The organism is Citrobacter sp. wls714 (assembly GCF_005281025.1).
GTDB lineage: Bacteria > Pseudomonadota > Gammaproteobacteria > Enterobacterales > Enterobacteriaceae > Citrobacter > Citrobacter werkmanii.
On sequence record NZ_SZWZ01000095.1, the window covers coordinates 173,014 to 230,684 of the forward strand.

The following is a 57,671-nucleotide window of genomic DNA, read 5'->3' on the forward strand; positions in this document are numbered from 1 at the left end:
CGCAGGGGCGACGGCGATGATGTCTGGCGTAATATGGACAAATTGTTTCTTAGCAGAACCCAGGGAGTATTGAAATTATGGCTGAAACGCAAAACGATCCCCTACTGCCGGGCTATTCGTTTAACGCACATTTGGTGGCTGGATTAACCCCCATTGAGGCGAACGGATACCTGGACTTTTTTATCGACAGGCCGCTGGGGATGAAGGGCTATATCCTTAATCTCACTATCCGTGGGGAAGGGGTCATTAATAATCAGGGCAAGCAGTTTGTCTGTCGACCTGGCGATATTTTGCTGTTTCCGCCCGGAGAAATTCACCACTACGGACGCCACCCGGATGCCAGCGAGTGGTATCACCAGTGGGTCTACTTTCGGCCACGCGCTTACTGGCAGGAGTGGCTGACCTGGCCGGCCATTTTTGCCCAGACCGGTTTCTTTCGCCCTGATGAAGCGCACCAACCGCATTTTAATGAACTGTTTGGACAGATCATTAATGCCGGGCAAGGGGAGGGCCGCTATTCCGAACTGCTGGCGATTAATCTGCTGGAGCAATTGTTACTCCGACGTATGGAAGCCATTAATGAGTCGCTGCATCCGCCAATGGACAACCGCGTTCGCGATGCCTGCCAGTACATTAGCGATCATCTGGCGGACAGCAATTTTGATATTGCCAGCGTCGCACAGCATGTCTGCCTGTCGCCTTCCCGTTTGTCACACCTGTTCCGCCAGCAATTGGGCATCAGCGTATTAAGCTGGCGTGAGGATCAGCGTATCAGTCAGGCGAAGCTACTGCTGAGTACCACACGTATGCCTATCGCCACGGTGGGTCGCAACGTCGGCTTTGATGACCAGCTCTATTTCTCTCGCGTTTTCAAAAAATGTACCGGCGCCAGTCCGAGCGAGTTCCGTGCTGGATGTGAATAAAAAGTGAATGATGTGTCCTGAAAGTTGTCATAACTGGCAATCTATTCAGACAATTGATGGCTTGACGAAGTTGAGAAGGGTTATCAAAATCCCTGCTTCGTAAATCTGACGGACACATTATGCAAGCATTGCTGGAACACTTTATTCTCCAGTCCGCCCTGTACTCTCTGATCGCCGTACTTTTGGTGGCTTTTTTGGAGTCGCTGGCGTTGGTTGGTCTGATTCTGCCTGGCACCGTGATGATGGCGGGGCTGGGGGCGCTGATTGGCAGTGGCGAACTGAATTTCTGGCATGCCTGGCTTGCGGGCATCGTCGGTTGCCTGTTGGGGGATTGGATCTCCTTTTGGTTGGGCTGGCGCTTTAAAAAGCCGCTGCACCGTTGGTCGTTCATGAAAAAGAACAAGGCGCTGCTGGATAAAACCGAGCATGCGCTGCATCAGCACAGCATGTTTACCATTCTGGTGGGCCGTTTTGTCGGCCCAACGCGTCCGCTGGTGCCGATGGTGGCGGGCATGCTGGATCTGCCTGTCGCAAAATTTATTGTGCCGAATATTATAGGCTGCGTGCTGTGGCCGCCGTTCTATTTCCTGCCGGGTATTTTGGCGGGAGCGGCAATCGATATTCCTTCCGATATGCAGAGCGGAGACTTCAAATGGCTGCTGCTGGCGACGGCGTTGCTGCTGTGGGTCGGGGGCTGGCTATGCTGGCGGCTGTGGCGTAGCGGCAAAGCGGCAGTCGATCGTTTAACCGCGTATTTCCCCCGCAGTCGTTTGCTGTATCTGGCACCGTTAACGCTCGGGATCGGCGTGGTCGCGCTGGTGGCGCTGTTGCGTCACCCGCTGATGCCGGTGTATATCGATATTCTGCGCAAAGTTGTGGGTTACTAGCGATTCCTTTGCCGGATGGCGGCTTCGCCTTATCCGGCCTACGAAATATGAGGGTTGATGCCTAACAGCGCTGAGGCACTGGCTTGACCGCTTAGTAGCTCGTCTGTTTTGCCTTGCCATGCAATGCGTCCGTCGGCGACGACGATTGACCGGGGCGCAATTCGCGCCGCATCTTCTACGCTGTGGGAAACCATCAGCAGCGTAAGCTGCTTATCACGGCAGACCTCGGCGACCAGGGTTAACATCTCCTGACGCAGGGCGGGATCGAGCGCAGAGAACGGTTCATCGAGCAGCAATATGGGTTGCTCCCGCACCAGACAACGCGCCAGCGCCACGCGTTGTCGCTGCCCGCCGGAAAGCTCACCGGGGAGTCGTTCCAGCAGTGAATCGAGGCCCATTTGCCAGGCGATGTGGTGCATTTTCTCCCGCTGAAGCGCGTTCAGTTTTAAACCCGGATCAAGACCCAGGCCGATGTTTTGCCACACGCTCAGATGGCTGAACAGATTGTTTTCCTGAAACAGCATGGAGACGGGACGACGCGAAGGAGGCGTTGCGGTGTGATCTTCACCTTCAATCATCATTGTGCCGCTGGCAGGCGTGAGAAAGCCGGCAATCAGATTCAGCAACGTACTTTTCCCGGCACCGCTGGGCCCGAGTATTGCTACCTGCTCACCGCGCGAGACTGACAGCGTAAAGCGCATGGGCAAATGGTGGTAAAGCCATGTGATATCAATCAGTTTTAACATTTCGACCCGGCAATTTCTCAATAACGGTAAACAGCGTAAAACACAGGATCAGCAGCAAGAGCGCCGTAACCGCGCCATCCTGACTGCGATAAGATCCAATCTGCTGATATAAATAAAACGGCAGGGTGCGGAAATCCTCATTGCCAAATAACGCCACCACGCCAAAGTCGCCAATCGACAATACACAGGCAAACGCCATCGCCTGCGCCAGCGGACGTTTCAGTGCCCGCAGTTCAACCACTTTCAGGCGCGACCATCCCTCAATTCCCAACGACTGGCACAGCATACTGTAGCGTGCGGTCACGTCACGCATTGGGTTTTCCAGTACCTTCAGCGCGTAAGGGATCGCCATCAGCGCGTTGGTGAAAATCACAATGCCGTCGGCAGATTCGGGGAGTCCAACGGTGTTATTGAGCAGCAGAAAGAAGCCGGTAGCTAACACGATGCCCGGCATGGCGAGGATCATCATGCCGCTAAGCTCCAGTACCTGGCCTGCCAGCACCTGCTGTCGGGCGCGCAGTTCGCGACTGCTCCATAACAGCATCATGGTGAGTATCACGCACAATGCCCCTGCCGCCAGCGCGATGCGCAGTGAAGTTCCCAATGCCTGCCACAGAACCGGCTGCATAAGCACTTCCAGTACCTGGTTGTTAAGACCATCGACAAGCACTGCCAGCAGCGGCGGCAGCAACAGCAGCAGGGCCAGAATAATCAGCAGCGAGTCGGCCAGACGGCTGTGCAAACGATCGTCGGGATCGCGCCAGCCCTGAACCAGCGTGGTGCCCGGCGCAATGGCGCGGCTCAGGCGTTGGCTGAGGAGCACCAGCGCTAAACAACACAGCATCTGGATCAACGCCAGCATCGCGGCACGGGCGGGATCGTAATCAAAGTTCAGCGCCTGATAGATAGCCAGCTCAATGGTGGTTGCCTGCGGCCCGCCACCCAGCGACAAGACGGTGGCGAAGCTGGCGAAGCACAGCATAAAGATGAGCGCCGCGACGGGAAGGATCTGACGGCGTAACCATGGCCACTCGACAAAGCGGAAGAAATGCCAGCCGCGGATACCCAACTGAGCGGCTAACTGTCGTTGTTCGCCTGGAATATTTTCCAGCGACTGCAACAGCAGACGGCTGGCCATCGGCAGATTGAAAAAAACGTGCGCCAGCAGGATGCCCTGCAAACCGTACGGCGAAAACGTCCACTCCAGCCCGAATGTCTGCCAGAGCGAGGCTAACCAACCCTGACGGCCATACACGCTCAGGATGCCAAAGACCGCGACCAACACCGGCAGAATTAGCGTCATCGCGCACAGGCGTAGCAGCGCCAGACGTCCAGGGAAACGGCGGCGATAAAGCGCTCTGGCAAGGAAAATTGCCGGGACAACCGACAACACTGCGGATAAAAAAGCCTGCCAGAAAGAAAAACGCACCACGTGCCACAGGTAGTCGTCTCCCCACAGCGAGAGCCAGTCACCTTGTGGGGCGTTAAACCATAGCGCCAGGAACGCGGCCAGGGCAACTGCCACCATCAGCGTGGCGGCAGAAAGCCCGGGAACCAGCCAGCCGGGAATTAACGGCTGACGGCGCGTTGCCATTCGCTGATCCATGTCTGACGCTGGGCCGCAACCTGCTGCGGGGTAAATTCCAGCGCGGTGGCCGGTTTATTCAGTTGCTCAAATCCTGATGGAAGAGCAACCTGCGTCACCGGATACATCCAGTTGCCGGTCGGAATGGCATTCTGGAATGCCGGTGACACCATAAATTTCAGGAATTTCTCAGCCAGTTCCGGCTGCTTGCTGGCAGCGGTGCGGGCGGCGACTTCCACCTGCAAATAGTGACCTTCACTAAACTCAGCGGCGGCGTAGTTATCTTTTTTCTCGTCAATGATGTGATAGGCCGGGGAGGTGGTGTAGCTCAGTACCAGATCGCTCTCACCTTTCAGGAACAGGCCGTAGGCTTCGCTCCAACCCTTGGTGACGGTGACGGTTTTGGCGGCCAGTTTCTGCCACGCCTCCGGCGCTTTGTCGCCATAAACTTTCTGCATCCATAACAGCAGGCCCAGCCCTGGCGTGCTGGTGCGTGGATCCTGATAAATGACGCGCCATTTTTGGCTGCTCTCTACCAATTCCTTCAGGCTCTTTGGCGGATTTTTCAGCTTGTTTTTATCATAGACAAAAGCGAAGTAGCCGTAATCAAACGGAACAAAGGTGTCATTTTTCCAGCCGCCGGGCACGTCAACGGCGTCGTTTGCGACCCCGCTTTTGGCGAACAGTTTGGTTTGCGTGGCGGCATCCAGCAGGTTGTTATCCAGTCCCAGTACGACGTCGGCTTTGCTGTTTTTTCCTTCCATGCGCAGGCGGTTAAGCAGCGAGACGCCATCTTCCAGCGCGACCAGCTTCAGTTCGCAGTTGCAGTCAGCTTCAAAGGCTTTTTTGATTGTCGGGCCAGGGCCCCAGTCCGCGGCGAACGAATCGTAGGTATAGACGGTCAGTACCGGTTTGGCGAAGGCAGGCGCTGCGCACAGCAGTAAAAGCGGAAGACATTTTTTAAACACTTTGCACCTCAAGAGTTGGGTGGCAAAGGACTTGAGATAAGCCTCAAATCCCTTCGCCGGCATTATCCGGATCAGGTTCGACGGGTATCTCTCAGCCAGCATATTGCATAGCACCCCGTTGAGAACGGCGTTAGTGTAATGATTTTGTTGCTCAGCAGCAATTAAGGATCCGGCGGCGCAAACCATGCCGATTTAAAATCAAACCAGCCGAGGGTATTCATGCGTAGCCCGCGCATACTGCGCTGGCCCTGAATGATCAGCCAGTGATGGATCAACGGCACAATGGCCTTTGTGGCGAGCAGCTGTTGGCACCATGCCGCCAGGCTCATTTCACCGGTTCGCCAACGGGCCGCATCGTTTTCCCAATCCCGCGAGATACAGTTTTGCAGTAACGGGACTTCGCAGAGATGCGCGAACAACGAGAAGTCCAGCGGGAGGGTAAAGTTGGCGCTGTTAAGCCAGATATCACTGACTATTTCACCTGCATGCCACTGATCGTAGTCGATCTCCTGAATATTTAACTGTACCTGATGTTCCGCCAGCAGCGTTTTCATGATCTGCGCGATAATTCGGTGTTCGATGTGATCGCGATAGTAAGTGAGCGTTAGCGTTTCCAGCCCGGCCGGCTTTTCGCCATGTCCGGGCTTGGCGTGGTGCCAGCGGGGGAGTAACCCATAGGCGGGAAACCACAGTCGTTGGTACTGTTCGTCGGCGTGACAGATTAAATTCGTCGGTGAAAGAACGCGGCTTGCCCACTCGCGAACCTCCTGGTTCGCGCCACGATGGGTTCGCGCATCAAACAACAGGTAATAGCAGCCTTCTTCGAGGCGGCTTTCGATCGCTTTTTCATCTTCCGTGGGACCTTTTAGCGTCAAGCCGCCGCCCGGCTCTTCGCCGATGTCAGGTAATACCCAAACGTTAACTTCATCGATCAGCGCCCGGTAGCCGAAGTAATCATCAAATGCGCGAATTTTCAGTTGGTTATTAGTATTGCGCATTACAGCATATGGGCCGGTGCCAATCGGCTGGCTGGAGAAGTTACTTAGCGTTTCCCATTCTCGCGGCAGGATCATGGCGGGGACTTGCCCCAGTAACCAGGGAAGCCAGCGGTCCGGTTGGGCAAGATGGATATCCAGCGTCCAGGCGGTGGGGGAGACGATTTGCGTAATGTGCGAGTACAACGGCAGCGTGTTGATACGCTGTAGCGAGGTAATGACATCCTCCATTTCCAGCTCGCGGCCATGGTGGAAATGGATCCCCGGGCGCAGGAAGAATCGCCAGTGTAAAGGCGAAATCTGTTGCCAATGATGGGCGATGTCGGCTTCCAGTTCCCCATTTTCCTCATTTACCAGAATTAAGGAACTGAAGATTTGCCGGGCAATATGGGTTTCGGAGCGGCGTAACGCCGTGCCGGGGAGCAGATTGCGCATAGGACGATAATAGAGGACGCGCATGATGTGCCGCCCCTGGCGAAAACTGCGTCCCAGGTGGGAAACCAGCATTTGTCTGACGGCCGTTTTATCACCGACCAGTTGTACCAGTTGATCGATACGATCCTGTTCCAGCAGGTCTTCTGCTCGCTGCTGCTGGAGCGCCAGCCCGGTATAGAGGAATGTCAGGCGCGAGCGTTTACCCCGCCCAACTTCGGCTTCCCACGTTAACCAGCCGCGATCCTGCATGGTATTAAGCAGGGTGCGCATATGACGGCGCGAGCAGCTCAGCAGCTCCGCCAGTTCGTTCAGCGTCGTGTCTTGCGTTTTGCCGTCACAGCATTGCCACAGACGGATGAACTGTTGTTGCAAACGACCAGAAGACATAAAAGGGGAACTCCTGCGGAAAACTCAGCAATTTTATTATCCCTATATTAAGCCAATAATAGATTCCGATGAAGCGATGAGACAACGAAGGGGTCATCTATGCGTCAGTTCTGGTTGAAGTACTTTACTGCGACGGAAAAATCGTCCTGGTTGGCTTGCCTGAGCGCACCGCAGCGCTTAAAGATGCTTGAAGAACTGATGCAGTGGGAGGTGACAGCCTGACCTCCGAATTGCGAGTTGCAGACATCATGTGTGACTGAGTATTGGTGTTAATCGCCGCGCCAGCAGGTATTATCTGCTGGCTTTTTTCGTTTCAGCTGCGCTTAAAAGGAAAGATATGCTCTGGATTATGACCATGGGACGGCGCCTCAACGGCGTTTACGCGGCATTTATGCTGGTCGCTTTTATGATGGGCGTGGCCGGGGCGTTGCAGGCTCCCACGCTGAGCCTGTTTCTGAGCCGTGAAGTCGGGGCGCAGCCATTTTGGGTCGGGCTGTTTTACACCGTCAACGCCATTGCCGGGATCGGAGTCAGCCTTGGTCTGGCGAAACGATCCGACAGTCAGGGCGATCGGCGCAAACTGATCATGTTCTGTTGTCTGATGGCAATCGGCAACGCGTTGTTGTTTGCCTTTAATCGCCACTATCTCACGCTGATCACCTGCGGTGTGCTGCTGGCTTCGCTGGCGAATACCGCCATGCCGCAGCTGTTTGCGCTGGCGCGGGAATATGCCGATAGTTCCGCGCGCGAAGTGGTGATGTTTAGCTCGGTGATGCGTGCGCAGCTTTCGCTGGCCTGGGTGATTGGGCCGCCGCTGGCCTTTATGCTGGCGCTGAATTACGGCTTCACGGCGATGTTTTCCATTGCCGCAGGCATTTTTGCCATTAGCCTGGTGCTGATCGCGCTGATACTGCCGTCTGTGGCGCGGGTGGAACAACCTGTCGATGTGCCGCTGGAACAGGCTGGCGGTTGGCAGGACAAAAATGTGCGCATGCTATTTATTGCCTCCACGCTGATGTGGACCTGCAACACCATGTACATCATCGATATGCCGCTGTGGATTAGCCTTGAACTGGGTTTACCGGACAAGCTGGCCGGGATCCTGATGGGCACCGCGGCTGGGCTGGAAATTCCGGCGATGATTCTGGCGGGCTACTATGTGAAACGCTTTGGTAAGCGACGCATGATGATTGCGGCCGTAGCGGCGGGCGTACTGTTTTATCTCGGTTTGATCTTCTTTCACAGCCGCACGGCGCTGCTGGTTCTGCAACTGTTTAACGCGGTGTTTATCGGCATTATCGCCGGAATAGGAATGCTGTGGTTTCAGGATCTGATGCCGGGGCGCGCGGGTTCTGCGACCACATTATTCACCAACAGTATTTCAACGGGCGTGATTCTGGCGGGAGTGATTCAGGGGGCGGTTGCCCAAAGCTACGGGCATTTTGCCGTTTACTGGGTGATTGCGGCGATTTCGGTGGTCACGCTGTGGATGACCGGGCGGGTGAAGGACGTTTAATCATGTTGCCGGATGCGCTGCGCATCCGGCACAACAATGACTAGCGCATAAACGCGGGCTGCTTGTCTTCGTACTCGGTGATGGCCGATTCGTGCTGCAGCGTCAGCCCGATGCTGTCCAGACCGTTCAGCATGCAGTGGCGACGGAAGCCGTCGATCTTAAAGCTGTAGGACTTATCGCCCGCTTTCACTACTTGCGCGACCAGATCCACTTCAAATGTAATCCCCGGATTGGCTTTGACCAGGTTGAACAGCTCATCGACCTGTTCGTCGCTTAATTTCACCGGCAGCAGTTGGTTGTTGAAACTGTTGCCGTAGAAGATGTCGGCGAAGCTTGGCGCGATCACCACTTTAAAGCCGTAATCGGTCAGTGCCCACGGCGCATGTTCGCGTGAAGAGCCGCAGCCAAAGTTTTCCCGCGCCAGCAGAATCGACGCGCCTTTATATTCCGGAAAGTTCAGCACAAACTCTGGATTAGGCTGTTGCCCCTTTTCGTCCAGGAAACGCCAGTCGTTAAACAGATGAGCGCCAAAACCGGTGCGCGTAACCTTCTGCAAAAACTGTTTAGGAATAATTGCGTCGGTATCAACGTTGGCGGCATCCAGTGGGACAACCAGGCCGGTATGCTGGGTAAATTTCTCTGCCATGGTAGTTTCCTTATTTGATGCTGCGAATATCGGCAAAATGTCCGGTGACGGCGGCAGCGGCAGCCATGGCCGGACTGACTAAGTGCGTACGACCACCGCGGCCCTGACGACCTTCAAAGTTACGGTTGCTGGTGGATGCGCAGCGCTCGCCTGGGTTCAGGCGGTCATTATTCATGGCCAGACACATGGAACAGCCCGGTAAGCGCCATTCAAATCCTGCTTCGATAAAGATCTTGTCCAGACCTTCCGCTTCCGCCTGTGCTTTCACCGGACCAGAACCCGGTACCACCAGTGCCTGTACGCCCGGCGCGACTTTGCGGCCTTTGGCGATTTCCGCCGCAGCGCGTAAATCTTCAATGCGCGAGTTGGTGCAGGAACCGATAAACACTTTATCGATAGCCACTTCTGTTAACGGAATGCCCGGTTTCAGCCCCATATACGCCAGCGCTTTTTCTGCCGATGCGCGCTCAACGGGATCAGTAAATGACGCCGGATCGGGAATAGTATCGTTCACCGAGATCACCTGACCCGGATTCGTTCCCCAGGTTACCTGCGGCGCGATCTCTTCTGCTTGCAGGGTGACGACGGTGTCAAACGTTGCGCCGTCGTCGGTTTGCAGCGTTTTCCAGTACTCAACCGCGTGGGCAAAATCCTCGCCCTTCGGTGCGTGTAAACGACCTTGCACATAGTTAAAGGTCGTTTCATCCGGTGCGACCAGACCCGCTTTGGCCCCCATTTCAATGGCCATGTTACACAGGGTCATGCGGCCTTCCATGCTCAGCGCACGGATGGCTTCGCCGCAAAATTCAACCACGTGCCCGGTACCGCCCGCGCTGCCGGTTTTACCGATAATCGCCAGCACGATATCTTTCGCCGTGATGCCCGGCGCGGCTTTGCCGTTGACTTCAATCTTCATGGTTTTGGCGCGGCCCTGTTTCAGGGTTTGCGTTGCCAGCACGTGTTCAACTTCTGACGTGCCGATACCGAACGCCAGCGCGCCGAACGCGCCGTGGGTGGCGGTGTGGGAATCGCCACAGACGATGGTCATTCCCGGCAAGGTCACGCCTTGCTCAGGCCCCATCACATGCACGATACCCTGGTACGGGTGGTTCAGATCATACAGCTCAACGCCAAACTCGTTGCAGTTCTTAATCAGCTCCTGCATCTGGATACGTGCCATCTCGCCGGAGGCATTGATGTCTTTGGTCTGCGTGGAGACGTTGTGGTCCATGGTGGCGAAGGTTTTACCCGGCTGGCGCACCTGACGGCCATGCGCGCGCAGACCATCAAACGCCTGTGGGGAGGTGACTTCATGCACCAGATGGCGGTCGATATACAGCAGCGGGGTTTCGTTTTGCGCCTCAAAGACAACGTGCGCATCAAATAATTTTTCGTATAACGTTTTGGCCATGATTACACCCCTTCTGCGACGTAACGGGCAATGATGTCGCCCATTTCATCGGTACCGACTGCGGCAGCGCCACGGGCCAAATCACCAGTGCGAATGCCTTCTTCTAATGCGCGGTTAATGGCGCTCTCAATTGCGGTTGCCGCATCGTTGGCATCCAGGCTGTAGCGCAGCAGCAGCGCCAGCGACAGGATCTGGGCGATAGGGTTAGCAATGTTTTTCCCGGCGATATCCGGGGCGGAGCCGCCAGCAGGCTCGTACAGACCAAAACCCTGCTCGTTCAGGCTGGCGGATGGCAACATCCCCATTGAACCGGTGATCATGGCGCACTCGTCAGACAGAATGTCGCCAAACAGGTTGGAGCACAGCAGTACGTCGAACTGGGAAGGATCTTTGATCAACTGCATTGTCGCGTTGTCGATGTACATATGCGCCAGTTCAACGTCCGGATATTCATTGGCAATTTCATTGACGATTTCGCGCCACAGAATAGAGGTTTGCAGCACGTTAGCTTTATCAATCGACGTGACTTTACGGCGACGCTGGCGAGCTGACTCAAACGCGATATGGGCAATACGTTCGATCTCAAAACGGTGATATACCTCGGTATCAAAGGCTTTTTCATGCTGGCCGCTGCCTTCGCGGCCTTTTGGCTGACCGAAGTAGATCCCACCGGTCAGTTCTCGCACGCACAGGATGTCGAAACCGTTAGCGGCGATATCGGCACGCAGCGGGCAAAACGCTTCCAGCCCCTGGTACAGCTTTGCCGGGCGCAGGTTGCTGAATAATTTGAAATGCTTACGCAATGGCAGCAGCGCACCGCGTTCAGGCTGCTGGTTTGGCGGCAGGTTTTCCCATTTCGGGCCGCCAACGGAGCCAAACAGAATGGCGTCAGCTTGCTCACAGCCTTCAACTGTTGCCGGTGGCAGCGGATGACCGTGGTTATCGATGGCGGCGCCACCCACATCGTAGTGGCTGGTGGTAATGCGCAGGTTAAAACGGTGGCGAATTGCGTCCAGTACTTTCAAGGCTTGCGCCATCACTTCCGGGCCAATACCATCACCCGGCAAAACAGCAATATGGTAATTCTTCGACATCACACGGTTTCCTTGTTGTTCTCGTTGTTCTGAGCTTTGCGTTGCAATTCTTTTTCGACTTCCTCGGCGCGCCAGATATTGTTCAGCACATGCACCATCGCTTTAGCGGAAGACTCGACGATATCTGTTGCCAGACCGACGCCGTGGAAGCGGCGACCGTTATAGTTGGCGACGATATCCACCTGACCCAGCGCATCTTTACCGTGCCCCTTGGCGGTCAGGCTGTATTTCACCAGTTCGATGTTGTATTCCGTCACGCGGTTAATGGCCTGATAAATGGCATCGACCGGGCCGTTACCGTTCGCCGCTTCGGCTTTGACGTCTTCACCACAGGCCAACTTGACGGAGGCGGTGGCAATATCATTAGAACCAGACTGCACGCTGAAATAGTCCAGACGGAAGTGTTCTGGTTCTTCCTGCTGTTTGTTAATAAAAGCCAGCGCTTCCAGGTCGTAATCGAATACCTGACCTTTTTTATCTGCCAGTTTCAGGAAAGCGTCATACAGGTTGTCCAGATTGTATTCATTTTCTTTATAGCCCATCTCGTCCATACGGTGTTTCACCGCGGCGCGTCCGGAACGGGAGGTCAGGTTCAACTGCACCTGATTCAAGCCGATGGATTCAGGCGTCATGATTTCGTAGTTTTCACGATTTTTCAGTACGCCGTCCTGATGGATGCCGGAGGAGTGCGCAAAGGCACCGCTACCGACAATCGCTTTGTTTGCCGGAATGGGCATGTTACAGATTTGGCTGACTAACTGGCTGGTACGCCAGATCTCCTGGTGATTAATGCGGGTCTGTACGTTCAGGATATCTTTGCGCACTTTGATCGCCATAATCACTTCTTCCAGTGAGCAGTTACCAGCACGTTCGCCGATACCATTCATTGCGCCTTCCACCTGACGCGCACCGGCATGAACGGCCGCCAGCGCGTTGCCGACGCCCAGACCTAAATCATCATGGGTGTGCACGGAGATGATGGCTTTATCGATATTCGGTACGCGTTCATACAGACCGGAAATGATTGCGCCAAATTCGAAAGGCATGGTGTAACCGACGGTATCGGGGATATTGATGGTTTTGGCACCCGCATTAATGGCGGCTTCTACCACGCGAGCCAGGTCTGCGATAGGAGTACGACCCGCGTCTTCGCAGGAGAATTCCACGTCATCCGTATAATTACGCGCTCGCTTAACCATATAGATAGCTCGCTCGATAACCTCATCCAGCGTGCTGCGTAATTTTGTTGCGATATGCATCGGCGAGGTGGCGATAAACGTATGAATGCGGAAAGCTTCAGCGACCTTCAGGGATTCAGCGGCAACATCGATGTCTTTTTCAACGCAGCGCGCTAAGGCGCAAACGCGGCTGTTCTTAACCTGACGAGCAATGGTTTGAACCGACTCAAAGTCACCGGGTGAAGAAACCGGGAAACCCACTTCCATCACGTCAACGCCCATACGCTCGAGGGCCAGCGCAATCTGCAGTTTTTCTTTCACACTCAGGCTTGCCTGTAACGCCTGTTCCCCGTCGCGTAAGGTGGTATCGAAAATAATGACTTGCTGGCTCATGGTTTAGGTCCTTGGTCTTTAGGGCGCCTTGCTTCGAGCATAAAAAAACCCGCGCAACGGCGCGGGTTTCTGTCTTAACTGGAGCTGACTTAATGCTGAATGTCGTCCACCAGTCTACCGCGCAACGAAGATGCGTTTAGTAGTAGTAGACCGTTGAAACGAGCAATGTAAGTCATCAATTAAGCTCCAGGCGAATGCGATATGCTTTTAGTGGTACTGGATAAGAACTTCGATGTCAACCCCATCCTCTGTAAATGCCCCTGTAGCAGAGGAAAGTTTAGGCAAAACTTAAGCGAATTGTGCTGAATTTTTTACCGTATATAAAATTAATCCGCTGATGCTTGTACATGTTTTTCATGATTAGACATATTTAAGCATATTTGTTTGCACTTACTGTAACCATCGGTTGAAGTAGTTGACCTGTTTGAGATTTTATATCTGTATGATTTACCTGTTTTTATACTAATTTTGAATAGATAGGAAGAGAGCAAAAGCTCATAATTGATAAATTAATGTTAACTTTTAATGTATTAATAATATAAACATTTAATTAAAACTTAAATATACATTCATAATATGTATGATTGTGTATTCGCCGTGCTTATGGTTATATTGTTTTTGAAATTTAAACATATGAATCATCGTGCAGTGACCTCTGCCACACTGCGCTCGCATTGCTCTTTTGTTCATTTAGGTTTGTACCTTTATGTTTTCCTAATTTTAATGTTTTTCCTTTTTCTCATTTTATATGCATGGTAAATCATATTAACGGAGGTTATTTCTTCACTCCGTCTGGAAAAAGGGAGTTTAGAGTGACAGTGGAGTTAACTATGCCAGAAGTAAAAATAATAGATAAACCCAATCTTTTAGAGCCAGGAAAACCGCAGCTTCGCATGGTTGACCTTAATCTTTTAACTGTTTTTGATGCGGTGATGCAGGAACAGAATATTACCCGCGCAGCACATACCTTAGGAATGTCGCAACCAGCAGTCAGTAATGCGGTAGCGCGCCTGAAGGTCATGTTTAATGATGAGCTTTTTGTTCGTTACGGCCGTGGGATCTAGCCGACAGCAAGAGCTTTCCAGCTATTTGGTTCCATTCGTCAGGCATTGCAATTAGTGCAAAACGAGCTGCCTGGATCGGGTTTTGAGCCAACCAGCAGCGAACGTGTATTCAATCTTTGCGTATGCAGCCCATTAGATAATATCCTGACATCATTGATTTATAATCGGGTTGAACAAGTCGCGCCAAACATTAATGTCGTATTTAAATCTTCACTCAATCAAAATACCGAGCATCAGTTGCGTTACCAGGAAACTGAGTTTGTTATTAGCTATGAAGAATTCCGCCGTCCAGAATTCTCAAGTATTCCGTTATTCAATGATGAAATGGTATTAGTCGCGAGCAAAAAGCATCCGCGCATTAGTGGTCCATTATTGGAAAGCGACCTTTATAATGAGCAGCACGCGGTGGTTTCGTTGGACCGCTTCGCATCTTTCAGTCAGCCGTGGTATGACACGCCGGATAAACAATCTTGCGTCGCTTACCAGGGCATGGCATTAATTAGCGTTCTTAATATTGTATCGCAAACGCATCTGGTTTCGATTGCGCCACGTTGGTTGGCAGAAGAGTTCGCAGATTCGTTAGAACTTCAGATATTGCCTTTACCTTTAAAATTGAATAGTCGGACATGTTATCTTTCCTGGCATGAAGCTGCTGGCCGGGATAAAGGACATCAATGGATGGAAGAGCTGTTGGTCTCCGTCTGTAAGCAATAGCATTCAGCAGAACAAATCGGTTAATGCAACCTGTTTGTTCTGCTTTTTTCTTTGTATATGAAATTTTATGCTGAAATCCACTTTTCAGGTTTAGCCAAAAGTGTAAAAAAATAGAGTAATAGCTGTAAGTACCCCTTTTTAAGCGATTATTTATCATATCATTTACTTATCCTGGTTTAATTCTCCATTAAATCGACGCTTTCCTCCGTTTTATTCTTATTTGCTCTGAGGCTACCCCTGCGGAGTCAATTGCCATGCGTCATCGTCAGCGGTTAATGTGTTGTTAAACCGTTTTTCATTATAAGAGTGAGGCAAGCCATGGAGATGTTGTCTGGAGCCGAGATGGTCGTCCGATCGCTCATCGATCAGGGTGTAAAGCAGGTATTCGGTTATCCCGGGGGGGCCGTCCTCGATATTTATGATGCGCTGCATACGGTCGGTGGTATTGATCATGTGCTGGTCCGCCATGAGCAGGCTGCGGTACACATGGCTGATGGCCTTGCGCGCGCTACGGGGGAGGTGGGCGTCGTATTAGTCACTTCAGGACCCGGCGCTACCAACGCGATTACCGGAATCGCAACGGCTTACATGGATTCCATTCCGCTGGTGATCCTCTCCGGACAGGTCGCAACGTCGCTGATTGGCTACGATGCCTTCCAGGAGTGCGACATGGTAGGTATATCCCGCCCGGTAGTGAAGCACAGTTTCCTGGTCAAACAAACGGAAGACATCCCACAGGTGCTAAAAAAAGCCTTCTGGCTGGCGGCAAGCGGTCGTCCCGGGCCAGTGGTGGTGGACTTACCGAAGGATATTCTGAATCCAGCTAAGAAACTGCCTTATAGCTGGCCGGAGTCGGTGAGCATGCGTTCGTATAATCCGACGACGACCGGACATAAAGGGCAGATAAAACGCGCTCTGCAGACGTTAGTCGCGGCTAAAAAACCGGTTGTGTACGTGGGTGGTGGCGCCGTTAATGCCGCCTGCCATGCGCAGTTAGGCCAGATCGCTGAAGCACTTAATCTGCCGGTTGTTTCCTCGCTGATGGGGTTAGGCGCGTTTCCGGCAACACATCGGCAGGCGCTTGGGATGCTGGGCATGCATGGAACTTACGAAGCAAACATGACCATGCATCATTCCGATGTGATCTTCGCCGTCGGCGTGCGCTTTGACGATCGAACGACCAATAACCTGGCAAAATATTGCCCAAATGCGACCGTGCTGCATATCGACATCGATCCGACCTCTATTTCGAAAACCGTCACTGCGGATATTCCGATTGTCGGCGATGCTCGTCTGGTACTTGATCAGATGCTCGAACTGCTGGATCAGGAGAAATCTCAGCAGCCGCTGGATGATAACCGTGACTGGTGGCAACAGATTGAACACTGGCGCGCCCGTCAGTGCCTGAAATATGACACGCAAAGTGAAAGCATTAAGCCACAGGCGGTGATTGAAACCATCTGGCGTCTGACGAAAGGGGATGCGTATGTCACCTCTGACGTTGGCCAGCATCAGATGTTTGCCGCACTCTACTACCCATTCGATAAACCACGCCGTTGGATTAACTCAGGCGGCCTCGGCACCATGGGATTTGGATTACCTGCGGCGTTAGGCGTGAAAATGGCGCTGCCGGATGAAACGGTAGTGTGTGTTACCGGGGATGGCAGTATTCAGATGAACATCCAGGAACTGTCTACGGCGCTGCAATATGAGTTGCCGGTACTGGTGCTCAACCTGAACAACCGTTATCTCGGCATGGTCAAGCAGTGGCAGGACATGATCTACTCCGGACGTCACTCACAATCTTATATGCAGTCGCTGCCCGATTTTGTGCGCCTTGCCGAGGCTTATGGGCATATTGGTATCCAAATTAACCATCCAGAAGAACTGGAAAGCAAACTGAGTGAAGCGCTGGAGCATGTGCGCAATCGTCGTCTGGTGTTTGTCGATGTCACCGTTGATGGCAGCGAGCATGTCTACCCGATGCAGATTCGTGGGGGCGGTATGGATGAAATGTGGTTAAGCAAAACGGAGAGGACCTGATTATGCGCCGGATATTATCGGTATTGCTGGAAAACGAGTCGGGTGCCTTGTCGCGTGTGATAGGCCTTTTCGCCCAGCGTGGATACAATATTGAAAGCCTGACCGTCGCCCCCACTGACGATCCAACCTTGTCGCGGATGACGATTCAGACGGTAGGGGATGAGAAAGTCCTGGAGCAGATCGAAAAGCAGCTACACAAACTGGTGGATGTTCTGCGCGTGAGCGAACTGGGGCAGGGCGCCCATGTTGAACGCGAGATCATGTTGGTGAAAATTCAGGCCAGCGGCTATGGTCGGGAAGAGGTGAAACGCAACACGGAGATTTTCCGCGGGCAAATCATCGACGTCACGCCGTCCATCTACACCGTACAGTTGGCGGGCACCAGTGATAAGCTGGATGCGTTCCTGGCAACATTACGGGAAGTTGCCAAAATTGTAGAGGTAGCCCGTTCCGGCGTGGTGGGGCTTTCTCGCGGCGATAAAATCATGCGCTAATAGTCGACTGTAGGCCTGGCAAGCACAGCGTCATCAGGTATCCTCGTGGAGGTCATGCCGGATGGCGGTGTAAATGCCTTATCCGGCCTACAGGTAACGTACCCGTTTTCGCTGATGCTTCCTGTTGCGCTTTTTTTTGCGAAATCAGCAGTAACCAGAGACAAAAGCGGTTGCCGCAGTCATTATTCTGCGCTTAGATGTTAAGAAACTTAACCCATGCCATCACAAAGGTTATGGTTTGTACATTTTACGCAAGGGGCAATTGTGAAACTGGATGAAATCGCTCGGTTGGCCGGCGTTTCGCGAACGACTGCAAGCTACGTTATTAATGGCAAAGCAAAGCAATATCGCGTAAGCGACAAAACGGTTGAAAAAGTCATGGCGGTGGTGCGTGAGCATAATTACCACCCGAATGCCGTGGCGGCCGGGCTGCGTGCTGGACGCACACGTTCTATCGGGCTGGTGATCCCGGATCTTGAAAACACAAGCTATACCCGGATCGCAAACTATCTGGAGCGCCAGGCGCGTCAGCGCGGGTATCAACTGTTGATTGCCTGCTCTGAAGATCAGCCAGATAACGAAATGCGCTGTATTGAGCATCTTTTACAGCGCCAGGTTGATGCCATCATTGTGTCGACTTCCTTGCCGCCAGAACATCCGTTCTATCAGCGCTGGGCAAACAGTTCATTCCCTATTGTGGCGCTGGACCGTGCGCTGGATCGCGAACATTTCACCAGCGTCGTGGGCGCGGACCAGGATGATGCGGAAATGCTGGCGCAGGAGTTACGTAAATTCCCTGCAGAAACCGTACTTTATCTGGGCGCGCTCCCTGAATTATCTGTCAGCTTCCTGCGTGAGCAGGGCTTCCGTACCGCGTGGAAAGATGATCCGCGTGAGGTGCATTTCCTCTACGCCAACAGCTATGAACGCGAAGCGGCAGCGCAGCTGTTTGATAAATGGCTGGAAACGCATCCAATGCCTCAGGCGCTGTTTACCACGTCGTTTGCTCTGTTGCAGGGGGTGATGGATGTGACCCTGCGTCGCGATGGGCAGTTGCCGTCTGATTTGGCGATAGCGACTTTTGGCGATCACGAACTGCTCGACTTCCTGCAGTGTCCGGTTCTTGCGGTGGCGCAACGCCATCGTGATGTAGCGGAACGCGTGCTGGAGATTGTGCTGGCAAGTCTGGATGAGCCGCGTAAACCAAAACCTGGATTAACGCGTATACGGCGTAATCTGTACCGTCGCGGTATTCTGAGCCGTAACTAAGTTGCCTCATTTGATGACGTCAACGGCATAAGCCTCTGACGTCATCAAATATTCTATTCTCAGAAATAACCTCATTATAATTAAGAATATTCTTTAGAATTATCTGAAATTGATTCTTGAAATATGCCGAATTAAAAATGCAACTCGCCATTTTTGGGTTATTGAAGCGTAAAGATGCGTTACGGTTGTATTATTTTGTTACATGCTTGTAGGGATTTGCCGAATTAACAAACACTTTGCTGCCCTATGGCGACAACCTCACGCTGACCTCGCTCCTGCACGGCATACAGACTGATTAACTGGTACTGTTATCTCGCTGCATATTGTCCTAAAATGCCGCTCGCGTCGCAAACTGACACTTTATATTTTCTTTGGATGATATTCAGTTGTTTTAAACAATCATGAGTTGTTGGATTTTTTTCTTACAAATATTCATGACGTTAATTTGCTTCGTTTGCTGTACGGAATTTGTTCAACGCTGATATTAGCCGTAAACAATGTGTTTTTTGCTCCGCTTAGCGCCGTGACTTGCTTGACAAGGTTTTCCTCCGCTCCGTAAACTCCTTTAAGTGGGATTTTGTGGGATAAAGTGGTAATCGGGGGTGAGACTGGCATGTTCCGGGGAGCAACGTTAGTTAATCTCGACAGTAAAGGGCGCTTATCGGTGCCCACCCGTTATCGGGATCAACTGCTCGAGTGCGCTACCGGTCAAATGGTTTGCACCATTGACATCCATCACCCGTGCCTGCTGCTGTACCCCCTGCCTGAATGGGAAATTATCGAGCAGAAGTTATCGCGTCTGTCGAGCATGAATCCAGTTGAGCGTCGCGTACAGCGCCTGTTGTTGGGGCATGCCAGCGAATGTCAGATGGATAGCGCTGGCCGATTATTGATAGCGCCCATTCTGCGACAACATGCGGGGCTAACGAAAGAAGTGATGCTGGTTGGGCAGTTCAATAAGTTTGAGCTGTGGGATGAAACGACCTGGTATCAACAGGTCAAGGAAGATATCGACGCTGAGCAGTCTGTTACCGGCGCGCTGTCGGAACGATTGCAGGATTTGTCTCTATAAAATGATGGAAAATTATAAACATACAACGGTGTTGCTGGATGAGGCCGTCAACGGCCTGAATATTCGTCCAGACGGCATCTACATTGACGGGACATTTGGTCGCGGTGGTCATTCACGTCTGATCCTCTCCCAGCTTGGCGAAGAGGGACGTTTACTGGCTATCGATCGCGATCCGCAGGCTATTGCCGTTGCACAGACGATTACCGATCCCCGTTTCTCCATCGTCCATGGACCTTTCTCTGCACTGGCTGACTATGTCGCCGAGCGTGGGCTTACCGGTAAGATCGACGGGATTCTTCTCGATCTTGGCGTGTCTTCACCGCAGCTTGATGACGCGGAGCGCGGTTTTTCGTTTATGCGTGATGGTCCGTTGGATATGCGTATGGATCCAACACGCGGTCAGTCCGCGGCCGAATGGCTGCAAACCGCCGATGAAGCGGATATTGCCTGGGTGATTAAAACCTTTGGCGAGGAGCGCTTTGGTAAACGTATTGCTCGCGCCATCGTAGAGCGCAATCGCATCGAACCGATGACCCGCACCAAAGAGCTGGCGGAAGTGATTGCGGCGGCAATGCCGGTGAAAGACAAATTCAAACATCCCGCGACCCGTACCTTCCAGGCGGTGCGCATCTGGGTGAACAGTGAACTGGAGGAGATAGAGCAGGCGCTAAAAAGCTCGCTCAGCGTGCTGGCACCAGGTGGTCGCCTTTCGATTATCAGTTTCCATTCGCTTGAAGACCGCATTGTGAAACGCTTTATGCGCGAACAAAGCCGTGGTCCTCAGGTTCCGGCTGGAATACCGATGACGGAAGCGCAGATCAAAAAGCTGGGCGGCCGTGAGTTAAGAGCACTAGGCAAGATGATGCCGGGTGAAGAAGAGGTAGCTGAGAATCCTCGTGCCCGTAGTTCAGTTCTGCGTATTGCAGAGAGGACGAACGCATGATCAGCAGAGTGACAGAAGCCCTCAGCAAAGTTAAAGGATCGATAGGAAGCAACGAGCGCCATGCCTTGCCTGGCGTGATCGGTGACGATCTTTTGCGGTATGGGAAGCTGCCACTCTGCCTGTTCATTTGCATTATTTTAACGGCGGTTACCGTCGTGACAACAGCACACCATACGCGGTTACTGACCGCGCAGCGTGAGCAACTGGTTCTGGAGCGAGATGCGTTGGATATCGAATGGCGCAACTTGATCCTTGAGGAGAACGCGCTCGGCGACCATAGCCGTGTTGAACGGATCGCAACGGAAAAGCTGCAAATGCAGCATGTTGATCCCTCACAAGAAAATATCGTAGTACAAAAATAAGGATAAACGCGACGCATGAAAGCAGCGGCAAAAACGCACAAACCAAAACGCCAGGAAGAACAAGCCAACTTTGTCAGTTGGCGTTTTGCGTTACTGTGCGGCTGTATTTTGCTGGCATTGGGTTTCCTGCTGGGGCGCGTTGCCTGGCTGCAAATCATCGCGCCGGATATGCTGGTGCGTCAGGGCGACATGCGTTCCCTGCGCGTACAGGAAGTCTCCACATCGCGTGGGATGATTACCGACCGTTCCGGTCGTCCGCTGGCGGTGAGCGTTCCGGTGAAAGCGATTTGGGCCGACCCGAAAGAGGTGCATGACGCAGGCGGCGTGAGCGTTGGTGAACGCTGGAGAGCGCTGTCGACTGCGCTGAATCTCCCGCTCGACCAGCTGGCTTCCCGCATTAACGCCAACCCGAAAGGACGCTTTATCTATCTGGCGCGTCAGGTTAACCCTGACATGGCCGACTACATCAAAAAACTCAAGCTGCCGGGTATTCACCTGCGTGAAGAATCCCGTCGTTACTATCCTTCCGGAGAAGTGACCGCTCACCTCATTGGCTTTACTAACGTTGACAGCCAGGGGATTGAAGGCGTTGAGAAGAGCTTCGATAAGTGGCTCACCGGACAGCCGGGCGAACGTATCGTGCGTAAAGACCGCTATGGCCGCGTAATTGAAGATATTTCCTCTACTGACAGCCAGGCGGCGCATAACCTCGCGCTGAGTATTGATGAGCGTTTACAGGCGCTGGTCTACCGTGAACTGAATAATGCCGTCGCGTTCAACAAAGCGGAATCCGGCAGCGCCGTGCTGGTGGATGTCAACACCGGTGAAGTGCTGGCGATGGCCAACAGCCCGTCCTACAACCCCAATAATCTCTCCGGTACGCAAAAAGATGTCATGCGTAACCGTACCATTACCGACGTGTTTGAACCGGGTTCTACCGTCAAACCAATGGTGGTAATGACGGCGCTGCAGCGTGGAGTGGTACGCGAAAATACCGTACTTAATACGATTCCTTACCGAATTAATGGCCACGAAATCAAAGACGTGGCGCGTTATAGCGAATTGACCCTTACCGGGGTTTTGCAGAAGTCGAGTAACGTCGGTGTTTCTAAGCTGGCGTTAGCGATGCCGTCCTCAGCGTTAGTAGATACTTACTCACGTTTTGGGCTGGGAAAAGCGACCAATTTGGGGTTGGTCGGAGAACGCAGTGGCTTATATCCTCAAAAACAACGGTGGTCTGACATAGAGAGGGCCACCTTCTCTTTCGGCTATGGGCTAATGGTAACCCCGTTACAGTTAGCGCGAGTCTACGCAACGATCGGCAGCTATGGCGTTTATCGCCCGCTGTCGATTACCAAAGTTGACCCTCCTGTACCGGGCGAACGTATTTTCCCGGAAGCGACCGTTCGTACCGTGGTGCACATGATGGAAAGCGTGGCGCTGCCCGGTGGCGGCGGCGTGAAGGCGGCGATTAAAGGCTATCGCATCGCTATCAAAACCGGTACGGCGAAAAAAGTAGGGCCGGATGGTCGCTACATCAACAAATACATTGCTTATACCGCAGGCGTTGCGCCTGCGAGTCAGCCGCGCTTCGCGCTGGTTGTTGTTATCAACGATCCGCAGGCGGGTAAATACTACGGTGGCGCCGTTTCCGCGCCGGTCTTCGGTGCCATCATGGGCGGCGTATTGCGCACCATGAACATCGAGCCGGATGCGCTGGCAACGAGCGATAAAAGTGAATTTGTGAATAATCAAGGCGAGGCAACAGGTGGCAGATCGTAATTTGCGCGACCTTCTTGCTCCATGGGTGCCGGGTGCACCGGAGCGAGCACTGCGGGAGATGACGCTCGACAGCCGTGTGGCTGCATCGGGCGATCTCTTTGTAGCAGTATTGGGTCATCAGGCGGACGGGCGTCGGTATATCCCGCAGGCGATAGCGCAAGGTGTGGCTGCCATTATTGCAGAAGCAAAAGATGAAGCGACTGACGGTGAAATCCGTGAAATGCACGGCGTTCCGGTTATCTATCTCAGCCAGCTTAACGAACGTTTATCTGCACTGGCGGGCCGTTTTTACCACGAGCCTTCTGAAAAAATGCGTCTGGTCGGCGTGACCGGGACCAACGGTAAAACTACTACGACCCAATTGCTGGCGCAGTGGAGCCAACTGCTGGGTGAAACCAGCGCGGTTATGGGAACCGTTGGCAATGGCCTGTTGGGCAAAGTGATCCCGACGGAAAATACCACCGGTTCAGCCGTTGATGTCCAGCATGTGCTGGCGGGGCTGGTTGCGCAGGGCGCAACGGTTGGCGCGATGGAAGTTTCTTCCCACGGTCTGGTTCAGCATCGCGTTGCGGCGCTGAAGTTTGCCGCATCGGTATTTACTAACTTAAGCCGTGACCACCTCGACTACCACGGTGACATGGAACATTACGAAGCGGCGAAGTGGCTGCTGTATTCCACGCACCATTGCGGTCAGGCCATCGTCAATGCGGATGATGAGGTTGGCCGTCGCTGGCTGGCGAAACTTCCGGATGCGGTTGCCGTTTCGATGGAAGACCACATCAACCCGAACTGTCACGGTCGCTGGTTAAAAGCGGTTGAGGTGAAGTATCACGACAGTGGGGCAACGATTCGCTTTACCTCTTCATGGGGTGAGGGCGAAATAGAAAGTCGCCTGATGGGGGCGTTTAACGTCAGCAATCTGCTGCTGGCGCTGGCAACGCTGCTGGCGCTGGGTTATCCGTTAGCCGATTTACTGAAAACGGCGGCGCAATTACAGCCGGTTTGCGGGCGCATGGAAGTGTTCAGCGCGCCGGGTAAAACCACTGTTGTCGTTGATTATGCCCATACGCCGGATGCGCTGGAAAAAGCGTTGCAGGCGGCGCGTCTGCACTGTACTGGCAAACTGTGGTGCGTCTTTGGCTGCGGTGGCGATCGCGATAAAGGCAAACGTCCGCTGATGGGTGCGATTGCCGAACAATTTGCTGATGTCGTCGTGGTGACCGATGACAACCCACGTACCGAAGAACCTCGTGCCATCATCAACGACATTCTGGCGGGGATGCTGGATGCCGGACAGGCGAGGGTGATGGAAGGTCGCGCAGAAGCAGTGACTAACGCCATCATGCAGGCGAAAGAAAACGACGTGGTGCTGGTGGCTGGTAAAGGTCACGAAGACTACCAGATCGTTGGCTCACAGCGCCTTGACTATTCTGACCGTGTCACGGCTGCGCGCCTGCTGGGGGTGATCGCATGATTAGCGTAACGCTCAGCCAGCTGGCGGAAATCCTCCGTGGCGAACTAAAAGGGGCCGATCTGACCCTCGATGCAGTGACAACCGATACGCGTCAAGTGACGCCGGGCTGCCTGTTTGTGGCGCTGAAAGGCGAACGTTTTGATGCCCACGATTTTGCCGATAAGGCGAAAGACGGGGGAGCAGGCGCGCTGTTAGTCAGCCGTCCGCTCAATATTGATTTACCGCAGGTTATTGTCAACGACACCCGTCTGGCGTTCGGTGAACTGGCCGCGTGGGTTCGCGCCCAGGTTCCGGCGCGCGTTGTCGCCCTGACCGGCTCATCCGGCAAAACGTCTGTTAAAGAGATGACCGCCGCGATTCTCAGCCAGTGCGGCAAAACGTTATATACCGCAGGCAACCTGAACAACGACATCGGTGTACCGATGACGCTGTTGCGCTTAAACAATGATTACGACTATGCCGTGATTGAGCTCGGCGCCAATCATCAGGGCGAAATCGCCTGGACCGTTGGCCTGACGCGCCCGGAAGCGGCGCTGGTGAACAATCTTGCCGCCGCGCATCTGGAAGGTTTCGGCTCTCTGGCGGGCGTTGCGAAGGCTAAAGGTGAGATCTTTAGCGGTCTGTCGGCGAATGGTATCGCCATCATGAATGCTGATAACAACGACTGGCTGAACTGGCAGAGCATCATTGGCGATCGCAAAGTCTGGCGCTTCTCCCCGAATGCGGCCAACAGCGACTTTTCGGCGACCAACGTTCACGTGACCTCACACGGCACGGAGTTTTCATTGCAAACGCCAACCGGAAGCATTGATGTTCTGCTGCCGCTGCCGGGTCGTCACAACATAGCCAACGCCCTGGCGGCGGCTGCGCTCTCTATGGCGGTAGGCGCGACGCCTGAGGCGATCAAAGCGGGCCTGAAGGATCTGCAAGCGGTACCGGGGCGTCTGTTCCCGATTCAACTCGCAGAAAATCAGCTGCTGTTGGACGACTCCTACAACGCTAACGTTGGTTCGATGACCGCAGCGGTACAGGTGCTGTCCGAAATGCCGGGCTACCGCGTGCTGGTGGTGGGCGATATGGCAGAGCTTGGCGCGGAAAGCGAAGCATGTCACGTACAGGTAGGTGTTGCTGCGAAAACCGCGGGCATCGACCGTGTACTGAGTACAGGGAAACTGAGTCAGGCAATTAGCGACGCCAGCGGCGTGGGCGAGCATTTTGCGGATAAAACCGCGCTGGTCGCGCATCTCAAGGCGCTGATTGCAGAACATCAGATCATGACGATTTTAGTGAAGGGTTCACGTAGTGCCGCCATGGAAGAGGTAGTACGCGCATTACAGGAGAATGGGACATGTTAGTTTGGCTGGCCGAACATTTGGTCAAATATTATTCCGGCTTTAACGTCTTTTCTTATCTGACGTTTCGCGCCATCGTCAGCCTGCTGACCGCGCTGTTCATCTCTTTGTGGATGGGCCCGCGCATGATCGCCCGCCTGCAAAAAATGTCCTTTGGACAGGTCGTACGTAACGACGGTCCGGAATCACACTTCAGTAAACGCGGTACGCCGACCATGGGCGGGATTATGATCCTCACCGCGATTGTTATCTCCGTGCTGCTGTGGGCATACCCGTCGAACCCGTACGTTTGGTGCGTGCTGGTGGTATTGGTCGGTTACGGCATCATCGGTTTTGTCGATGACTACCGCAAAGTGGTACGCAAAGACACCAAAGGCCTGATTGCGCGCTGGAAATATTTCTGGATGTCGGTGATTGCTCTGGGCGTAGCCTTTGCGCTGTACCTCGCGGGCAAAGATACCCCGGCGACAGAACTGGTCGTGCCGTTCTTCAAAGACGTGATGCCGCAACTGGGACTGTTCTACGTCCTGCTGGCGTACTTTGTGATTGTGGGTACTGGTAACGCGGTCAACCTCACCGATGGTCTGGATGGTCTGGCGATTATGCCGACCGTGTTCGTGGCTGCGGGTTTTGCGCTGGTGGCATGGGCGACCGGTAACATGAACTTTGCCAACTATCTGCACATTCCGTATTTACGCCATGCCGGTGAACTGGTGATCGTCTGTACGGCGATTGTCGGTGCAGGGTTAGGCTTCCTGTGGTTTAACACCTATCCGGCGCAGGTCTTCATGGGCGACGTCGGATCGCTGGCGCTGGGCGGTGCACTGGGCATTATTGCTGTGCTGCTGCGTCAGGAGTTCCTGCTGGTGATCATGGGCGGCGTATTTGTCGTAGAAACGCTGTCGGTCATTCTGCAGGTCGGTTCCTTTAAGTTGCGCGGACAGCGCATCTTCCGTATGGCGCCGATCCACCATCACTATGAACTGAAAGGCTGGCCGGAACCGCGCGTGATTGTGCGCTTCTGGATTATTTCGCTGATGCTGGTGCTGATTGGCCTGGCAACGCTGAAGGTACGTTAATCATGGCTGATTACCAGGGTAAAAAAGTCGTCATTATCGGTCTGGGTTTGACCGGGCTGTCCTGCGTGGATTTCTTCCTGGCGCGTGGCGTAACGCCGCGCGTGATGGATACCCGCGCGACGCCGCCGGGCCTGGATAAATTACCGGAAGCGGTTGAGCGTCATGTTGGCAGTCTGAATGATGACTGGCTGCTGGACGCCGATCTTATCGTCGCCAGCCCTGGTATTGCCCTGGCGCACCCTTCGCTGAGCGCTGCCGCCGATGCGGGGGTTGAAATTGTCGGTGACATCGAGCTGTTCTGTCGCGAAGCGCAGGCGCCGATCGTTGCGATCACCGGTTCTAACGGTAAAAGCACCGTTACGACGTTGGTTGGCGAAATGGCGAAAGCGGCCGGTGTGAACGTGGGGGTGGGCGGTAACATTGGCCTGCCCGCGCTGATGCTGCTGGATGACGAGCGCGAACTGTATGTTCTGGAACTGTCGAGCTTCCAACTGGAAACAACCTCCAGCTTACAGGCCGTAGCCGCCACTATTTTGAACGTCACCGAAGATCATATGGACAGGTATCCGTTTGGCTTGCAGCAGTATCGTGCGGCCAAACTGCGCGTTTATGAGAATGCGAAAGTCTGCGTGGTCAATGCGGATGATGCGCTGACCATGCCGGTTCGTGGTGCCGATGAGCGTTGCGTGAGCTTTGGCGTCAACATGGGTGACTATCATCTTAATCGTCAGCAGGGCGAAACCTGGCTGCGGGTGAAGGGTGAAAAAGTTCTCAACGTGAAAGAGATGACGCTTACCGGCCAGCATAACTATACCAACGCCCTGGCATCGCTGGCGCTGGCTGATGCTGCGGGTCTGCCGCGGGCGTCGAGCCTGAAAGCGCTGACCACTTTTATCGGTCTGGCGCATCGTTTCCAACTGGTACTGAATCATAATGGTGTGCGTTGGATCAACGATTCAAAAGCGACCAATGTCGGCAGTACCGAAGCGGCGCTGAATGGCCTGCACGTTGACGGTACGCTGCACCTGTTGTTGGGCGGCGACGGGAAATCCGCTGACTTTATGCCGCTGCAACGTTATCTGAACGGCGACAACATTCGTCTGTACTGCTTTGGTCGCGATGGCGCGCAGCTTGCCGCGCTGCGACCTGAGGTTGCGGAACAAACTGAAACCATGGAACAGGCAATGCGTCTGCTCGCGCCGCGCGTGAAGCCCGGTGATATGGTGCTGCTGTCGCCCGCCTGTGCCAGCCTCGATCAGTTCAAGAGTTTTGAGCAACGCGGTGACGTCTTTACGCGCCTGGCGAAGGAGTTGGGTTGATGCGTTTATCTCTCCCTCGTCTGAGAATGCCGCGCTTACCGGGACTGGGTGTCCTGGCGTGGATCTTCGCGGCACTTAAAGGCTGGGTGATGGCTTCGCGCGATAAAGACGCGGACAGCCTGATCATGTATGACCGCATGCTGCTGTGGCTGACCTTTGGTCTGGCGGCAATTGGTTTCATCATGGTGACATCAGCATCAATGCCCGTGGGGCAACGTCTGGCGGGCGATCCCTTCCTGTTTGCCAAACGTGACGCGCTGTACATCTTCCTGGCGTTCTGTTTGGCGATGGTCACGCTGCGTTTGCCGATGGAGTTCTGGCAGAAGTACAGCACCACGATGCTCATCGCCTCGATCATCATGCTGCTGATCGTGCTGGTCGTGGGGAGCTCCGTTAACGGGGCATCGCGCTGGATTGCTCTGGGGCCGCTGCGTATTCAGCCTGCGGAATTTACCAAGCTGTCGCTGTTCTGTTATCTCGCCAACTACCTGGTACGCAAGGTGGATGAAGTGCGAAACAACCTGCGCGGCTTCCTGAAACCGATGGGCGTGATCCTGGTACTGGCCGTGCTGCTGCTGGCGCAGCCTGACCTCGGTACTGTGGTGGTGCTGTTTGTCACCACGCTGGCGATGCTGTTTCTTGCCGGCGCTAAATTATGGCAGTTCATTGCGATTATCGGCATGGGGATATCGGCGGTCGTGCTGCTGATCCTTGCCGAACCGTATCGTATTCGCCGCGTAACTTCTTTCTGGAATCCATGGGAAGATCCGTTCGGCAGCGGATACCAGCTGACGCAATCGCTAATGGCTTTTGGCCGCGGTGAGGTTTGGGGGCAGGGGTTAGGCAACTCAGTCCAAAAGCTGGAGTATTTGCCGGAAGCGCACACCGACTTCATCTTCGCCATCATTGGGGAAGAGCTGGGTTATATCGGTGTGGTATTGGCACTTTTAATGGTATTCTTCGTCGCTTTTCGCGCGATGTCGATTGGCCGTAAAGCGCTGGAAATTGACCACCGTTTTTCAGGCTTTTTAGCCTGCTCCATCGGGATCTGGTTTAGCTTCCAGGCGCTGGTAAACGTCGGCGCGGCGGCAGGTATGCTGCCAACCAAAGGTCTGACGCTGCCGTTAATCAGCTATGGTGGTTCCAGTTTGTTGATAATGTCGACGGCCATCATGTTTTTGTTACGTATAGATTATGAAACGCGTCTGGAAAAAGCCCAGGCGTTTACACGAGGTGCACGATGAGTGGTCAACCGAAGCGGTTAATGGTGATGGCAGGCGGTACCGGCGGGCATGTGTTCCCGGGGCTGGCGGTCGCGCACCATTTAATGGCCCAGGGCTGGCAAGTTCGTTGGCTGGGCACCGCCGATCGTATGGAAGCGGACTTAGTGCCGAAGCATGGCATTGAAATTGACTTTATTCGCATCTCCGGTCTGCGTGGCAAAGGCGTTAACGCACTACTTGCCGCACCCGTGCGTATTTTTAACGCCTGGCGTCAGGCGCGCGCCATCATGAAGCAATTCAAGCCTGATGTGGTGCTCGGTATGGGCGGCTACGTGTCAGGTCCTGGCGGTTTAGCTGCATGGTCATTAGGTATTCCGGTCGTACTGCATGAACAGAACGGCATTGCGGGATTAACCAATAAATGGCTGGCAAAGATTGCAACGAAGGTTATGCAGGCTTTCCCTGGCGCTTTCCCGAATGCGGACGTGGTCGGGAACCCAGTACGCACGGACGTGCTGGCACTGCCATTACCCGAAGCGCGTCTGGCTGGACGTGAAGGCCCGGTTCGTGTGCTGGTGGTTGGTGGTTCTCAGGGCGCACGCGTCCTCAACCAGACGATGCCGCAGGTTGCCGCAAAGCTTGGCGAGGCGGTGACTATCTGGCACCAGAGCGGTAAGGGCGCGCAGCAGACCGTTGAACACGCTTATGCCGAGGCGGGACAACCGCAGCATAAGGTCACTGAGTTTATTGATGATATGGCCGCCGCTTATGCGTGGGCGGATGTTGTCGTGTGCCGTTCCGGCGCGCTGACGGTGAGTGAGATTGCCGCCGCAGGCTTGCCTGCGCTGTTTGTGCCGTTCCAGCACAAAGACAGACAGCAGTACTGGAATGCGTTGCCGCTGGAAAAAGCGGGCGCCGCCAAAATTTTAGAGCAACCACAGTTTACTGTGGACGCCGTCGCCAGCACCCTTGCCGGGTGGTCGCGAGAAACTTTATTAACCATGGCAGAACGTGCGCGCGCCGCATCCATACCGGATGCCACCGAACGCGTTGCAAATGAAGTGAGCCGGGCTGCCCGGGCGTAATTGTGGTGATGCCTTTTGCATCGCATGAACTAAGAAGTTAATGGCTAAAGAATGAATACACAACAACTGGCAAAACTGCGTTCCATCGTGCCCGAAATGCGTCGCGTTCGGCACATTCACTTTGTCGGCATCGGTGGTGCTGGTATGGGCGGTATTGCCGAAGTTTTGGCCAATGAAGGTTATCAGATCAGCGGTTCTGACTTAGCGCCAAATCCGGTGACGCAGCAGTTGACGAATCTCGGCGCCACGATTTTCTTCAACCATCGCCCTGAAAACGTGCGCGATGCGAGCGTGGTGGTGGTCTCCAGCGCTATTTCTGCGGATAACCCGGAAATTGTTGCGGCGCATGAAGCGCGTATTCCAGTGATCCGCCGTGCTGAGATGCTGGCGGAGTTAATGCGTTTTCGTCACGGCATCGCCATTGCCGGGACGCACGGTAAAACCACGACCACAGCGATGGTCTCCAGTATTTACGCGGAAGCGGGGCTGGATCCGACTTTTGTTAACGGTGGTCTGGTGAAGGCTGCTGGCGTCCATGCGCGCCTGGGTCATAGCCGTTATTTGATTGCCGAAGCGGACGAGAGCGACGCGTCGTTCCTGCATTTGCAGCCGATGGTGGCGATTGTCACCAATATCGAAGCCGACCATATGGATACCTACCATGGCGACTTCGAAAATTTAAAGCAGACGTTTATTAATTTCCTGCATAACTTGCCGTTTTATGGTCGTGCGGTGATGTGCGTTGACGATCCGGTGATCCGCGAACTGTTACCGCGAGTTGGCCGTCAAACCACAACCTATGGTTTCAGTGATGATGCCGATGTGCGCGTTGAGGATTACCAGCAGATCGGCCCGCAGGGGCACTTCACGCTGGTGCGTCAGGGGATGGCCGATCTACGCGTGACGTTAAACGCGCCGGGCCGCCACAATGCGCTGAACGCCGCGGCGGCGGTGGCTGTCGCAACGGAAGAAGGTATTGAAGACGACGCGATCCTGCGCGCGCTGGAAAGTTTCCAGGGTACCGGACGTCGTTTTGACTTCCTCGGCGAATTCCCACTTGAGCCGGTTAACGGTAAAGCCGGGACCGCGATGCTGGTTGATGATTACGGCCATCACCCAACGGAAGTGGACGCCACAATTAAAGCTGCACGCGCAGGCTGGCCGGACAAAAATCTGGTGATGCTGTTCCAGCCGCATCGGTATACGCGCACTCGCGATTTGTATGACGACTTTGCCAACGTGCTGACTCAGGTTGATACGCTGTTGATGCTGGATGTATACGCCGCGGGCGAAGCCGCCATTCCGGGCGCTGACAGCCGCTCGCTGTGCCGTACTATTCGTGGTCGCGGTAAGATCGATCCTATTCTGGTATCCGATCCGGCCCTGGTGGCAGAAATGTTGGCACCGGTATTAACCGGCAACGATCTGATTTTGGTGCAAGGCGCTGGAAATATCGGCAAAATTGCGCGTTCCTTAGCTGAAATCAAACTGAAGCCGCAAAATCCGGAGGAAGAACAACATGGCTGATAAAATCGCGGTCCTGTCAGGAGGTACCTCCGCAGAGCGAGAAGTGTCGCTGAATTCCGGCGCGGCCGTATTGGCAGGGTTACGCGAAGGTGGTGTCGATGCCCATCCGGTTGACCCGAAAGAGGTTGATGTCACTCTTCTGAAATCTATGGGTTTTCAGAAGGTGTTTATTGCGTTGCATGGTCGTGGCGGGGAAGATGGCACGTTGCAGGGCATGCTGGAGCAGATCGGCCTGCCGTATACCGGCAGCGGCGTCATGGCTTCCGCGATCTCAATGGACAAACTGCGCAGCAAGTTGCTGTGGCAGGGCGCAGGTTTACCCGTCGCGCCATGGGTTGCGTTGACCCGCGCTGAGTTCGAAAAAGGTCTTAGCAATGAGATAGTTGCAAAAATCTCTGCGTTAGGTTTGCCGCTGATTGTGAAGCCAAGCCGTGAAGGCTCCAGCGTAGGGATGTCAAAAGTTGAAGAAGAAAATGCTTTGCAGGGTGCATTAGCATTGGCTTTTCAGCATGATGAAGAAGTACTGATTGAAAAATGGCTCAGTGGCCCGGAATTTACCGTTGCGATACTCGGCGAAGAAATTTTACCGTCAATACGTATCCAACCCGCGGGAACCTTCTATGATTATGAGGCGAAGTATCTCTCTGATGAGACACAATATTTCTGCCCTGCAGGTCTGGAAGTCGAGCAAGAGACCAGATTACAGGATTTAGTCCTGAAAGCGTGGACCGCCCTGGGCTGTAAAGGTTGGGGGCGCATTGACGTCATGCTGGACAGCGATGGCCAGTTTTATCTGCTGGAAGCCAATACCTCTCCGGGTATGACCAGCCACAGCCTGGTGCCGATGGCGGCGCGTCAGGCGGGTCTGAGCTTCTCGCAGTTGGTGGTAAGAATTCTGGAGTTGGCGGACTGATATGTCGCAGGCTGCGCTGAACACGCGAAACGGTGATGAAGAAGAAGTAAACTCCTCACGCCGCAATAATGGAACGCGTCTTGCAGGAATACTGTTCCTGCTGACAGTGCTGTGCACCGTGTTTGTCAGCGGCTGGGTAGTGTTGGGATGGATGGAAGATGCGCAGCGTTTGCCGTTGTCAAAACTGGTGTTAACCGGCGAACGGCATTACACGCGCAATGATGATATCCGTCAGTCCATTCTGGCGCTGGGCGCGCCGGGAACCTTTATGACGCAGGATGTAAACATCATCCAGAGTCAGATTGAACGCCTCCCGTGGATTAAACAGGCGAGCGTCAGAAAGCAATGGCCTGATGAATTGAAGATTCATCTGGTTGAATATGTGCCAATTGCGCGTTGGAATGACCAGCATATGGTGGATGCCGAAGGCAATACGTTCAGCGTCCCAACCGGTCGGGCCAATAAGCAGGTATTACCCATGTTGTACGGACCGGAAGGCAGCGCAAGTGAAGTGCTGCAAGGGTTCCGCGATATGGGGCAGGTGCTGGCTAAGGATAGATTCACCCTGAAGGAAGCGGCGATGACCGCGCGTCGTTCCTGGCAGTTGACGCTGAATAACGATATTAAGCTCAATCTGGGCAGGGGCGATACGATAAAACGTTTGGCTCGCTTTGTGGAACTCTACCCGGTTTTACAGCAGCAGGCGCAAACCGATGGCAAACGGATTAGCTACGTTGATTTGCGTTATGACTCAGGAGCGGCAGTAGGCTGGGTTCCCTTGCCTCCTGAGGAATCTAATCAGCAACAGAATCAGGCACAGGCAGAACAACAATGATCAAGGCGACGGACAGAAAACTGGTAGTTGGACTGGAGATTGGCACCGCGAAGGTAGCCGCTTTAGTAGGGGAAGTTCTGCCCGACGGTATGGTCAATATCATTGGCGTGGGCAGTTGCCCATCGCGAGGTATGGATAAAGGCGGGGTGAATGACCTTGAGTCAGTGGTGAAATGCGTACAGCGCGCCATTGACCAGGCTGAGCTGATGGCAGATTGCCAGATATCCTCGGTATATCTGGCGCTTTCCGGCAAACATATTAGCTGTCAGAATGAAATTGGTATGGTGCCCATTTCCGAAGAGGAAGTGACACAGGAAGATGTGGAAAACGTCGTACATACGGCAAAATCCGTACGCGTGCGCGATGAACATCGTGTTCTGCACGTTATTCCGCAGGAATACGCCATTGACTACCAGGAAGGTATTAAAAATCCGGTCGGTCTTTCCGGCGTACGCATGCAGGCAAAAGTGCATCTTATTACCTGCCATAACGACATGGCGAAGAATATTGTCAAAGCCGTTGAACGTTGTGGTCTGAAAGTTGACCAACTGATTTTCGCCGGACTGGCAGCCAGTTATTCCGTGTTGACGGAAGATGAACGTGAACTGGGTGTCTGCGTGGTAGATATTGGTGGTGGTACAATGGACATCGCCGTTTATACTGGCGGGGCGTTGCGCCATACCAAAGTGATCCCTTATGCAGGGAATGTGGTGACCAGCGATATCGCTTATGCCTTCGGTACGCCGCCGAGCGATGCCGAAGCCATCAAAGTTCGTCATGGCTGCGCGCTGGGCTCCATCGTCGGTAAAGACGAGAGCGTTGAGGTGCCAAGCGTGGGCGGCCGTCCGCCACGTAGTCTGCAGCGTCAGACTTTGGCAGAGGTCATTGAGCCGCGTTATACCGAGCTGCTCAACCTGGTCAACGAAGAAATTTTGCAATTACAAGAACAGCTTCGCCAGCAGGGTGTGAAACATCATCTGGCGGCGGGGATTGTGTTAACCGGTGGCGCAGCGCAAATTGAAGGTCTTGCGGCCTGCGCACAGCGCGTGTTTCATACGCAAGTCCGTATTGGCGCACCACTGAATATTACCGGTCTGACGGATTATGCCCAGGAGCCGTACTATTCCACGGCGGTGGGGCTGCTTCACTACGGGAAAGAATCCCATTTAAGTGGTGAAGCTGAAGTTGAAAAACGCGTAACGGCGTCAGTTGGCTCGTGGATTAAACGACTCAATAGCTGGCTGCGAAAAGAGTTTTAATTTTTAAAGAGATCGACGCACATTAAAGGTCTCAGGCGACAGGCACAACGGAGAGAGAAACTATGTTTGAACCTATGGAACTAACCAATGACGCGGTGATTAAAGTCATCGGCGTCGGCGGCGGCGGCGGTAATGCCGTTGAACACATGGTGCGCGAGCGCATCGAAGGTGTTGAATTCTTCGCGGTGAATACCGACGCTCAGGCGTTGCGTAAAACGGCGGTTGGACAGACCATTCAGATTGGTAGCGGCATCACCAAAGGTCTGGGCGCGGGTGCAAACCCGGAAGTCGGTCGTAATGCGGCAGACGAAGATCGTGAAGCTCTGCGTGCAGCGCTTGACGGCGCAGACATGGTGTTTATTGCAGCAGGTATGGGCGGCGGTACCGGAACCGGTGCAGCGCCAGTGGTTGCTGAAGTAGCAAAAGATTTAGGTATCCTGACCGTTGCTGTCGTGACTAAGCCTTTCAACTTTGAAGGCAAGAAGCGTATGGCATTCGCTGAGCAGGGTATCACCGAGCTGTCCAAACACGTGGACTCTCTGATTACTATCCCGAACGACAAACTGCTGAAAGTGCTGGGCCGTGGTATCTCCCTGCTGGATGCGTTTGGCGCAGCGAACGATGTGCTGAAAGGTGCAGTCCAGGGTATCGCTGAACTGATTACGCGTCCGGGCCTGATGAACGTCGACTTTGCAGACGTGCGCACCGTGATGTCCGAAATGGGCTACGCGATGATGGGCTCCGGCGTGGCAAGCGGTGAAGACCGTGCGGAAGAAGCGGCTGAAATGGCAATCTCTTCCCCGCTGCTGGAAGATATCGATCTGTCCGGCGCGCGCGGCGTGTTGGTCAACATTACTGCGGGCTTCGACCTGCGTCTGGATGAGTTCGAAACCGTCGGTAACACCATCCGTGCCTTTGCATCGGATAACGCGACCGTGGTTATCGGTACCTCTTTGGACCCGGATATGAACGACGAACTGCGCGTGACCGTTGTTGCCACTGGAATTGGTATGGACAAGCGTCCTGAAATCACTCTGGTAACCAACAAGCAGGTTCAGCAACCGGTAATGGATCGTTACCAGCAACACGGTATGGCGCCGTTGACGCAAGAGCAAAAACCGGTTGCGAAAGTGGTGAACGACAATACGCCGCAAACCACTAAAGAGCCGGATTATCTGGATATCCCTGCGTTCCTGCGTAAGCAAGCTGATTAAGAATTAGCTGGAATTTGGGAATTGTGGCTCTTTGTGCTAAACTGGCCCACCGAATGTATAGTACACTTCGGTTGGATAGGTAATTTGGCGAGATTATACGATGATCAAACAAAGGACTCTTAAACGTATCGTTCAGGCGACTGGCGTCGGTTTGCATACCGGCAAAAAAGTCACCCTGACATTACGCCCTGCGCCGGCCAACACCGGGGTCATCTATCGTCGCACCGACTTGAATCCTCCGGTAGATTTCCCGGCCGATGCCAAATCTGTGCGTGATACCATGCTCTGTACGTGTCTGGTCAATGAGCATGATGTACGGATTTCAACCGTTGAGCACCTTAACGCTGCTCTGGCGGGCTTAGGTATCGATAACATCGTTATTGAAGTTAACGCCCCGGAAATCCCGATCATGGATGGCAGTGCCGCTCCGTTCGTTTATCTGCTGCTTGATGCGGGTATTGAAGAACTGAGCAGCGCCAAAAAATTTGTTCGCATCAAAGAGACCGTTCGTGTCGAAGATGGCGATAAGTGGGCTGAGTTTAAGCCGTATAATGGTTTCACGTTGGATTTCACCATCGACTTTAACCATCCGGCAATCGACTCCAGCACGCAGCGCTACGCGATGAACTTCTCTGCGGATGCGTTCATGCGCCAGATCAGCCGCGCGCGTACTTTCGGCTTCATGCGTGATATCGAATATCTGCAGTCCCGCGGCCTGTGCCTGGGCGGCAGCTTCGATTGTGCCATCGTTGTTGACGATTATCGCGTATTGAACGAAGACGGCCTGCGTTTTGAAGACGAATTCGTTCGTCACAAAATGCTCGACGCGATTGGTGACTTGTTCATGTGTGGTCACAACATTATTGGTGCATTCACCGCGTATAAATCCGGTCATGCATTGAATAACAAACTGTTGCAGGCGGTCCTGGCGAAACAGGAAGCCTGGGAATATGTGACCTTCCAGGACGATGCAGAACTGCCGTTGGCGTTCAAAGCACCTTCGACCGTACTGGCATAACGACATACGTTGTCGCATAAATTCGACTGGTTAATCTGGCACTCTCTCCGGCCAGGTGAACCAGTCGTTTTTTTATTTTTCGATTGCAAACCACCTTCTCTGAAGCGATTTTCTCCCCACCGGCAGAGTAAAATAGCGTTCGATCGCTGCTTTCTTAAGCATATTTACCCGCGACTTGCGTCATTACTGCTGTGGTGCGAACGCATTAATGGTAATATTTGTGCGCAAAAAAATGGTTTTGCATATGTAACCCCAAACGCAGGGTATATCAGGTGGCAATAACGTGAGTGGAATACTGACGCGCTGGCGACAGTTAGGCAGACGGTACTTCTGGCCGCATCTCCTGTTGGGGATGGTCGCGGCGAGTTTTGGCCTGCCCGCGCTCGGTAATGCTGCTGAACCTAATACCCCCGCGAAGGCGACCGCCAGCAATCACGATCAAGGCGCTAAAGTTAACTTTAACCAGCTTGCTTTGCTGGAAGCGACCAACCGCCGCCCGAATTTTACCGTCGACTACTGGCATCAGCATGCCATTCGTACGGTCATTCGCCATCTTTCTTTTGCTATGGCTCCTCAGGCGCTGCCCGTTGCTGAAGAGCCGTTGCCAATCCAGGCGCACCATCTTGCGTTACTGAATACGCTCAGCGCGATGCTGACGCAAGAAGGCACTCCGCCCGCGACAGTAAGTCGCGTGACATACGCACACTTTACCTCTCAGGCCGCGTTTAGCGTTCCGGTCTGGATCAGCCAGCTGCAGGGTATCCGCGCTGGCCCTCAACGCCTCAGCTAAAAAAGAACCTTCCAACTTATAATTTTTGACTCCGCACCGCGGGGCGTTTGAGATTTTATTATGCTAATCAAATTATTAACAAAAGTATTCGGTAGCCGTAACGAACGTACGCTGCGTCGTATGCGTAAAGTGGTCAATGTCATCAACGCAATGGAACCGGAGATGGAAAAACTCTCCGATGATGAGCTGAAAGCGAAGACCGCTGAATTCCGCGCCCGTCTGGAAAAAGGCGCCAGCGTTGAGAGCCTGATCCCGGAAGCGTTCGCGGTGGTCCGCGAAGCGAGTAAGCGTGTGTTCGGCATGCGCCACTTCGATGTTCAGCTGCTGGGTGGTATGGTCCTGAACGACCGCTGCATCGCGGAAATGCGTACCGGTGAAGGTAAAACCCTGACCGCAACGCTGCCGGCGTACCTGAACGCGTTAAGTGGCAAAGGCGTACACGTGGTTACCGTGAACGACTACCTGGCTCAGCGTGACGCTGAAAATAACCGTCCACTGTTTGAATTCCTCGGCATGACCGTGGGTATCAACATGTCTGGCCTGCCAGCACCAGCCAAGCGTGAAGCCTACAACGCTGATATTACTTACGGTACCAACAACGAATACGGTTTTGACTACCTGCGTGACAACATGGCGTTTAGCCCGGAAGAGCGCGTTCAGCGTAAACTGCACTATGCGTTGGTCGATGAAGTCGACTCCATCTTGATCGATGAAGCGCGTACGCCGCTGATCATTTCCGGTCCGGCTGAAGATAGCTCGGAAATGTATAAAAAAGTGAACAAAATCATTCCGCACCTGATCCGTCAGGAGAAGGAAGATTCCGACACGTTCCAGGGTGAAGGCCACTTCTCCGTTGATGAGAAAGCGCGCCAGGTTAACCTGACCGAACGTGGTCTGGTGCTGATTGAAGAACTGCTGGTGAACGAAGGCATTATGGATGAGGGCGAGTCGCTGTACTCTCCAGGCAACATTATGCTGATGCACCACGTGACTGCCGCACTGCGCGCGCACGTGCTGTTTACCCGTGACGTCGACTACATCGTGAAAGACGGCGAAGTTATCATCGTCGACGAACACACTGGTCGTACGATGCAGGGGCGTCGCTGGTCCGATGGCCTGCACCAGGCTGTTGAAGCGAAAGAAGGCGTGGAGATCCAGAACGAAAACCAGACGCTGGCATCCATTACCTTCCAGAACTACTTCCGTTTGTACGAAAAACTGGCCGGTATGACCGGTACTGCAGACACTGAAGCGTTTGAATTCAGCTCCATCTACAAACTGGATACCGTGGTCGTTCCGACCAACCGTCCGATGATCCGTAAGGATTTACCGGATCTGGTGTACATGACCGAAGCGGAAAAAATTCAGGCGATTATTGAAGATATTAAAGAGCGTACCGCAAATGGCCAGCCGGTGCTGGTGGGTACTATCTCCATTGAAAAATCGGAAGTGGTCTCTAACGAGCTGACCAAAGCGGGTATCAAGCACAACGTACTGAACGCCAAGTTCCACGCCAGCGAAGCGGATATCGTTGCTCAGGCGGGTTATCCGTCAGCCGTAACTATTGCGACAAACATGGCGGGTCGTGGTACCGATATCGTGTTGGGTGGTAGCTGGCAGGCGGAAGTTGCCGAGCTGGAAGACCCAACTCCGGAACAGATTGCCCAGATCAAAGCTGACTGGCAGGTTCGTCATGACGCGGTGTTAGCGGCCGGTGGTTTACATATTATCGGTACTGAGCGCCATGAATCTCGTCGTATCGATAACCAGCTGCGCGGACGTTCCGGTCGTCAGGGGGATGCGGGTTCGTCTCGTTTCTACCTGTCGATGGAAGATGCGCTGATGCGTATTTTTGCCTCTGACCGCGTGTCCGGCATGATGCGTAAACTGGGTATGAAGCCGGGTGAAGCGATTGAACACCCATGGGTGACGAAAGCGATTGCAAACGCGCAGCGTAAAGTGGAAAGCCGCAACTTCGATATTCGTAAGCAACTGCTGGAATATGATGACGTTGCAAACGACCAGCGCCGTGCAATCTACACCCAGCGTAACGAACTGCTGGACGTCTCTGACGTTAGCGAAACCATTAACAGTATCCGCGAAGACGTCTTCAAAGCGACGATTGATGCCTATATTCCGCCGCAGTCACTGGAAGAAATGTGGGATATTCCGGGTCTGCAGGAGCGCCTGAAAAACGACTTCGATCTGGATATGCCGATTTCAGAGTGGCTGGATAAAGAACCTGAGCTGCACGAAGAAACGCTGCGCGAACGTATTCTGGCAAACGCGGTAGAAGTTTATCAGCGCAAAGAAGAAGTTGTGGGCGCAGAGATGATGCGTCACTTCGAAAAAGGCGTGATGCTGCAAACGCTCGACTCGCTGTGGAAAGAGCACCTGGCGGCGATGGATTACCTGCGTCAGGGTATTCACCTGCGTGGTTACGCACAAAAAGATCCGAAGCAGGAATACAAGCGTGAATCCTTCTCTATGTTTGCATCAATGCTGGAATCACTGAAGTATGAAGTGATCAGCACCCTGAGCAAAGTTCAGGTACGTATGCCAGAAGAAGTAGAAGCGATGGAGCAGCAGCGTCGTGAAGAAGCTGAGCGTTTAGCGCAGATGCAGCAGTTGAGCCATAAAGGTGACGATTCCGCCGCAGCAGAAGAGCTGGCAGCACAAACCGGCGATCGTAAAGTGGGTCGTAACGATCCGTGCCCTTGCGGTTCCGGCAAGAAATACAAACAGTGTCATGGCCGTCTGAGCTAAGAAAATATCTTATTGAAAAGGCGCAGACTTCTGCGCCTTTTTTATGGACGATGAAAATGAAAAAATTGCAGATCGCCGTCGGGATTATTCGTAACCAGCACAATGAAATTTTTATCACCCAGCGTGCGGCGGATGCCCATATGGCAAATAAGCTGGAATTCCCCGGCGGGAAAATTGAAGCGGGTGAAACGCCAGAGCAGGCGCTGATTCGCGAACTACAGGAAGAAGTTGGGATCACACCGACTCAGAATTCACTGTTCGAAAAGCTGGAGTATCAGTTTCCGGACCGGCACATCACTCTATGGTTCTGGCTGGTTGAGAGCTGGGAAGGCGAACCGTGGGGCAAAGAGGGACAACCGGCGCAGTGGATTGCGCAAGATACTCTGAATGCGGAGGATTTCCCGCCCGCGAATGCGCCGGTAATTGAAAAGCTGATTGCGGGCTAATGGTGTTCGTAGGCCGGATAAGCGCAGCGCCATCAGGCAAAACAACATACAATGCCGGATGTGGCGTTGCCTTATCCCGTTTTAACAGAATTATTTCTGCTCTTCACTCCAGTCGTCGCTTTCCGACAGATCGCCAGAGCTTGGGATACGTTTCTCTTCTGCGGCCCACTCTCCCAGATCGATTAACTGGCAGCGTTTGCTGCAGAATGGGCGAAACGGACTGACTTCAGCCCACACTACGGGTTTACCGCAGGTTGGGCAGTTGACGATGGTTTGTTCAGACATGTTGACTCCTTAACAGCACGCCAGATCAAAATCGAGACGCTCAGGCACCTGGCCATTCTCGCTATCCAGCGGCATAAAACGAATGGCAAAACGGCTCTTATGACCAGAAATTTGCGGATAAAGCTGCGAATCCAGCGGCAGCTGCAAGCGCAGCAAATCGGCATCTTCGCCGTTATCCTGGTAAAAACCATTCAGGCTGGTTTGTTTACGAAACGGCGCCGAGTTACGAATTAAATCCAGCACCAGCGACAACGCCTGGTTGAGCGGATTCAGGCTGGCAAGCCAGGTTTCAACCTGCGCGTCGCGTTGCGGTTGCGGTAAATGTAACCAGATATGCAGGGTGGGAAGATCGAAACTGCAGCATCCGCCAGGAATGCTTAAACGCTGACGCACGAGGCCAATCAGACGATCTTCACGCAGCGTTTGTCCAATGCGTGGGGCCGAAATCAGAATGCTGCCCGCGCTTTTTAACTGTTGGCGCAATGCGTCGATTCTGCTTTGATCGACGCCGGGAACTTCAACCCAGGCCTGGAGTTTACGCTGTTGTCGTTCAAGTTCTTTCAGGAGTTCGGTTCGGACTTCACCGCGTTCAAAGACATCCAGTAAGTCGCCGATATTACGGAAAAAATGCAGCGCCCCTGCATGGTCTGCAATAGGTAAATTAACGGAGAGCTGTTGGATCAAAAACTCTATGCGCAGCCATGTACGCATCTTCTCATTGAGAGGGTGTTCAAAAAGGACCTGGGTGTGCATTACGGTTTTTCCTGTGAGACAAACTGCAACGCGCATTGCAAATAGAGCGCGTGCAGGCGGGCGACATCCGAGGCGATGGCTTCCGGTGCGCCATTATTATCAATAACATCGTCTGCCACGGCCAGACGCGCTTCACGCGTTGCCTGGGCAGCAAGAATTTGTTCAACATGCTCGCGTGTCACATCATCACGCTGCATGGTTCGTCTGAGCTGGGTCTCAGGGGTGACATCCACCACCAGCACGCGGTTGGCTTTTTTATACAGCGAATTCTCTACCAGCAACGGGACAACCCATAACAGATAGGGCGAGGTCGCTTGATCAAACTGACGCTGTGTTTCCTGCTGAATAAGCGGATGGAGCAGCGCATTTAGCCAGCTTTTTTCCTCAGGATTGGAAAAAATACGTTCGCGTAAAATGCGTCGCTGTAGCGACCCGTCAGCGGCTATCACGTCGGAACCAAAATGTTCTTTAATCGCCACGAGGGCAGGCTTACCTGGTTCAACCACCTGACGCGCAATGATATCTGCATCAATCACGTTTATTCCGAGGTCAGCGAACGCATTTGCAACGGTGCTTTTACCACTGCCAATGCCGCCGGTTAAGGCTACTGTATACCTCATAGATGCAGATCCTGGAGTTTAAGTTTGATTATCAAACAGTTAAAAGTTAAGCGCGTGAAGGCGAGGCTGCTGCAGGATTAACCTACTATTCGCCAGGTAAATTTATGGGATTGTAGCGTAAAAAAAGAGAATTTCGCAGTCTTGCGCGGCATTGATTAGTGCGTATGATAGCGTCACTGGAGTTGTGAGTTTCGATTTTTCGCCATTAACCCCAGGAATCCGCACATGCGTATCGAAGAAGATCTGAAGTTAGGTTTCAAAGACGTTCTTATCCGCCCTAAGCGTTCTACTCTCAAAAGCCGTTCCGATGTTGAGCTGGAACGTCAATTTACCTTTAAGCATTCAGGTCAGACCTGGTCCGGCGTACCGATTATCGCTGCGAACATGGACACTGTCGGGACGTTTGCCATGGCAAAGGCTCTGGCATCTTTCGACATCCTGACGGCTGTGCACAAACACTATTCTGTTGAAGACTGGTCTGCCTTTATCGCAGAGACTTCTACCGATGTGCTCAAGCATGTGATGGTTTCAACCGGCACCTCTGACGCTGATTTCGAAAAAACCAAACAGATTCTGGCGCTCAACCCGGCGCTGAACTTTATCTGCATTGATGTGGCAAATGGCTACTCAGAGCATTTTGTTCAGTTTGTCTCAAAAGCGCGTGAAGCATGGCCGACGAAAACGATCTGTGCGGGCAATGTAGTTACCGGCGAAATGTGTGAAGAGCTGGTGCTTTCCGGTGCGGACATTGTCAAAGTCGGTATTGGGCCAGGTTCTGTATGTACCACGCGTGTAAAAACCGGCGTTGGCTATCCGCAGCTTTCTGCAGTGATTGAATGTGCCGATGCAGCCCACGGTCTGGGCGGTATGATTGTCAGCGACGGTGGCTGCACAATGCCGGGTGACGTGGCAAAAGCGTTCGGCGGCGGTGCGGACTTCGTTATGCTCGGCGGGATGCTGGCCGGTCATGAAGAAAGTGGCGGCAAAATTGTTGAAGAGAACGGTGAGAAATTCATGCTGTTCTACGGTATGAGCTCTGAATCTGCCATGACGCGTCACGTAGGTGGTGTTGCACAGTACCGCGCCGCAGAAGGTAAAACCGTTAAGCTGCCGCTGCGTGGTCCGGTTGATAATACCGCTCGCGATATCCTCGGCGGCCTGCGTTCAGCCTGTACTTATGTCGGTGCATCTCGTCTGAAAGAGCTGACCAAACGTACAACGTTTATTCGTGTACAGGAACAAGAAAACCGCGTTTTCAATAGCCTGTAACATGATCAAGCTGGCGTGTGGTAATGCGCCAGCTTTATCCCACGCCGCTCATTGCATCTCCCAAATGGAAAATCGGTAAATACATCGCGACAACCAGCGTACCGATGATCAAACCCGTAATGACCAGTAACGCGGGCTCAAGTAGCGCAGCCAGATTTTCCGCCTGAGACAGCGTTTTCTCTCCGTGATGGTGGGCGAGATTACGCAGCATTGCATCCAGCGAACCTGATGCTTCCCCCGTTCTTACCAGCTGTATACATAATGGACTGAATTGACCGCAATTTTTCAGCGCCAACCAGACAGGTTTCCCGGCGCTGATATCGTGATGAACCTGCGCTAAACGTTGAGACCAGAAAGGGCTGGCAAGCGTTTCACTAACACTCTCAAGACCCTGTAAAAAGGGAATGCCAGCGTTTTGTGTTAACGCCAGAACGGTAAAAATCTGTGCGAGTTTTTGCCCTCTGACCATTGCTCCTGTAACAGGGAGCCCAAGCAACCATTTCTGACTCAGAATGAGCCAATACGGTTTTTGTTTGATCACGTGATATGTCATAACCGAGAGCATAGTGAATGCTACCGCCAGCCACCCCCATTGGCTGCTATAGTCGGCGATGGCAATAATCCCCCGAGTGAGCGCCGGTAGTGGGGTGTTGAACGTTTGGTAGATGGCGGCAAACTCAGGGAGCACAAACTGCAGCATCGCAAATACCACTATTACCGCCATCGTGATGATGATAATCGGATAGCGCAGGGCTTTTTTAACTTTATCAGCGAGTTGCTGCTGGTTTTTTTGCTGTCTGGCGAGTTCAAAACAGCAATCATCCAGCTTACCTGTAAGCTCTCCGGTACGGATCATCGCCTGATAAAGTGGCGGAAAAACGTGTTGCCATGTTGCGAGTGAGGTGGAGAGGGAAATGCCCTGCTCCATATCGTGAGCCAGCGTGCGCAGTAGCGCCTGCCACTGGCTGCTGGGATGCTGTTCAGCCAGCAGGGTTAGCGCTGCCGAGAGTGTTAGCCCTGCTTTCAGTAAGGTTGCCAACTGATGTATGGTTTCGGCGCTTCTTTCACGGCTCCAGTGAGAGTTTTTGACACGGATACGTTTAATACGTAACGGCGTGATATGCCGCTGCTCCAGTGCTTGTATCAGCGAGAGTCGGGTTTCAGCCCATAATACGCCTTCCGACGGCTCACCTTCGTTGTTAATGCCTTGCCAGCGCCAAAGCTGTTTAGCTGACATGCGGCATGCCCAGTACGCGAATCAGTTCTTCATATGTCGTTAAGCCTTGTTCGACGGCCTGACAGCCATTCCCGAAAAGCGTACTCCCTGATAGCAGAGCATCTGACTCCACCCCGTCTACGGATGTGCCGCTGGCGATATTCTGGCGTAATGCAGGAGTAACGGGCAGCACTTCAAACAATGCGGTACGGCCATAAAACCCGTGATAACAATGTTCGCAACCAGACGCATGCCAACGTGGCAGTGGCATGGGCCAGATTGCTTTGGGGAGCGTGATGGATGTCTCCAGGCGTTGTCGGCAATGGGGGCATAGCTTTCTGACCAGCCGTTGGGCAATGACGAGCGTCAGCGCGGAGGCGATCATCCAACGCGCAACCCCCATTTGCTGCAGGCGCACCAGGGTTTCACTGGTGGAATTTGTATGCAGTGTTGACAGAACCAGATGGCCGGTTTGTGCTGCCTTAAGCGCTATTTCAGCCGTTTCGCCATCGCGGATTTCGCCGACCATAATGATGTCGGGATCCTGGCGCAGCAGAGCGCGCAATACTCCCTGAAAAGTAAGACCTGCGCGTGGGTGAATTTGTGTCTGGTTAAGGCCTGCGATCGGGATCTCTACCGGGTCCTCTACGCTACAAAGATTCACATCTGATGTATTTCGGGTTTGTAGCGCGCTGTACAGGGTGACCGTTTTACCGCTCCCGGTAGGCCCGGTAACCAGAATCAGCCCTTGAGGCTGCTGCAACGCTTGCGAAAATGCTGCCAGCTGTTCGTCCTGCATTCCCAGCGTAGTGATATCCAGCGTCTGATCGACCTGTTGAAGTAGCCGCAGCACTACCTTTTCACCCCAGCGACAGGGCAGGGTGGAGATACGAAACGAAATGGGCTGCCCTGAAATCTCAACGGTAAATTGTCCGTCTTGTGGCAGCCGGTGCTCGGCGATATCCAGACTGCCTAATACTTTTAATCTCGCAGTGATAGCGATGCCCATCTCAGTTGTGACTTCCGGCAAAGCGTGTAATACGCCATCCACGCGTAATCTGATCCGATAGCGATGTTCCGCGGGTTCAAAGTGAATATCAGAAGCCCGTTGAGCCAGGGCGGATTGAAACGTCTGATTCAGCAACCCGGCTGCGGTAGCGCTGCTTTCAGACACTACGACCGGTAACATTTTCTGTGGCGTATGCGTGTGCCCTTCCATTTGCTGGCGCGTCCAGCAAACAATGTCGATTCGTCGGGTGGTGGCAAAATGCAGGGCATCCAGCAGCTCATGGGATGGTGCATCCACCACGGCGATGTGTACTACTTCATTGTCTGCATCGAGTAATATTCCCTGATAACGTTGGCATAGCGCCGTAAGTTGCGTGGTATTCATCTCTTTTCCTTAGTAGGTATCGAAGCGGAAAACGTCTTCGCAAGCCTGTTGCAGTGCGCTGTCATTTTGAATGGCGCAGTTACGGCTCCAGCCGGTAATGCCGTTGGCATTGTCCCAGCCCGGCGTCATCGTGATGCTTAGCCCGTTCAGGCTTTCCTGGCCTGTGAGACTGACAACGCCTTTTTCAACACTCATGCCTGAGACATAACGGGTGGTTGTGGGGGAGGGGATGCCATTGGTCCCGGCATCGCAAGTCTCCGTTCCACCATGCTCCAGCGCACAGAGTTCGACCGCGGTGCGATAGGGGACAAAGGTTTGCAGCATGTCTGTCAGGGCGGCTTTGCGTAGATAGTTTTGATAAGCCGGAATACCGATGGCGCTAAGAATGGCAATGATGCCAATGACCACCATCAGTTCGATAAGCGTGAAGCCTCGTTGTTTATCCATTGTTGATTCGCTCCTGGAGTTAGCTGGCGCTACTTTGGCAAATCGAACGGATCTTTGGCGAGAGACAAAAAACAGAACAGGAAGGCAGGTTCAGAGGATATTTACGAAATTACAGCATCAGACAACGTATTTGCGAAGGGGCTCGAAGAAACTGCCGGATGACGGCGTAAATGCCTTATCCGGCTGGGGGATGCCCGATAAGCGAAGCGCCATCGGGCCTTGCTATTAGAAATTAACGAAAACGCATGGAGAGATCGAGCGCGCGGACGTGCTTGGTCAGGGCGCCAACGGAGATAAAGTCCACACCGGTTTCGGCAAATTCTCGCAGTGTTTCATGGGTGACGTTACCCGAGACTTCCAGACGCGCCTGGCCGTTGGTGCGTTTTACCGCTTCGCGCATTTGCTCAGTTTCGAAGTTATCGAGCATGATGATGTCCGCCCCGGCTTTCAGCGCGTCGTCCAGTTCTTCCAGGCTTTCAACTTCAACTTCAACGGGTACATCCGGATGCAACCAGAAGGCTTTTTCAACGGCCTGGCGTACCGAACCAGAAGCAATAATATGGTTTTCTTTAATCAGGAAGGCGTCAGAAAGCCCCAGACGATGATTCGCGCCGCCGCCGCATAACACGGCGTATTTCAGGGCAGTACGCAGCCCTGGCAGCGTTTTACGTGTATCCAGTAGTTGGGTTTTTGTCCCCGCCAGCAGATCGACGTATTTACGCACCTCGCTCGCCACACCCGAAAGCGTCTGCACAAAATTAAGCGCGGTACGTTCGCCGGTCAGCAGTACGCGGGAAGGTCCGTCCAGCTCAAACAGCGGTTGATTAGCTTTAATACTGTCGCCATCCTCGACATGCCAGGTGATGTTGACATCATCGCCAGCCAGTTGAATAAAGACCTCTTCCACCCAACGTTTCCCGCAAAAAACGCCATTTTCTCGGGTGATCACGGTGGCGTGGGAGCGCATGTCTTCGGGTAAAAGCTGTGCGGTGATATCGTTATTGGCATCAACTTCTCCGCCTAAATCTTCGCGCAGTGCCTGGGCTACAGCGGCAGGGATATCCAGATTTATGCGTTCCAACAGCGCGTCACGTCGGTAGTCAGGGTTATAGCGGCGAGGCGGCATGATAAAACTCCAAATTGCTAACGAATCATAAGGTAGAAACATGCTACCCTGAACCTGATATGAGCACCACCAATAAGGAGATTCTGCATGTTGTTAGATGAGGGTTGGCTGGCAGAGGCGCGACGCGTTCCCTCTCCTCATTACGATTGCCGCCCGGATGACGAAAACCCTTCTCTGCTGGTGGTGCATAATATCAGTCTGCCGCCCGGCGAATTTGGCGGCCCGTGGATAGACGCGTTGTTTACCGGCACGATTGATCCCAATGCCCATCCTTTTTTTGCTGAGATCGCCCATTTGCGCGTCTCGGCCCATTGTTTGATCCGCCGTGATGGTGAGATTGTGCAGTACGTCCCTTTTGATAAACGCGCCTGGCATGCGGGCGTGTCAAATTATCAGGGGCGTGAGCGCTGTAATGATTTTTCAATTGGTATCGAGCTGGAAGGAACGGATACGCTGGCCTATACCGATGCACAGTATAAGCAACTTGCAGCCGTGACCAATGCACTGATTACGCGTTATCCGACCATTGCCAGCAATATAACTGGACACTGCAACATTGCCCCCGAGCGTAAGACCGATCCCGGGCCGTCTTTTGACTGGGCAAAATTTCGCGCCCTGGTCACCCCCTCGTCGCACAAGGAGATGACATGACGTTGTTTACAACATTACTGGTGTTGATTGTTGAACGCCTGTTTAAGCTGGGTGAGCACTGGCAGCTTGATCATCGGGTGGAAGCTTTTTTCCGCCGAATTAAGCACTTCTCGATGATGCGTACGGTGGGCATGACCCTGATTGCAATGGGGCTGACATTCCTGCTGCTGCGCGCGGTTCATGGGCTGCTGTTTAACGTTCCGTTACTGGTGGCGTGGATCTTAATTGGCTTGCTGTGCATTGGAGCAGGCAAGGCGCGTCTCCACTATCACGCCTATTTACAGGCGGCATCTCGTGATGATGTACATGCTCGTGAGGCGATGGCCAGCGAGCTGACGCTTATCCATGGTGTTCCGCCGGACTGTGATGAGCGTGAGTTCCTGCGTGAACTGCAGAACGCGCTGTTATGGAACAACTTTCGCTTTTATCTGGCGCCGTTATTCTGGTTGATTGTCGGTGGTCCTTGGGGACCGGTGACGCTGGTTGGTTATGCCTTTTTACGCGCCTGGCAGTCCTGGCTGGCGCGCTATCAGACGCCGCATCAGCGTCTGCAATCGGGTATTGATGCGATCCTGCATGTGCTGGACTGGATCCCGGTTCGTTTGGCTGGCGTAGTCTATGCGCTGCTGGGACACGGCGAGAAAGCGCTGCCGGCCTGGTTTGCCTCACTGGCGGATCTGCATACTTCGCAATATCAGGTGTTAACGCGTCTGGCGCAGTTCTCTCTGGCGCGTGAACCGCATACTGATAAAGTCGAAACGCCAAAAGCGGCTGTTTCAATGGCGAAGAAGACTTCGTTTGTGGTGGTGGTGGTCATTGCGCTGCTGACAATTTATGGAACACTGATCTAACGATTGTTGCCGGATAGCGGCATAACCGCCTTATCCGGCCTGGCGCATATGTAGGCCGGATAACGGCGCAATGACTCAATACGTATCCGCTGGCGGCACGCCAAAATCAGGCATCCCGTTTTCGTCCCAGCGCACCAGTTTCAGACGCGTATGGCGGTTTGGATCGTACAACGGATCGCCTTCAATTTCGGTGTAATTTCTCGCGTGGTACACCAGTACATCTTCACCTTCCGGCGTTTGCGTAAAGCTGTTGTGTCCCGGTCCATACTGGCGATTTTCATAGCTGGTGGTAAAGACCGGGCGCGGTGATTTTTGCCAGTTCTGCGGGGTGAGCGGATCGGCGTTGAGGTCAATCCACAGTAACCCCATACAGTAATTCTCATCGGTGGCGCTGGCCGAATAGCTGATAAACAGCTTGTCGCCATGCACCATGACGGCCGGACCTTCGTTGACCCAGAAACCCCGGCATTCCCAGTCATACTCAGGATGGCTGAGCATGACCGGCTCGCCTTTAATCGTCCATGGGTTTTCCAGCTCGGCGAGATAAATATTGGAATTTCCGGCGATATCGGGCGATTTTTGCGCCCATAGATACCACTGTTTTCCCTGATGATTAAAGGTGGTGGCATCCAGGGCGAAGGTATCAAACTGCGTTTTAATCTGGCCTTTCTCTATCCACTTGCCGGTCAACGGATCGGCGTCTGCGCACTCCAAAGCAAACATGCGGTGCTGGAACATCCCCAGCTTATCAAGCGCCTGAGTATGGGTAGCGGCAAAATAGATGTACCACTTGCCCGCCAGATGATGAAGTTCCGGCGCCCAGATGAGTTGGCTCATAGGACCACTTTCCGGCTTACGCCAGACGACAACGGGAGTGGCGGAGCGCAATCCCTCCAGAGAGTCGGCCCGACGAATCTCCAGTCGGTCATATTCTGGCACTGACGCAATGAAATAGTAGTGGCTACCGTCGCGTAAGATAAACGGATCGGCGCGTTGTTCGATAAAGGGATTTGGCCACTGATTCATTAGGCTTTCCTTACGGTTTCAGTCGTTTTTATATCGTGGTATTCATTCAGTTCACGGTAGTTGGCGCGACGCTTTTCTAAATCTGCCTGGATTTGCTGCATAAACTCGCGGTCAACTTTCAGCAGACGAACCACGCCTGCGGTAATCAGGTAGCCTACGCCGGGTATGATGGTAAACAGCAGCATAATACCGTTGATGGCAGAGTCGCTTTGCGCTTTCGCCCCTGCATCGTAGCCGTACCAGGAGAGCAGGAAGCCAACCATCGCCCCGGCAATCGCCAGGCCCAGCTTGAGGAAGAACAGGTTACCGGAGAAACTGATCCCGGTGATGCGCTTACCGGTTTTCCACTCACCGTAGTCATCGACATCCGCCATCAACGACCAGTGCAGCGGGGAAGGGATCTGATGCAGGATGTTGAGCAGGAAGTAGAGCACCATGATCATCATGGTGGCTTTCGGGTCGAAGAAATAAAATGCAGCGGAGAAAATCGCCAGGATGATGTTGGTCCAGAAGAACACCTTCAGTTTGCACCAGCGATCGGTTAATACCTTCGCCAGCATGCTGCCGATCATCATGCCGACGACGCCGAGGCTGATAAACAACGTGGCGAACTGCGTGCTTTGTTGCATAACCCACGTAACGTAGTACATGGTGGCGGCCATGCGAATAAAGCCCGGGCAGACGTTGCACAGGGTTAACAGCAGGATTTTTACCCACTGATCGTTCTTCCACACGTCTTTCAGGTCGGCTTTTAAATCGTCGTTAGTCTGCACGGCGGGGCGAACGCGTTCACGGACTGATGCAAAGCAAAACAGGAACATACACATGCCGATGAAGGCGAGCACCGCCATCGCCATCTGATACCCTTTAGCTTTGTCTTCCCCGCCAAACCAGTCAGCCATCGGCAGCAGGGTGAGGGAGAGTAGCAGGGTTGCAATCCCTACCAATACAAAGCGATATGACTGACAGGCGACGCGTTCCTTGGGATCGTTGGTGATAACGCTGCCGAGCGAACAGTAGGGAATGTTGATCGCCGTATAGGTAATAGAGAGCAGGAAGTAGGTGACGAAGGCATAGATAACTTTGCTGTTATACGTCCACTCAGGGGTGGTAAACATAAGCACGCTGAATAATGCGTAAGGGAAAGCCATCCACAAAAGCCATGGACGAAATCGACCATATTTACTGCGTGTGCGGTCGGCCATCGCGCCCATTATAGGGTCGGTAACGGCATCGATAACGCGTACTGAGAGTAGTAATACGCCGACCAGGGCAGGCGCCAGACCAAAAATATCTGTATAAAAGTAGTTAACAAACAACATGATGGCGCCAAAGATGATGTTGCATCCGGCGTCGCCCATTCCATAGCCGATCTTTTCTTTCACCGTGAGCTTACTGGTTTCCATCAACTGCACTCCATTAATAAGATATGGAGAGAATTATTGTCTGGTACCGGTGTTTTTACGTTGCAGGATAACGCCGCTGATATGGACGAAACAGTCGTGAATGGGAAAGTGTGAGGCAGGTAACAACCCCCACCCGGTCCAGGTGGGGGAGGGAAGTTTAATGCGCTTTAACCGCGCGGGCCGTTTTCTGCTTGCACAGATAGCCGATGCCAAGAATACCAATCCATACCGGGATTAAGTACACCGAGATCGCCATGCCCGGCGTCATCAGCATAATCACCAGCACTGCGGCCATGAACAGCAGGCACACCCAGTTACCAAGCGGGTAGAACAGAGCCGGGAAGCGGGTGGTTACGCCCTGCTGCTGTTTGGCTTTGCGGAACTTCATGTGCGCCAGGCTGATCATCGCCCAGTTGATCACCAGGGCGGAAACCACCAATGCCATCAGCAGGCCAAAGGCGGATTCCGGCGCCAGATAGTTGATCAACACACACAGAGCCGTTACCAGCGCGGAGACCAGAATGGTGTTTACCGGTACGCCGCGCTTGTCGACGTTCATCAGCGCTTTCGGCGCGTTGCCCTGCTGCGCCAGACCGAACAGCATGCGGCTATTGCAGTATACACAGCTGTTATAGACAGAAAGGGCGGCGGTCAACACCACGATGTTCAGCGCATTGGCAACAAAGGTGTCGCCCAGCTCGTGGAAAATAAGGACAAACGGGCTGGTATCAGCCGTGACGCGTGTCCACGGCATCAGGGAAAGCAGAACCGCCAGCGAACCGACATAGAAAATCAGGATGCGGTAGATAACCTGGTTAGTCGCTTTCGGAATGCTTTGCTCCGGGTTATCGGCTTCTGCTGCGGTGATGCCGACCAGTTCCAGCCCACCAAAGGAGAACATGATAATCGCCATCATCATCACCAGACCGGTGAAGCCGTGTGGCAGGAAGCCCCCCTGGCTCCACAAGTTGCTGACGCTGGCCTGTGGGCCGCCGTTACCGCTAAACAGCAACCAGCCGCCGAACAGGATCATCGCAACTACGGCAATGACTTTAATAATGGCAAACCAGAACTCCATCTCGCCAAACACCTTCACGTTGGTCAGGTTGATGGCGTTGATCAGCACGAAGAAGGCCGCCGCAGAAACCCAGGTTGGGATCTCCGGATACCAGAACTGAATGTATTTACCTACGGCAGTCAGCTCTGCCATGGCAACCAAAACGTACAGTACCCAATAGTTCCAGCCGGAAGAGAAACCCGCGAAACCGCCCCAGTATTTATAAGCAAAGTGGCTAAAGGAGCCTGCAACCGGCTCTTCAACCACCATTTCACCTAACTGACGCATAATCAAAAAGGCGATAAAGCCGGCAATAGCGTAACCGAGAATAATCCCCGGTCCTGCAGACTGGATAACGGATGCGCTACCAAGGAATAACCCGGTACCAATCGCGCCACCCAGCGCGATGAGCTGTATATGGCGGTTTTTAAGGCCGCGCTTGAGCTGATCGCCATGCGGTTGACTTTCCATCATTAAACCTCGTGTGTGGTTTTACTCTTCATATTTCGAGTACTTATTTTTTGAACTACGCAGCAATGCGTGTGTAAGTTTGCAATTCCGTTTGTTGTATTAATTTGTTTACAGATGCCAATAAGGAAATGTTGCCTCAATACTTTTGTCTTGATCAGAATAATGTTATGCGAGCGCGAATGCACCTGCTTTATGCGAGGGTGTTGACGAGTTGAATAAAAAGAAACCATTTGTAAATGCGAGTTTATCTACCTCAAAATTTCCATTTTGAATTTTTATTCATTAATTTCGCTTTAAAAGTCGATAATTAGGTAGGTGAATCGGTTCAGATAATATATTTTTTCGTTTCAATTCGGTTAAAACTACCCCATGGTGGGTAAATTTAACATTTGTGCATAGTTACATGTTTGAAACGTTATTTCTGTAATGTTGTTAAAATATGCCCCCTTTACTGATTTCAATCAAAACCTGTATGGACAGAAGGTGAATACTTTGTTACTTTAGCGTCAAGAACATGAAATTGGTAAGACCAATTGACTCCGGGCAAATGGCTTAAGACAGGAAATCATGGCCTACAGCAAAATCCGCCAACCAAAACTCTCCGATGTGATTGAGCAGCAGCTGGAGTTTTTAATTCTTGAGGGGACACTTCGCCCCGGAGAAAAACTCCCACCGGAACGCGAGCTGGCAAAACAGTTTGACGTCTCCCGCCCCTCCTTACGCGAGGCGATCCAACGCCTTGAAGCGAAGGGGTTACTGCTTCGTCGTCAGGGCGGTGGCACTTTTGTTCAGAGCAGCCTGTGGCAGAGCTTTAGCGACCCACTGGTAGAGCTGCTCTCTGACCATCCTGAATCCCAGTTTGACCTGCTTGAGACGCGCCATGCGTTGGAAGGTATTGCAGCCTATTACGCTGCATTACGCAGCACGGATGAAGACAAAACGCGTATCCGTGAACTCCACCATGCGATCGAGCTTGCGCAACAGTCCGGCGATCTGGACGGCGAATCCGATGCGGTACTCCAGTATCAAATTGCTGTCACCGAAGCCGCACACAATGTGGTACTGCTCCATCTGCTAAGGTGTATGGAGCCGATGCTGGCCCAGAATGTTCGTCAAAACTTCGAATTGCTGTACGCGCGTCGCGAGATGCTGCCGCTGGTAAGCAGTCATCGTACCCGTATCTTTGAAGCAATCATCGCCGGGAAGCCTGAAGAGGCGCGTGAAGCGTCTCACCGTCACCTGGCGTTTATCGAAGAGATTTTACTGGACAGAAGCCGTGAGGAAAGCCGTCGTGAACGCGCCTTACGCCGTCTGGAGCAACGAAAGAATTAGTGATTTTTCTGGCAGAACGTTAACCAGAAGATGTTGTAAATCAAGCGCTAATAAAATGCGCGGCAACTAAACGCAGAACCTGTCTTATTACGCTCTCTGACGAGAACGTAATGGGACAGGTTCCAGATAACTCAACGTATTAGATAGATAAGGAATACCCCCATGTCAGAACGTTTCCCAAATGACGTGGATCCGATCGAAACTCGCGACTGGCTACAGGCGATCGAATCGGTCATCCGTGAAGAAGGTGTTGAGCGTGCTCAGTATCTGATCGACCAACTGCTTTCAGAAGCGCGCAAAGGCGGCGTGAAAGTAGCGGCAGGTGCAGGGGCCAGCAATTATGTAAACACTATTGCCGTTGAAGATGAACCGGAATATCCGGGTAATCTGGATCTGGAACGTCGTATCCGTTCTGCTATCCGCTGGAACGCCATCATGACCGTACTGCGCGCGTCTAAAAAGGACCTCGAGCTGGGTGGCCACATGGCATCCTTCCAGTCCTCCGCAACGGTATATGATGTTTGCTTCAACCACTTCTTCCGCGCACGCAACGAGCAGGATGGCGGCGACCTGGTATACTTCCAGGGTCACATCTCTCCGGGTATCTACGCACGCGCATTCCTGGAAGGTCGTCTGACTGAAGAGCAGATGAACAACTTCCGTCAGGAAGTACATGGCAAAGGCCTGTCTTCCTACCCACACCCGAAACTGATGCCAGAATTCTGGCAGTTCCCGACCGTCTCTATGGGTCTGGGCCCAATCGGTGCTATCTACCAGGCTAAATTCCTGAAATATCTGGAACACCGTGGCCTGAAAGATACCTCTAAACAAACCGTTTACGCTTTCCTCGGCGACGGCGAGATGGATGAGCCAGAATCTAAAGGTGCGATCACTATCGCGACCCGTGAAAAACTGGACAACCTGGTCTTTGTTATCAACTGTAACCTGCAGCGTCTTGACGGCCCGGTCACCGGTAACGGCAAGATTGTTAACGAACTGGAAGGCATCTTTGCAGGTGCTGGCTGGAACGTTATCAAAGTCATGTGGGGCGGTCGTTGGGATGAGCTGCTGCGTAAAGACACCAGCGGTAAACTGATCCAGCTGATGAACGAAACCGTTGACGGCGACTACCAGACCTTCAAATCCAAAGATGGCGCATACGTACGTGAGCATTTCTTCGGTAAATACCCGGAAACCGCAGCTCTGGTTGCTGACTGGACCGATGAGCAGATTTGGGCTCTGAACCGTGGTGGTCACGATCCGAAGAAAGTCTACGCTGCACTGAAAAAAGCGCAGGAAACCAAAGGCAAAGCAACTGTAATCCTCGCCCATACCATTAAAGGTTACGGCATGGGTGACACTGCTGAAGGTAAAAACATCGCTCACCAGGTTAAGAAAATGAACATGGACGGCGTGCGTTATATCCGCGACCGTTTCAACGTTCCAGTGACCGATGAGCAGGTTGAAAACCTGTCGTACATCACCTTCCCGGAAGGTTCTGAAGAGCACACCTATCTGCACGCTCAGCGTCAGAAACTGCACGGCTACCTGCCTGCTCGTCAGCCGAACTTCACCGAGAAGCTGGAACTGCCGGCTCTGGAAGACTTCGGTGCGCTGCTGGAAGAGCAGAACAAAGAAATCTCCACCACTATCGCGTTCGTTCGTGCCCTGAACGTGATGCTGAAGAACAAGTCGATCAAAGATCGTCTGGTGCCGATCATCGCTGACGAAGCGCGTACTTTCGGTATGGAAGGTCTGTTCCGTCAGATCGGTATCTACAGCCCGAACGGCCAGCAGTACACCCCGCAGGACCGTGAGCAGGTTGCTTACTATAAAGAAGACGAGAAAGGTCAGATCCTGCAGGAAGGTATCAACGAACTGGGTGCCGGTGCATCCTGGCTTGCTGCTGCGACTTCTTACAGCACCAACGATCTGCCGATGATCCCGTTCTACATCTACTACTCCATGTTCGGGTTCCAGCGTATCGGCGACCTGTGCTGGCAGGCTGGTGACCAGCAGGCGCGCGGCTTCCTGATTGGTGGTACTTCCGGTCGTACTACGCTGAACGGCGAAGGTCTGCAGCACGAAGATGGTCACAGCCATATTCAGTCTCTGACTATCCCGAACTGTATCTCTTACGATCCGTCTTACGCGTACGAAGTTGCGGTCATCATGCACGATGGTCTGGAGCGTATGTACGGTGAGAAACAAGAGAACGTTTACTACTATATCACCACGCTGAACGAAAACTACCACATGCCGGCAATGCCAGCAGGTGCCGAGGAAGGTATCCGTAAAGGTATCTACAAACTCGAAACCATCGAAGGTAGCAAAGGTAAGGTTCAGCTGCTGGGCTCCGGTTCTATCCTGCGTCACGTCCGTGAAGCAGCGCAGATCCTGGCGAAAGACTACGGTGTAGGTTCTGACGTTTACAGCGTAACTTCCTTCACTGAACTGGCGCGTGATGGCCAGGATTGTGAGCGCTGGAACATGCTGCACCCGATGGAAACGCCGCGCGTTCCGTACATCGCTCAGGTGATGAACGACGCACCGGCAGTAGC

At 53.3% G+C, this 57,671-nt stretch carries 50 protein-coding genes, 1 pseudogene and 1 riboswitch (1 of these 52 running past the window's edge); of the genes and pseudogenes, 32 read left to right on the forward strand and 19 right to left on the reverse strand.

Translation table 11 applies throughout. From position 1 onward, the window contains the following. Nucleotides 1–77: 77 nt before the first annotated feature. Both araC and FDX11_RS21325 read left to right on the forward strand, forming a co-directional pair. Complete coding sequence (araC, locus tag FDX11_RS21320) at nt 78–923, forward strand: arabinose operon transcriptional regulator AraC (protein WP_003018834.1); 846 nt, start codon at nt 78–80, stop codon at nt 921–923. A 119-nt stretch (nt 924–1,042) separates the two neighbouring features. Further along, nucleotides 1,043–1,810: a DedA family protein gene (locus tag FDX11_RS21325; protein WP_038637157.1), complete on the forward strand. Its 768-nt coding sequence runs from the start codon at nt 1,043–1,045 to the stop codon at nt 1,808–1,810. 38 nt (nt 1,811–1,848) lie between these two features. On the opposite strand, the gene thiQ is transcribed toward FDX11_RS21325, so the two are convergent. The 4 genes from thiQ to sgrR form a co-directional block, all read right to left on the reverse strand. Next, complete coding sequence (gene thiQ, locus FDX11_RS21330) at nt 1,849–2,556, reverse strand: thiamine ABC transporter ATP-binding protein ThiQ (RefSeq protein ID WP_137398503.1); 708 nt, start codon at nt 2,554–2,556, stop codon at nt 1,849–1,851. Continuing rightward, the gene (thiP, locus tag FDX11_RS21335; protein WP_137398504.1) at nt 2,540–4,150 is read right to left on the reverse strand and encodes a thiamine/thiamine pyrophosphate ABC transporter permease ThiP; all 1,611 of its coding nucleotides are present in this window, start codon (nt 4,148–4,150) and stop codon (nt 2,540–2,542) included. The genes thiQ and thiP overlap by 17 nt, the downstream gene beginning before the upstream one ends. After that, nucleotides 4,126–5,109 (reverse strand): thiamine ABC transporter substrate binding subunit, encoded by a 984-nt coding sequence (thiB, locus tag FDX11_RS21340; RefSeq protein ID WP_079225518.1) that lies wholly within the window; start codon nt 5,107–5,109, stop codon nt 4,126–4,128. Before thiB ends, thiP begins: the two co-directional genes overlap by 25 nt. A gap of 30 nt (nt 5,110–5,139) precedes the next feature. Beyond that, nucleotides 5,140–5,237: riboswitch (TPP riboswitch) on the reverse strand. Nucleotides 5,238–5,270: 33 nt separating this feature from the next. Further along, on the reverse strand, nt 5,271–6,926 hold the full coding sequence (gene sgrR / locus FDX11_RS21345) for an HTH-type transcriptional regulator SgrR (RefSeq protein WP_137398505.1): 1,656 nt from the start codon (nt 6,924–6,926) through the stop codon (nt 5,271–5,273). A 99-nt stretch (nt 6,927–7,025) separates the two neighbouring features. On the opposite strand from sgrR, the gene sgrT reads away from it, so the two are divergent. Both sgrT and FDX11_RS21355 read left to right on the forward strand, forming a co-directional pair. Next, nucleotides 7,026–7,148, forward strand: a complete 123-nt coding sequence (gene sgrT / locus FDX11_RS21350; protein ID WP_016151681.1) for a glucose uptake inhibitor SgrT — start codon at nt 7,026–7,028, stop codon at nt 7,146–7,148. A gap of 115 nt (nt 7,149–7,263) precedes the next feature. Further along, the gene (locus FDX11_RS21355; RefSeq protein WP_042312361.1) at nt 7,264–8,442 is read left to right on the forward strand and encodes a sugar efflux transporter; all 1,179 of its coding nucleotides are present in this window, start codon (nt 7,264–7,266) and stop codon (nt 8,440–8,442) included. Nucleotides 8,443–8,482: 40 nt separating this feature from the next. On the opposite strand, the gene leuD is transcribed toward FDX11_RS21355, so the two are convergent. From leuD to leuL, 5 genes are all read right to left on the reverse strand, one after another. Continuing rightward, a complete protein-coding gene (leuD, locus tag FDX11_RS21360) occupies nt 8,483–9,088 on the reverse strand; it encodes a 3-isopropylmalate dehydratase small subunit (RefSeq protein ID WP_042312359.1) in 606 nt (201 codons plus the stop codon). A gap of 10 nt (nt 9,089–9,098) precedes the next feature. Further along, nucleotides 9,099–10,499 carry a 3-isopropylmalate dehydratase large subunit gene (gene leuC / locus FDX11_RS21365; protein WP_042312356.1) on the reverse strand — a complete coding sequence of 467 codons (1,401 nt, stop codon included), beginning with the start codon at nt 10,497–10,499 and terminating at the stop codon, nt 9,099–9,101. A gap of 2 nt (nt 10,500–10,501) precedes the next feature. Continuing rightward, complete coding sequence (leuB, locus tag FDX11_RS21370) at nt 10,502–11,593, reverse strand: 3-isopropylmalate dehydrogenase (RefSeq protein WP_137398506.1); 1,092 nt, start codon at nt 11,591–11,593, stop codon at nt 10,502–10,504. After that, nucleotides 11,593–13,164, reverse strand: coding sequence for a 2-isopropylmalate synthase (gene leuA, locus FDX11_RS21375; RefSeq protein WP_061382934.1), 1,572 nt, complete (start codon nt 13,162–13,164; stop codon nt 11,593–11,595). The genes leuB and leuA overlap by 1 nt, the downstream gene beginning before the upstream one ends. Nucleotides 13,165–13,253: 89 nt before the next feature. Next, nucleotides 13,254–13,340 (reverse strand): leu operon leader peptide, encoded by an 87-nt coding sequence (gene leuL, locus FDX11_RS21380; RefSeq protein ID WP_048998978.1) that lies wholly within the window; start codon nt 13,338–13,340, stop codon nt 13,254–13,256. 654 nt (nt 13,341–13,994) lie between these two features. Between leuL and leuO the strand changes: the two are divergent. The 23 genes and pseudogenes from leuO to mutT all read left to right on the forward strand — a co-directional run bounded on the left by leuO (nt 13,995) and on the right by mutT (nt 41,207). Then, a pseudogene (gene leuO / locus FDX11_RS21385) lies at nt 13,995–14,942 on the forward strand (transcriptional regulator LeuO). A gap of 318 nt (nt 14,943–15,260) precedes the next feature. After that, on the forward strand, nt 15,261–16,985 hold the full coding sequence (gene ilvI / locus FDX11_RS21390; RefSeq protein WP_079225514.1) for an acetolactate synthase 3 large subunit: 1,725 nt from the start codon (nt 15,261–15,263) through the stop codon (nt 16,983–16,985). A gap of 2 nt (nt 16,986–16,987) precedes the next feature. Further along, on the forward strand, nt 16,988–17,479 hold the full coding sequence (gene ilvN, locus FDX11_RS21395) for an acetolactate synthase small subunit (protein WP_003829566.1): 492 nt from the start codon (nt 16,988–16,990) through the stop codon (nt 17,477–17,479). Between the two features lie 264 nt (nt 17,480–17,743). Next, complete coding sequence (gene cra / locus FDX11_RS21400; protein WP_032940373.1) at nt 17,744–18,748, forward strand: catabolite repressor/activator; 1,005 nt, start codon at nt 17,744–17,746, stop codon at nt 18,746–18,748. A gap of 613 nt (nt 18,749–19,361) precedes the next feature. Beyond that, the gene (gene mraZ / locus FDX11_RS21405; protein ID WP_038637194.1) at nt 19,362–19,820 is read left to right on the forward strand and encodes a division/cell wall cluster transcriptional repressor MraZ; all 459 of its coding nucleotides are present in this window, start codon (nt 19,362–19,364) and stop codon (nt 19,818–19,820) included. 1 nt (nt 19,821) lies between these two features. Continuing rightward, the gene (rsmH, locus tag FDX11_RS21410; RefSeq protein WP_042312345.1) at nt 19,822–20,763 is read left to right on the forward strand and encodes a 16S rRNA (cytosine(1402)-N(4))-methyltransferase RsmH; all 942 of its coding nucleotides are present in this window, start codon (nt 19,822–19,824) and stop codon (nt 20,761–20,763) included. Next, nucleotides 20,760–21,125, forward strand: coding sequence for a cell division protein FtsL (gene ftsL / locus FDX11_RS21415; RefSeq protein ID WP_006686695.1), 366 nt, complete (start codon nt 20,760–20,762; stop codon nt 21,123–21,125). Before rsmH ends, ftsL begins: the two co-directional genes overlap by 4 nt. Nucleotides 21,126–21,140: 15 nt before the next feature. Next, nucleotides 21,141–22,907: a peptidoglycan glycosyltransferase FtsI gene (ftsI, locus tag FDX11_RS21420; RefSeq protein WP_042312340.1), complete on the forward strand. Its 1,767-nt coding sequence runs from the start codon at nt 21,141–21,143 to the stop codon at nt 22,905–22,907. After that, entirely contained in the window at nt 22,894–24,381 is a 1,488-nt protein-coding gene (gene murE, locus FDX11_RS21425) for a UDP-N-acetylmuramoyl-L-alanyl-D-glutamate--2,6-diaminopimelate ligase (protein ID WP_042312337.1), read from the forward strand. Before ftsI ends, murE begins: the two co-directional genes overlap by 14 nt. After that, a complete protein-coding gene (gene murF / locus FDX11_RS21430; protein WP_137398507.1) occupies nt 24,378–25,736 on the forward strand; it encodes a UDP-N-acetylmuramoyl-tripeptide--D-alanyl-D-alanine ligase in 1,359 nt (452 codons plus the stop codon). Before murE ends, murF begins: the two co-directional genes overlap by 4 nt. Next, nucleotides 25,730–26,812 carry a phospho-N-acetylmuramoyl-pentapeptide-transferase gene (gene mraY, locus FDX11_RS21435; RefSeq protein ID WP_016151694.1) on the forward strand — a complete coding sequence of 361 codons (1,083 nt, stop codon included), beginning with the start codon at nt 25,730–25,732 and terminating at the stop codon, nt 26,810–26,812. Before murF ends, mraY begins: the two co-directional genes overlap by 7 nt. Before the next feature lie 2 nt (nt 26,813–26,814). Further along, on the forward strand, nt 26,815–28,131 hold the full coding sequence (murD, locus tag FDX11_RS21440; RefSeq protein WP_137398508.1) for a UDP-N-acetylmuramoyl-L-alanine--D-glutamate ligase: 1,317 nt from the start codon (nt 26,815–26,817) through the stop codon (nt 28,129–28,131). Then, the gene (gene ftsW / locus FDX11_RS21445; protein WP_079225510.1) at nt 28,131–29,375 is read left to right on the forward strand and encodes a cell division protein FtsW; all 1,245 of its coding nucleotides are present in this window, start codon (nt 28,131–28,133) and stop codon (nt 29,373–29,375) included. Before murD ends, ftsW begins: the two co-directional genes overlap by 1 nt. Further along, entirely contained in the window at nt 29,372–30,439 is a 1,068-nt protein-coding gene (gene murG, locus FDX11_RS21450; protein ID WP_042312327.1) for an undecaprenyldiphospho-muramoylpentapeptide beta-N-acetylglucosaminyltransferase, read from the forward strand. The genes ftsW and murG overlap by 4 nt, the downstream gene beginning before the upstream one ends. A 51-nt stretch (nt 30,440–30,490) precedes the next feature. Beyond that, on the forward strand, nt 30,491–31,966 hold the full coding sequence (murC, locus tag FDX11_RS21455) for a UDP-N-acetylmuramate--L-alanine ligase (protein ID WP_042312325.1): 1,476 nt from the start codon (nt 30,491–30,493) through the stop codon (nt 31,964–31,966). After that, on the forward strand, nt 31,959–32,879 hold the full coding sequence (locus FDX11_RS21460) for a D-alanine--D-alanine ligase (RefSeq protein ID WP_137398509.1): 921 nt from the start codon (nt 31,959–31,961) through the stop codon (nt 32,877–32,879). The genes murC and FDX11_RS21460 overlap by 8 nt, the downstream gene beginning before the upstream one ends. A gap of 1 nt (nt 32,880) precedes the next feature. Beyond that, the gene (gene ftsQ, locus FDX11_RS21465; protein ID WP_003018758.1) at nt 32,881–33,714 is read left to right on the forward strand and encodes a cell division protein FtsQ; all 834 of its coding nucleotides are present in this window, start codon (nt 32,881–32,883) and stop codon (nt 33,712–33,714) included. Then, complete coding sequence (ftsA, locus tag FDX11_RS21470; protein ID WP_003018755.1) at nt 33,711–34,973, forward strand: cell division protein FtsA; 1,263 nt, start codon at nt 33,711–33,713, stop codon at nt 34,971–34,973. Before ftsQ ends, ftsA begins: the two co-directional genes overlap by 4 nt. A 62-nt stretch (nt 34,974–35,035) precedes the next feature. Further along, nucleotides 35,036–36,187: a cell division protein FtsZ gene (gene ftsZ, locus FDX11_RS21475; protein ID WP_003018753.1), complete on the forward strand. Its 1,152-nt coding sequence runs from the start codon at nt 35,036–35,038 to the stop codon at nt 36,185–36,187. A gap of 100 nt (nt 36,188–36,287) precedes the next feature. Beyond that, nucleotides 36,288–37,205, forward strand: a complete 918-nt coding sequence (gene lpxC, locus FDX11_RS21480) for a UDP-3-O-acyl-N-acetylglucosamine deacetylase (RefSeq protein WP_006686706.1) — start codon at nt 36,288–36,290, stop codon at nt 37,203–37,205. Between the two features lie 283 nt (nt 37,206–37,488). After that, nucleotides 37,489–37,995 carry a secA translation cis-regulator SecM gene (gene secM, locus FDX11_RS21485; RefSeq protein ID WP_042312321.1) on the forward strand — a complete coding sequence of 169 codons (507 nt, stop codon included), beginning with the start codon at nt 37,489–37,491 and terminating at the stop codon, nt 37,993–37,995. A gap of 60 nt (nt 37,996–38,055) precedes the next feature. Beyond that, nucleotides 38,056–40,761 (forward strand): preprotein translocase subunit SecA, encoded by a 2,706-nt coding sequence (gene secA / locus FDX11_RS21490; RefSeq protein ID WP_042312318.1) that lies wholly within the window; start codon nt 38,056–38,058, stop codon nt 40,759–40,761. Nucleotides 40,762–40,817: 56 nt separating this feature from the next. Beyond that, nucleotides 40,818–41,207, forward strand: a complete 390-nt coding sequence (gene mutT / locus FDX11_RS21495) for an 8-oxo-dGTP diphosphatase MutT (protein ID WP_137398510.1) — start codon at nt 40,818–40,820, stop codon at nt 41,205–41,207. A gap of 90 nt (nt 41,208–41,297) precedes the next feature. Here mutT and yacG read toward each other — a convergent pair whose 3' ends face one another. Genes yacG through coaE form a run of 3 tightly spaced genes read right to left on the reverse strand, consistent with a single transcriptional unit; the run spans nt 41,298 to nt 42,865 of the window. Then, nucleotides 41,298–41,492 (reverse strand): DNA gyrase inhibitor YacG, encoded by a 195-nt coding sequence (gene yacG / locus FDX11_RS21500; protein WP_003018740.1) that lies wholly within the window; start codon nt 41,490–41,492, stop codon nt 41,298–41,300. A gap of 9 nt (nt 41,493–41,501) precedes the next feature. After that, nucleotides 41,502–42,245: a cell division protein ZapD gene (gene zapD / locus FDX11_RS21505; protein WP_038637234.1), complete on the reverse strand. Its 744-nt coding sequence runs from the start codon at nt 42,243–42,245 to the stop codon at nt 41,502–41,504. Further along, nucleotides 42,245–42,865 carry a dephospho-CoA kinase gene (gene coaE, locus FDX11_RS21510; protein WP_042312315.1) on the reverse strand — a complete coding sequence of 207 codons (621 nt, stop codon included), beginning with the start codon at nt 42,863–42,865 and terminating at the stop codon, nt 42,245–42,247. The genes zapD and coaE overlap by 1 nt, the downstream gene beginning before the upstream one ends. A 225-nt stretch (nt 42,866–43,090) precedes the next feature. On the opposite strand from coaE, the gene FDX11_RS21515 reads away from it, so the two are divergent. Beyond that, nucleotides 43,091–44,134: a GMP reductase gene (locus FDX11_RS21515; protein WP_042312312.1), complete on the forward strand. Its 1,044-nt coding sequence runs from the start codon at nt 43,091–43,093 to the stop codon at nt 44,132–44,134. A 34-nt stretch (nt 44,135–44,168) separates the two neighbouring features. Here FDX11_RS21515 and hofC read toward each other — a convergent pair whose 3' ends face one another. The 4 genes from hofC to nadC all read right to left on the reverse strand — a co-directional run bounded on the left by hofC (nt 44,169) and on the right by nadC (nt 48,316). Continuing rightward, nucleotides 44,169–45,371, reverse strand: coding sequence for a protein transport protein HofC (gene hofC, locus FDX11_RS21520; RefSeq protein ID WP_137398511.1), 1,203 nt, complete (start codon nt 45,369–45,371; stop codon nt 44,169–44,171). Then, the gene (gene gspE, locus FDX11_RS21525; RefSeq protein WP_137398512.1) at nt 45,361–46,743 is read right to left on the reverse strand and encodes a type II secretion system protein GspE; all 1,383 of its coding nucleotides are present in this window, start codon (nt 46,741–46,743) and stop codon (nt 45,361–45,363) included. The genes hofC and gspE overlap by 11 nt, the downstream gene beginning before the upstream one ends. A 9-nt stretch (nt 46,744–46,752) precedes the next feature. Then, a complete protein-coding gene (ppdD, locus tag FDX11_RS21530) occupies nt 46,753–47,190 on the reverse strand; it encodes a prepilin peptidase-dependent pilin (protein WP_042312306.1) in 438 nt (145 codons plus the stop codon). Nucleotides 47,191–47,422: 232 nt separating this feature from the next. Then, nucleotides 47,423–48,316 (reverse strand): carboxylating nicotinate-nucleotide diphosphorylase, encoded by an 894-nt coding sequence (gene nadC, locus FDX11_RS21535; protein ID WP_042312634.1) that lies wholly within the window; start codon nt 48,314–48,316, stop codon nt 47,423–47,425. An 87-nt stretch (nt 48,317–48,403) separates the two neighbouring features. Here nadC and ampD point away from each other — a divergent pair, with 87 nt between their 5' ends. Together ampD and ampE are read left to right on the forward strand one after the other, a co-directional pair. Then, nucleotides 48,404–48,967 (forward strand): 1,6-anhydro-N-acetylmuramyl-L-alanine amidase AmpD, encoded by a 564-nt coding sequence (ampD, locus tag FDX11_RS21540; protein WP_137398513.1) that lies wholly within the window; start codon nt 48,404–48,406, stop codon nt 48,965–48,967. Further along, nucleotides 48,964–49,818 (forward strand): beta-lactamase regulator AmpE, encoded by an 855-nt coding sequence (gene ampE / locus FDX11_RS21545; RefSeq protein ID WP_137365158.1) that lies wholly within the window; start codon nt 48,964–48,966, stop codon nt 49,816–49,818. Before ampD ends, ampE begins: the two co-directional genes overlap by 4 nt. A gap of 75 nt (nt 49,819–49,893) precedes the next feature. Here ampE and FDX11_RS21550 read toward each other — a convergent pair whose 3' ends face one another. The 3 genes from FDX11_RS21550 to aroP all read right to left on the reverse strand — a co-directional run bounded on the left by FDX11_RS21550 (nt 49,894) and on the right by aroP (nt 53,781). Then, the gene (locus tag FDX11_RS21550) at nt 49,894–50,844 is read right to left on the reverse strand and encodes a family 43 glycosylhydrolase (RefSeq protein ID WP_137398514.1); all 951 of its coding nucleotides are present in this window, start codon (nt 50,842–50,844) and stop codon (nt 49,894–49,896) included. Further along, nucleotides 50,844–52,250 carry a glycoside-pentoside-hexuronide (GPH):cation symporter gene (locus tag FDX11_RS21555; RefSeq protein ID WP_137398515.1) on the reverse strand — a complete coding sequence of 469 codons (1,407 nt, stop codon included), beginning with the start codon at nt 52,248–52,250 and terminating at the stop codon, nt 50,844–50,846. Before FDX11_RS21555 ends, FDX11_RS21550 begins: the two co-directional genes overlap by 1 nt. Nucleotides 52,251–52,407: 157 nt before the next feature. Beyond that, nucleotides 52,408–53,781 carry an aromatic amino acid transporter AroP gene (gene aroP / locus FDX11_RS21565; RefSeq protein WP_170975623.1) on the reverse strand — a complete coding sequence of 458 codons (1,374 nt, stop codon included), beginning with the start codon at nt 53,779–53,781 and terminating at the stop codon, nt 52,408–52,410. A 564-nt stretch (nt 53,782–54,345) separates the two neighbouring features. Here aroP and pdhR point away from each other — a divergent pair. Next, entirely contained in the window at nt 54,346–55,110 is a 765-nt protein-coding gene (pdhR, locus tag FDX11_RS21570) for a pyruvate dehydrogenase complex transcriptional repressor PdhR (protein ID WP_003018699.1), read from the forward strand. A gap of 162 nt (nt 55,111–55,272) precedes the next feature. Next, a protein-coding gene (gene aceE, locus FDX11_RS21575; protein WP_079225503.1) for a pyruvate dehydrogenase (acetyl-transferring), homodimeric type crosses the window boundary here: on the forward strand, nt 55,273–57,671 show its 5' portion. 265 nt of this gene lie beyond the right edge of the window; 2,399 of the gene's 2,664 nt are visible here — the first part of the coding sequence; its start codon is at nt 55,273–55,275; its stop codon lies beyond the right edge, outside the window.

Coding starts and splice junctions, on each gene's coding strand:
- leuL (WP_048998978.1), bottom strand. CDS start 13,340: ATGACTTACATTGCTCGTTTCAACGGTCTACTACTACTAAACGCATCT.
- pdhR (WP_003018699.1), top strand. CDS start 54,346: ATGGCCTACAGCAAAATCCGCCAACCAAAACTCTCCGATGTGATTGAG.
- FDX11_RS21460 (WP_137398509.1), top strand. CDS start 31,959: ATGGCTGATAAAATCGCGGTCCTGTCAGGAGGTACCTCCGCAGAGCGA.
- leuD (WP_042312359.1), bottom strand. CDS start 9,088: ATGGCAGAGAAATTTACCCAGCATACCGGCCTGGTTGTCCCACTGGAT.
- mraZ (WP_038637194.1), top strand. CDS start 19,362: ATGTTCCGGGGAGCAACGTTAGTTAATCTCGACAGTAAAGGGCGCTTA.
- FDX11_RS21550 (WP_137398514.1), bottom strand. CDS start 50,844: ATGAATCAGTGGCCAAATCCCTTTATCGAACAACGCGCCGATCCGTTT.
- murD (WP_137398508.1), top strand. CDS start 26,815: ATGGCTGATTACCAGGGTAAAAAAGTCGTCATTATCGGTCTGGGTTTG.
- thiP (WP_137398504.1), bottom strand. CDS start 4,150: ATGGCAACGCGCCGTCAGCCGTTAATTCCCGGCTGGCTGGTTCCCGGG.
- ftsA (WP_003018755.1), top strand. CDS start 33,711: ATGATCAAGGCGACGGACAGAAAACTGGTAGTTGGACTGGAGATTGGC.
- lpxC (WP_006686706.1), top strand. CDS start 36,288: ATGATCAAACAAAGGACTCTTAAACGTATCGTTCAGGCGACTGGCGTC.
- ftsW (WP_079225510.1), top strand. CDS start 28,131: ATGCGTTTATCTCTCCCTCGTCTGAGAATGCCGCGCTTACCGGGACTG.
- ftsL (WP_006686695.1), top strand. CDS start 20,760: ATGATCAGCAGAGTGACAGAAGCCCTCAGCAAAGTTAAAGGATCGATA.
- rsmH (WP_042312345.1), top strand. CDS start 19,822: ATGATGGAAAATTATAAACATACAACGGTGTTGCTGGATGAGGCCGTC.
- mutT (WP_137398510.1), top strand. CDS start 40,818: ATGAAAAAATTGCAGATCGCCGTCGGGATTATTCGTAACCAGCACAAT.
- sgrR (WP_137398505.1), bottom strand. CDS start 6,926: ATGTCTTCTGGTCGTTTGCAACAACAGTTCATCCGTCTGTGGCAATGC.
- ampD (WP_137398513.1), top strand. CDS start 48,404: ATGTTGTTAGATGAGGGTTGGCTGGCAGAGGCGCGACGCGTTCCCTCT.
- murF (WP_137398507.1), top strand. CDS start 24,378: ATGATTAGCGTAACGCTCAGCCAGCTGGCGGAAATCCTCCGTGGCGAA.
- araC (WP_003018834.1), top strand. CDS start 78: ATGGCTGAAACGCAAAACGATCCCCTACTGCCGGGCTATTCGTTTAAC.
- leuB (WP_137398506.1), bottom strand. CDS start 11,593: ATGTCGAAGAATTACCATATTGCTGTTTTGCCGGGTGATGGTATTGGC.
- murG (WP_042312327.1), top strand. CDS start 29,372: ATGAGTGGTCAACCGAAGCGGTTAATGGTGATGGCAGGCGGTACCGGC.
- FDX11_RS21555 (WP_137398515.1), bottom strand. CDS start 52,250: ATGGAAACCAGTAAGCTCACGGTGAAAGAAAAGATCGGCTATGGAATG.
- ftsZ (WP_003018753.1), top strand. CDS start 35,036: ATGTTTGAACCTATGGAACTAACCAATGACGCGGTGATTAAAGTCATC.
- aroP (WP_170975623.1), bottom strand. CDS start 53,781: ATGATGGAAAGTCAACCGCATGGCGATCAGCTCAAGCGCGGCCTTAAA.
- secA (WP_042312318.1), top strand. CDS start 38,056: ATGCTAATCAAATTATTAACAAAAGTATTCGGTAGCCGTAACGAACGT.
- gspE (WP_137398512.1), bottom strand. CDS start 46,743: ATGAATACCACGCAACTTACGGCGCTATGCCAACGTTATCAGGGAATA.
- ppdD (WP_042312306.1), bottom strand. CDS start 47,190: ATGGATAAACAACGAGGCTTCACGCTTATCGAACTGATGGTGGTCATT.
- yacG (WP_003018740.1), bottom strand. CDS start 41,492: ATGTCTGAACAAACCATCGTCAACTGCCCAACCTGCGGTAAACCCGTA.
- FDX11_RS21515 (WP_042312312.1), top strand. CDS start 43,091: ATGCGTATCGAAGAAGATCTGAAGTTAGGTTTCAAAGACGTTCTTATC.
- ampE (WP_137365158.1), top strand. CDS start 48,964: ATGACGTTGTTTACAACATTACTGGTGTTGATTGTTGAACGCCTGTTT.
- ftsQ (WP_003018758.1), top strand. CDS start 32,881: ATGTCGCAGGCTGCGCTGAACACGCGAAACGGTGATGAAGAAGAAGTA.
- ilvN (WP_003829566.1), top strand. CDS start 16,988: ATGCGCCGGATATTATCGGTATTGCTGGAAAACGAGTCGGGTGCCTTG.
- hofC (WP_137398511.1), bottom strand. CDS start 45,371: ATGTCAGCTAAACAGCTTTGGCGCTGGCAAGGCATTAACAACGAAGGT.
- thiQ (WP_137398503.1), bottom strand. CDS start 2,556: ATGTTAAAACTGATTGATATCACATGGCTTTACCACCATTTGCCCATG.
- FDX11_RS21355 (WP_042312361.1), top strand. CDS start 7,264: ATGCTCTGGATTATGACCATGGGACGGCGCCTCAACGGCGTTTACGCG.
- FDX11_RS21325 (WP_038637157.1), top strand. CDS start 1,043: ATGCAAGCATTGCTGGAACACTTTATTCTCCAGTCCGCCCTGTACTCT.
- zapD (WP_038637234.1), bottom strand. CDS start 42,245: ATGCACACCCAGGTCCTTTTTGAACACCCTCTCAATGAGAAGATGCGT.
- murC (WP_042312325.1), top strand. CDS start 30,491: ATGAATACACAACAACTGGCAAAACTGCGTTCCATCGTGCCCGAAATG.
- ftsI (WP_042312340.1), top strand. CDS start 21,141: ATGAAAGCAGCGGCAAAAACGCACAAACCAAAACGCCAGGAAGAACAA.
- mraY (WP_016151694.1), top strand. CDS start 25,730: ATGTTAGTTTGGCTGGCCGAACATTTGGTCAAATATTATTCCGGCTTT.
- ilvI (WP_079225514.1), top strand. CDS start 15,261: ATGGAGATGTTGTCTGGAGCCGAGATGGTCGTCCGATCGCTCATCGAT.
- nadC (WP_042312634.1), bottom strand. CDS start 48,316: ATGCCGCCTCGCCGCTATAACCCTGACTACCGACGTGACGCGCTGTTG.
- sgrT (WP_016151681.1), top strand. CDS start 7,026: ATGCGTCAGTTCTGGTTGAAGTACTTTACTGCGACGGAAAAATCGTCC.
- leuA (WP_061382934.1), bottom strand. CDS start 13,164: ATGAGCCAGCAAGTCATTATTTTCGATACCACCTTACGCGACGGGGAA.
- leuC (WP_042312356.1), bottom strand. CDS start 10,499: ATGGCCAAAACGTTATACGAAAAATTATTTGATGCGCACGTTGTCTTT.
- coaE (WP_042312315.1), bottom strand. CDS start 42,865: ATGAGGTATACAGTAGCCTTAACCGGCGGCATTGGCAGTGGTAAAAGC.